55 protein-coding genes and 1 riboswitch are annotated in these 57,671 nt (G+C 52.3%); of the genes, 41 read left to right on the top strand and 14 right to left on the bottom strand.

Annotated features, from left to right (window positions below; translation table 11 throughout):
- The first annotated feature begins 84 nt into the window (after nt 1–84).
- From sodB to Q4563_RS11750, 5 genes are all read left to right on the top strand, one after another.
- Nucleotides 85–666, top strand: coding sequence for a superoxide dismutase [Fe] (sodB, locus tag Q4563_RS11730; RefSeq protein ID WP_215977237.1), 582 nt, complete (start codon nt 85–87; stop codon nt 664–666).
- Between the two features lie 176 nt (nt 667–842).
- Nucleotides 843–1,598, top strand: a complete 756-nt coding sequence (locus Q4563_RS11735; RefSeq protein WP_303604616.1) for a hypothetical protein — start codon at nt 843–845, stop codon at nt 1,596–1,598.
- A 75-nt stretch (nt 1,599–1,673) separates the two neighbouring features.
- Nucleotides 1,674–3,194, top strand: a complete 1,521-nt coding sequence (locus tag Q4563_RS11740) for a fumarate hydratase (RefSeq protein WP_215977235.1) — start codon at nt 1,674–1,676, stop codon at nt 3,192–3,194.
- 51 nt (nt 3,195–3,245) lie between these two features.
- Nucleotides 3,246–3,596 carry a 4a-hydroxytetrahydrobiopterin dehydratase gene (locus tag Q4563_RS11745; RefSeq protein WP_215977234.1) on the top strand — a complete coding sequence of 117 codons (351 nt, stop codon included), beginning with the start codon at nt 3,246–3,248 and terminating at the stop codon, nt 3,594–3,596.
- Between the two features lie 139 nt (nt 3,597–3,735).
- Complete coding sequence (locus Q4563_RS11750; protein ID WP_303604617.1) at nt 3,736–4,464, top strand: sulfotransferase family 2 domain-containing protein; 729 nt, start codon at nt 3,736–3,738, stop codon at nt 4,462–4,464.
- 48 nt (nt 4,465–4,512) lie between these two features.
- On the opposite strand, the gene can is transcribed toward Q4563_RS11750, so the two are convergent.
- Complete coding sequence (gene can / locus Q4563_RS11755) at nt 4,513–5,142, bottom strand: carbonate dehydratase (protein WP_215977232.1); 630 nt, start codon at nt 5,140–5,142, stop codon at nt 4,513–4,515.
- A gap of 93 nt (nt 5,143–5,235) precedes the next feature.
- Here can and sbcB point away from each other — a divergent pair, with 93 nt between their 5' ends.
- From sbcB to Q4563_RS11815, 12 genes are all read left to right on the top strand, one after another.
- Nucleotides 5,236–6,687, top strand: coding sequence for an exodeoxyribonuclease I (gene sbcB / locus Q4563_RS11760; RefSeq protein ID WP_303604618.1), 1,452 nt, complete (start codon nt 5,236–5,238; stop codon nt 6,685–6,687).
- A gap of 262 nt (nt 6,688–6,949) precedes the next feature.
- Complete coding sequence (locus tag Q4563_RS11765; protein WP_215977230.1) at nt 6,950–8,170, top strand: argininosuccinate synthase; 1,221 nt, start codon at nt 6,950–6,952, stop codon at nt 8,168–8,170.
- 225 nt (nt 8,171–8,395) lie between these two features.
- Nucleotides 8,396–9,844, top strand: a complete 1,449-nt coding sequence (gene ccoN, locus Q4563_RS11770; RefSeq protein WP_303604619.1) for a cytochrome-c oxidase, cbb3-type subunit I — start codon at nt 8,396–8,398, stop codon at nt 9,842–9,844.
- Nucleotides 9,845–9,856: 12 nt separating this feature from the next.
- Entirely contained in the window at nt 9,857–10,468 is a 612-nt protein-coding gene (ccoO, locus tag Q4563_RS11775; RefSeq protein ID WP_215977228.1) for a cytochrome-c oxidase, cbb3-type subunit II, read from the top strand.
- Nucleotide 10,469: 1 nt separating this feature from the next.
- The gene (locus tag Q4563_RS11780) at nt 10,470–10,685 is read left to right on the top strand and encodes a cbb3-type cytochrome oxidase subunit 3 (protein WP_303604620.1); all 216 of its coding nucleotides are present in this window, start codon (nt 10,470–10,472) and stop codon (nt 10,683–10,685) included.
- Between the two features lie 2 nt (nt 10,686–10,687).
- Complete coding sequence (gene ccoP / locus Q4563_RS11785) at nt 10,688–11,602, top strand: cytochrome-c oxidase, cbb3-type subunit III (RefSeq protein ID WP_215977226.1); 915 nt, start codon at nt 10,688–10,690, stop codon at nt 11,600–11,602.
- A 100-nt stretch (nt 11,603–11,702) separates the two neighbouring features.
- Nucleotides 11,703–13,133: a cytochrome c oxidase accessory protein CcoG gene (gene ccoG, locus Q4563_RS11790; RefSeq protein WP_303604621.1), complete on the top strand. Its 1,431-nt coding sequence runs from the start codon at nt 11,703–11,705 to the stop codon at nt 13,131–13,133.
- A complete protein-coding gene (locus Q4563_RS11795) occupies nt 13,133–13,684 on the top strand; it encodes a FixH family protein (RefSeq protein ID WP_215977224.1) in 552 nt (183 codons plus the stop codon). The genes ccoG and Q4563_RS11795 overlap by 1 nt, the downstream gene beginning before the upstream one ends.
- 41 nt (nt 13,685–13,725) lie before the next feature.
- Entirely contained in the window at nt 13,726–16,122 is a 2,397-nt protein-coding gene (locus Q4563_RS11800) for a heavy metal translocating P-type ATPase (RefSeq protein WP_303604622.1), read from the top strand.
- A 52-nt stretch (nt 16,123–16,174) separates the two neighbouring features.
- Nucleotides 16,175–16,366 carry a cbb3-type cytochrome oxidase assembly protein CcoS gene (gene ccoS, locus Q4563_RS11805; protein ID WP_215977222.1) on the top strand — a complete coding sequence of 64 codons (192 nt, stop codon included), beginning with the start codon at nt 16,175–16,177 and terminating at the stop codon, nt 16,364–16,366.
- A gap of 5 nt (nt 16,367–16,371) precedes the next feature.
- Nucleotides 16,372–17,160, top strand: coding sequence for a sulfite exporter TauE/SafE family protein (locus tag Q4563_RS11810; RefSeq protein ID WP_303604623.1), 789 nt, complete (start codon nt 16,372–16,374; stop codon nt 17,158–17,160).
- Between the two features lie 158 nt (nt 17,161–17,318).
- On the top strand, nt 17,319–19,016 hold the full coding sequence (locus Q4563_RS11815) for a hypothetical protein (RefSeq protein WP_215977220.1): 1,698 nt from the start codon (nt 17,319–17,321) through the stop codon (nt 19,014–19,016).
- 58 nt (nt 19,017–19,074) lie between these two features.
- Here the strand turns inward: Q4563_RS11815 and Q4563_RS11820 are convergent, their stop codons facing one another.
- Nucleotides 19,075–19,710 (bottom strand): DUF2799 domain-containing protein, encoded by a 636-nt coding sequence (locus Q4563_RS11820; RefSeq protein ID WP_303604624.1) that lies wholly within the window; start codon nt 19,708–19,710, stop codon nt 19,075–19,077.
- Between the two features lie 258 nt (nt 19,711–19,968).
- Here Q4563_RS11820 and Q4563_RS11825 point away from each other — a divergent pair, with 258 nt between their 5' ends.
- Nucleotides 19,969–20,424, top strand: coding sequence for a Spy/CpxP family protein refolding chaperone (locus Q4563_RS11825; RefSeq protein WP_215977218.1), 456 nt, complete (start codon nt 19,969–19,971; stop codon nt 20,422–20,424).
- A gap of 41 nt (nt 20,425–20,465) precedes the next feature.
- Here the strand turns inward: Q4563_RS11825 and Q4563_RS11830 are convergent, their stop codons facing one another.
- From Q4563_RS11830 to metG, 10 genes are all read right to left on the bottom strand, one after another.
- Nucleotides 20,466–21,791: a sensor histidine kinase gene (locus tag Q4563_RS11830; protein WP_303604625.1), complete on the bottom strand. Its 1,326-nt coding sequence runs from the start codon at nt 21,789–21,791 to the stop codon at nt 20,466–20,468.
- Nucleotides 21,788–22,459: a response regulator transcription factor gene (locus Q4563_RS11835; protein ID WP_215977216.1), complete on the bottom strand. Its 672-nt coding sequence runs from the start codon at nt 22,457–22,459 to the stop codon at nt 21,788–21,790. The genes Q4563_RS11830 and Q4563_RS11835 overlap by 4 nt, the downstream gene beginning before the upstream one ends.
- Before the next feature lie 94 nt (nt 22,460–22,553).
- Nucleotides 22,554–23,387, bottom strand: coding sequence for a mechanosensitive ion channel family protein (locus tag Q4563_RS11840; protein ID WP_215977215.1), 834 nt, complete (start codon nt 23,385–23,387; stop codon nt 22,554–22,556).
- Between the two features lie 150 nt (nt 23,388–23,537).
- Complete coding sequence (locus tag Q4563_RS11845) at nt 23,538–24,254, bottom strand: electron transport complex subunit E (RefSeq protein ID WP_215977214.1); 717 nt, start codon at nt 24,252–24,254, stop codon at nt 23,538–23,540.
- Entirely contained in the window at nt 24,241–24,894 is a 654-nt protein-coding gene (gene rsxG, locus Q4563_RS11850) for an electron transport complex subunit RsxG (protein WP_215977213.1), read from the bottom strand. The genes Q4563_RS11845 and rsxG overlap by 14 nt, the downstream gene beginning before the upstream one ends.
- Nucleotides 24,894–25,946 carry an electron transport complex subunit RsxD gene (gene rsxD / locus Q4563_RS11855; protein WP_303604626.1) on the bottom strand — a complete coding sequence of 351 codons (1,053 nt, stop codon included), beginning with the start codon at nt 25,944–25,946 and terminating at the stop codon, nt 24,894–24,896. The genes rsxG and rsxD overlap by 1 nt, the downstream gene beginning before the upstream one ends.
- Nucleotides 25,947–25,974: 28 nt before the next feature.
- Nucleotides 25,975–28,509, bottom strand: coding sequence for an electron transport complex subunit RsxC (gene rsxC, locus Q4563_RS11860; protein WP_303604652.1), 2,535 nt, complete (start codon nt 28,507–28,509; stop codon nt 25,975–25,977).
- A complete protein-coding gene (rsxB, locus tag Q4563_RS11865) occupies nt 28,509–29,144 on the bottom strand; it encodes an electron transport complex subunit RsxB (protein WP_215977210.1) in 636 nt (211 codons plus the stop codon). Before rsxB ends, rsxC begins: the two co-directional genes overlap by 1 nt.
- A gap of 10 nt (nt 29,145–29,154) precedes the next feature.
- Nucleotides 29,155–29,730: an electron transport complex subunit RsxA gene (rsxA, locus tag Q4563_RS11870; RefSeq protein ID WP_215977209.1), complete on the bottom strand. Its 576-nt coding sequence runs from the start codon at nt 29,728–29,730 to the stop codon at nt 29,155–29,157.
- Between the two features lie 155 nt (nt 29,731–29,885).
- The gene (gene metG, locus Q4563_RS11875) at nt 29,886–31,901 is read right to left on the bottom strand and encodes a methionine--tRNA ligase (RefSeq protein ID WP_303604627.1); all 2,016 of its coding nucleotides are present in this window, start codon (nt 31,899–31,901) and stop codon (nt 29,886–29,888) included.
- A gap of 268 nt (nt 31,902–32,169) precedes the next feature.
- On the opposite strand from metG, the gene apbC reads away from it, so the two are divergent.
- From apbC to dcd, 3 genes are all read left to right on the top strand, one after another.
- Nucleotides 32,170–33,261, top strand: coding sequence for an iron-sulfur cluster carrier protein ApbC (gene apbC, locus Q4563_RS11880; RefSeq protein ID WP_215977207.1), 1,092 nt, complete (start codon nt 32,170–32,172; stop codon nt 33,259–33,261).
- A gap of 163 nt (nt 33,262–33,424) precedes the next feature.
- On the top strand, nt 33,425–34,075 hold the full coding sequence (locus tag Q4563_RS11885) for a DUF5034 domain-containing protein (RefSeq protein WP_215977206.1): 651 nt from the start codon (nt 33,425–33,427) through the stop codon (nt 34,073–34,075).
- Nucleotides 34,076–34,253: 178 nt separating this feature from the next.
- Nucleotides 34,254–34,823: a dCTP deaminase gene (dcd, locus tag Q4563_RS11890; protein ID WP_215977205.1), complete on the top strand. Its 570-nt coding sequence runs from the start codon at nt 34,254–34,256 to the stop codon at nt 34,821–34,823.
- Between the two features lie 96 nt (nt 34,824–34,919).
- Here the strand turns inward: dcd and aroA are convergent, their stop codons facing one another.
- Nucleotides 34,920–36,206, bottom strand: coding sequence for a 3-phosphoshikimate 1-carboxyvinyltransferase (gene aroA, locus Q4563_RS11895; protein ID WP_215977204.1), 1,287 nt, complete (start codon nt 36,204–36,206; stop codon nt 34,920–34,922).
- 364 nt (nt 36,207–36,570) lie between these two features.
- Between aroA and Q4563_RS11900 the strand changes: the two genes are divergently transcribed.
- From Q4563_RS11900 to Q4563_RS11985, 18 genes are all read left to right on the top strand, one after another.
- On the top strand, nt 36,571–37,644 hold the full coding sequence (locus Q4563_RS11900; RefSeq protein ID WP_215977203.1) for a porin: 1,074 nt from the start codon (nt 36,571–36,573) through the stop codon (nt 37,642–37,644).
- A 12-nt stretch (nt 37,645–37,656) separates the two neighbouring features.
- The gene (locus Q4563_RS11905) at nt 37,657–39,657 is read left to right on the top strand and encodes a BCCT family transporter (RefSeq protein WP_215977202.1); all 2,001 of its coding nucleotides are present in this window, start codon (nt 37,657–37,659) and stop codon (nt 39,655–39,657) included.
- Between the two features lie 17 nt (nt 39,658–39,674).
- Complete coding sequence (locus Q4563_RS11910; protein ID WP_215977201.1) at nt 39,675–40,385, top strand: ZIP family metal transporter; 711 nt, start codon at nt 39,675–39,677, stop codon at nt 40,383–40,385.
- A gap of 73 nt (nt 40,386–40,458) precedes the next feature.
- Nucleotides 40,459–41,361, top strand: a complete 903-nt coding sequence (locus Q4563_RS11915) for a Gfo/Idh/MocA family protein (RefSeq protein WP_303604628.1) — start codon at nt 40,459–40,461, stop codon at nt 41,359–41,361.
- 75 nt (nt 41,362–41,436) lie between these two features.
- Nucleotides 41,437–41,898, top strand: coding sequence for a type II secretion system protein (locus Q4563_RS11920; RefSeq protein ID WP_215977199.1), 462 nt, complete (start codon nt 41,437–41,439; stop codon nt 41,896–41,898).
- Nucleotides 41,899–42,074: 176 nt separating this feature from the next.
- Nucleotides 42,075–43,955: a metallophosphoesterase gene (locus Q4563_RS11925; protein WP_303604629.1), complete on the top strand. Its 1,881-nt coding sequence runs from the start codon at nt 42,075–42,077 to the stop codon at nt 43,953–43,955.
- Between the two features lie 126 nt (nt 43,956–44,081).
- A riboswitch (cobalamin riboswitch) is annotated at nt 44,082–44,229 on the top strand.
- Nucleotides 44,230–44,338: 109 nt separating this feature from the next.
- Nucleotides 44,339–46,171, top strand: coding sequence for a TonB-dependent receptor plug domain-containing protein (locus Q4563_RS11930; RefSeq protein WP_303604630.1), 1,833 nt, complete (start codon nt 44,339–44,341; stop codon nt 46,169–46,171).
- A gap of 28 nt (nt 46,172–46,199) precedes the next feature.
- Nucleotides 46,200–46,811 carry a cob(I)yrinic acid a,c-diamide adenosyltransferase gene (gene cobO, locus Q4563_RS11935; RefSeq protein WP_215977196.1) on the top strand — a complete coding sequence of 204 codons (612 nt, stop codon included), beginning with the start codon at nt 46,200–46,202 and terminating at the stop codon, nt 46,809–46,811.
- Between the two features lie 33 nt (nt 46,812–46,844).
- Nucleotides 46,845–48,338 carry a cobyric acid synthase gene (locus Q4563_RS11940; RefSeq protein ID WP_303604631.1) on the top strand — a complete coding sequence of 498 codons (1,494 nt, stop codon included), beginning with the start codon at nt 46,845–46,847 and terminating at the stop codon, nt 48,336–48,338.
- The gene (locus Q4563_RS11945; RefSeq protein WP_303604632.1) at nt 48,331–49,350 is read left to right on the top strand and encodes a FecCD family ABC transporter permease; all 1,020 of its coding nucleotides are present in this window, start codon (nt 48,331–48,333) and stop codon (nt 49,348–49,350) included. Before Q4563_RS11940 ends, Q4563_RS11945 begins: the two co-directional genes overlap by 8 nt.
- The gene (locus Q4563_RS11950; protein WP_303604633.1) at nt 49,347–50,153 is read left to right on the top strand and encodes a heme ABC transporter ATP-binding protein; all 807 of its coding nucleotides are present in this window, start codon (nt 49,347–49,349) and stop codon (nt 50,151–50,153) included. Before Q4563_RS11945 ends, Q4563_RS11950 begins: the two co-directional genes overlap by 4 nt.
- Nucleotides 50,144–50,674, top strand: a complete 531-nt coding sequence (gene cobU / locus Q4563_RS11955) for a bifunctional adenosylcobinamide kinase/adenosylcobinamide-phosphate guanylyltransferase (protein ID WP_303604634.1) — start codon at nt 50,144–50,146, stop codon at nt 50,672–50,674. Before Q4563_RS11950 ends, cobU begins: the two co-directional genes overlap by 10 nt.
- Nucleotides 50,671–51,711, top strand: coding sequence for a nicotinate-nucleotide--dimethylbenzimidazole phosphoribosyltransferase (gene cobT, locus Q4563_RS11960; protein WP_303604635.1), 1,041 nt, complete (start codon nt 50,671–50,673; stop codon nt 51,709–51,711). The genes cobU and cobT overlap by 4 nt, the downstream gene beginning before the upstream one ends.
- A complete protein-coding gene (locus tag Q4563_RS11965) occupies nt 51,701–52,318 on the top strand; it encodes a histidine phosphatase family protein (RefSeq protein WP_303604636.1) in 618 nt (205 codons plus the stop codon). Before cobT ends, Q4563_RS11965 begins: the two co-directional genes overlap by 11 nt.
- Nucleotides 52,302–53,090: an adenosylcobinamide-GDP ribazoletransferase gene (locus Q4563_RS11970; RefSeq protein WP_303604637.1), complete on the top strand. Its 789-nt coding sequence runs from the start codon at nt 52,302–52,304 to the stop codon at nt 53,088–53,090. The genes Q4563_RS11965 and Q4563_RS11970 overlap by 17 nt, the downstream gene beginning before the upstream one ends.
- On the top strand, nt 53,090–54,094 hold the full coding sequence (gene cbiB / locus Q4563_RS11975) for an adenosylcobinamide-phosphate synthase CbiB (RefSeq protein ID WP_303604638.1): 1,005 nt from the start codon (nt 53,090–53,092) through the stop codon (nt 54,092–54,094). Before Q4563_RS11970 ends, cbiB begins: the two co-directional genes overlap by 1 nt.
- The gene (locus Q4563_RS11980) at nt 54,091–55,167 is read left to right on the top strand and encodes a threonine-phosphate decarboxylase (RefSeq protein WP_303604639.1); all 1,077 of its coding nucleotides are present in this window, start codon (nt 54,091–54,093) and stop codon (nt 55,165–55,167) included. The genes cbiB and Q4563_RS11980 overlap by 4 nt, the downstream gene beginning before the upstream one ends.
- A 121-nt stretch (nt 55,168–55,288) precedes the next feature.
- Nucleotides 55,289–56,170 carry a cobalamin-binding protein gene (locus tag Q4563_RS11985; RefSeq protein WP_303604640.1) on the top strand — a complete coding sequence of 294 codons (882 nt, stop codon included), beginning with the start codon at nt 55,289–55,291 and terminating at the stop codon, nt 56,168–56,170.
- An 18-nt stretch (nt 56,171–56,188) separates the two neighbouring features.
- Here the strand turns inward: Q4563_RS11985 and Q4563_RS11990 are convergent, their stop codons facing one another.
- Complete coding sequence (locus tag Q4563_RS11990) at nt 56,189–57,064, bottom strand: EamA family transporter (RefSeq protein ID WP_303604641.1); 876 nt, start codon at nt 57,062–57,064, stop codon at nt 56,189–56,191.
- A gap of 48 nt (nt 57,065–57,112) precedes the next feature.
- Between Q4563_RS11990 and Q4563_RS11995 the strand changes: the two genes are divergently transcribed.
- Nucleotides 57,113–57,304, top strand: coding sequence for a DUF3565 domain-containing protein (locus tag Q4563_RS11995; RefSeq protein ID WP_303604642.1), 192 nt, complete (start codon nt 57,113–57,115; stop codon nt 57,302–57,304).
- A gap of 106 nt (nt 57,305–57,410) precedes the next feature.
- On the top strand, nt 57,411–57,596 hold the full coding sequence (locus Q4563_RS12000) for a hypothetical protein (RefSeq protein ID WP_303604643.1): 186 nt from the start codon (nt 57,411–57,413) through the stop codon (nt 57,594–57,596).
- The last annotated feature ends 75 nt before the right edge of the window (nt 57,597–57,671 follow it).

The following is a 57,671-nucleotide window of genomic DNA, read 5'->3' on the forward strand; positions in this document are numbered from 1 at the left end:
AGGGTACTGCGACACCAAGTACATCGATAAAGTACTGTGATTAAGCATCTGATTTAAGTCCCGTGATCTTAAGGAGAACTAAATATGGCTTTTGAATTACCTGCGCTGCCTTACGCAAAAGACGCTCTGGCTCCTCACATCTCAGAAGAGACCATCGAGTTTCACTATGGCAAGCACCACAAAACTTACGTTGATAAATTAAACGCTGCGGTACCTGGTACCGAGTTTGAAGGTAAAACTCTGGAAGAAGTGGTAAAAACCTCCTCTGGTGGTGTGTTCAACAACGCCGCCCAAATCTGGAACCACACTTTCTACTGGAACTGCCTGAGCCCCAACGGCGGTGGCGCCGCCACTGGTGATGTGGCGGCTGCTATCGACGCCGCATTCGGCTCTTTTGACAAGTTCAAAGAAGAGTTTACCGCCTCTGCCATTGGCAACTTTGGTTCTGGTTGGACTTGGTTGGTGAAAAAAGCCGACGGTTCGGTTGCCATCGTAAACACTGGTAACGCTGAAACCCCGTTGACTGATGATTCCGTTACGCCACTTCTGACTGTGGATGTATGGGAGCACGCCTACTACATCGATTACCGCAACGCTCGTCCTAAGTACATGGATGCGTTCTGGGCACTGGTTAATTGGGAGTTTGTTAACCAGAACTTCGCTTAAGTCTACTTAGCTAAGTTGCAAAAACGCCGGGCATTGCCCGGCGTTTTTGTATCTGCCTTGCTAGCGGCCTGCAACCAAACCCTTAACCTCTTTCTAAGCTGTGCACATCCCTTCTTTTTTGTGGTCATACCTGTTATAACCAGTGCCCAGAGAGAAATGATTTGAAAAGGTAGTTTATGGAACGCAAAGAACCCACGTTGTCCGGCATTGTTGCCGAGCGGGATGATCATCACGAGCCGGCGCCGGGTGGGGCCTCCCAGACGCATGCCGAGACTGAGCCACAAGTTATTCGCGAGAGCTCCGGGCCGGGTGTGGTGGCGGTCTTGGCGTTGCTGTTGGCCTTCGCCGGAATCGGTGGCGGCGGATACTTGGCGTATTTGTTGACCGAGTCGCAAAAAAGTTTAGTAGCAGCGGAAAATCGAATAACCGATCTGGAAGCTCGTCTGGATTTAAATTCAGATCAATCCAGCGAAACCGTCGATGCCATACGCGATAAACTGGATTGGGCAGATTCTGAGATCCGTAAGCTCTGGGGTGTTTCGCACGATAAAAATCGCAAGCAAATTCAGGCCAATAAAGAAGCCATAGCAGCAAACAAGCGCAGCGTGAGTGGTGCTGAAAAAGACGCCGCCAGTGCCAGAGCGGCGTCCGCAAGTCTCAAGCGCGATCTTGAAGGCAAGCTGGCGGGTCTAGAAAGCCAATTGGCCGATGCACAAAAAGCCATGCAAACCCTATCTTCCAGTGCCGACCAGATTGAAAGCCTCAGCATCGACGTGCAGCGCGTCACCCAACAAATGCCGGGCTTGCGTGGCTTGGCGACACGTGTCAAAACCAACGAAGAGGCCATTAACGCCATCGATGCTTACCGCCGCAGCATCAACCGCGATATTTTGCAGCTGAAGCAGCAGCTCGGTGGATCGGCGGGCCAATAGTGAGAGTGTGGCGGGCAAAGCTCGCCGCATTGGTGTAAAATTCGCGGCAAAATCCAAAGACTCAGAGATTTTGCTATGACCACCGTGATTAAAGAAGCCGATTTTATCGAGAGCGTCGCCGACGCCTTGCAGTTTATTTCTTACTACCATCCCGTTGATTTTATTCAGGCAGTGAATGAAGCCTATGAGCGCGAGGCCAATCCGGCCGCCAAAGACGCCATGGCTCAAATTTTGATCAACTCTCGCATGTGCGCCATGGGGCATCGCCCAATTTGCCAGGATACCGGCATCGTCACGGTCTTTGTCACCGTGGGAATGGATGTGCAGTGGGATACTACCCAGAGCTTGACCGATATGGTCAACGAGGGTGTACGCCGCGCCTACAACAACCCAGATAACGTACTGCGCGCATCCATTTTGGAAGACCCCGATGGAGCCCGCAAAAACACCGGCGATAACACCCCTGCGGTCATTCACTACAACATCGTGCCCGGCAGTGAGGTGGATGTGCATGTGGCTGCGAAAGGTGGCGGTAGTGAGGCGAAAACCAAGTTTGCCATGCTCAACCCGTCGGATTCGGTCGTGGATTGGGTGCTGGAAATGGTGCCTAAAATGGGGGCTGGATGGTGTCCGCCGGGTATGCTCGGCATTGGCATTGGCGGTACGGCAGAAAAAGCCATGTTGCTGGCCAAAGAGGCGCTGCTGGAACCTGTCGATATTCAAGACCTGCAGCAAAAAGGCGCTGATAATCGCAGCGAAGAGTTGCGCTTGGAACTGTTCGATAAGGTGAATCGCTTAGGGATCGGGGCTCAGGGTTTGGGCGGTTTAACCACGGTGCTGGATGTTAAGGTTAAGGATTATCCTACCCACGCGGCCAACAAAGCTGTGGCGATTATTCCTAACTGCGCGGCGACTCGTCACGCTCATTTCACCTTGACCGGTCAAGGCCCTGCGCTACAAACGCCCCCTTCGCTGGAAGATTGGCCGGAGATTAGCTGGGAAGTATCGGATACCGTGCGTCGGGTGAACCTCGATAGCGTAACTGCCGACGACGTCAAAGAGTGGCAACCCGGAGATACGATACTATTGTCAGGCAAAATGTTGACCGGTCGCGATGCCGCCCACAAAAAAATGATCGATTTATTGGCCAAGGGCGAAGAGCTCCCAGTCGATATGACCGGCCGCTTTATCTATTACGTGGGCCCGGTAGACCCGGTGCGCGATGAAGTGGTGGGGCCTGCAGGGCCGACCACAGCAACCCGCATGGATAAATTCACCCGCACTATGCTGGAAGAAACCGGCCTGCTGGGAATGATTGGTAAAGCCGAGCGCGGCCCTATCGCTATTGAAGCGATACGAGACAATCAGTCGGTTTACTTGATGGCTGTGGGCGGTGCGGCTTACTTGGTCGCTCAAGCGATTAAATCCGCGAAAGTGCTGGGTTTCCCGGAGTTGGGGATGGAAGCCATTTACGAGTTTGATGTGAAAGACATGCCTGTGACCGTCGCTGTAGATAGCAAAGGCGAGTCCGTGCATAAAACCGGCCCCGAGATTTGGCGGGCCAAAATTGAAGAGGGCGTGGTAACAGTCGCTTAACAGCGATTTAACGGTGTTAAATAACACCTCATGCTTACCCGGAGGTGAACTATGACACAACTACGAGAGCAATCCTGTGAGGCGTGTCGAGCAGATGCGCCTAAATTGAATGCTGCACAAATTAGCGCACTCATGGCGGAAGTGCCTGGGTGGCAAGTTATTGAGCCGGGCGGTATAGCTCAGTTGATGCGTGAGTTTTCATTCGCCAACTTTGCTCAAGCGCTGGCCTTTACTCAGCAAGTAGGGGAGTTGGCCGATTCGTTTGACCATCACCCGGTACTGATAACCGAGTGGGGTAAGGTGACGATTTACTGGTGGAGTCATAAAATTCGTGGTCTACATAAAAACGATTTTATTATGGCGGCTAAAACCAGTGCTTTGTTCATGCCCGGTTCAGATTAACGCTGTATTGTTTCAGTAGCTGAGTCGGCCAGCTAGAATACAATTTGTTACAGCTTGAGACGCATTAATTCAGTACATTCAGCTCCACTTATTTCTCGGTGGACTGTTGTACTGTTATGTACAGTTTTTAAGGAAACGAATGCGAAAAGTTATATTTCATTACCATTTTTTTAAAAATGCCGGCACGTCGCTGGATTCTGAATTTAAAAAGAATATCAGCAAAAAGCAGTGGGTAACGCAAGAGTTTCCCGGAGCGATAGAGCCGAACCGAGCCCAGGTCGCCGATTGGGTGACGCGGGAAAAAAATGCCATTGTGTTTTCATCGCATACAGCGCATCTTCCCGTGCCCAAAATCGAAGGTGTACAGTGTTTACCTGTGCTCTTTATTCGCCACCCGGTGGATCGTATTGCCTCTATTTATACTTTTGAGCGCAAGCAGGGTACGGATAATTTTGGTGCTGTTTTGGCTCGCAATACTTCCTTGGCCGGCTATATTGAATGCCGCCTTGCGCTCGTTCGTGACCGCTTGTGCCGCGACTTTCACGCCCACCGTTTGTGTTTGAATTATCACCCCATAGAGGGGGATGAACAGGTGCGTGCTCACAAGGCTTTAGCGGAGCTGCCTTTTGTGGGTGTGGTGGACCGCTTTGATGAGTCGATGGAAAAGCTTGAGTCGTGGTTGCGAACTGAAGGATTTGCCATGCAGCTAAAAGCCGTTCGCAAAAACGTCTCTCGCAACCTTGATGAGTCGCTGGACGAGCGATTGGCCCAAATTAAGTCAGAGATCGGTGCAAAATTGTATCGGCAGCTGCTGGATGCGAATGCGGAAGATATGGAACTGTACCGGCGTGCCTGCGAAAAGCTCTGAAGGTTAAATATGCTGGCCCCGTAGCGGGCCGGCACATTCTAAGGTTATTTAGGTGAGGCGGTAGCGCTCACTGATGTCATCAGGGCTATCGATAGGCTCCATCAGGTTGCGGATAATGCCGTCCTTGATGCTATAACACCAACCATGAATGGTTAACTCTTGTCCTCGTAGCCAAGCATTTTGCACGATATTGTTGTGCGATACATTGGCCACCTGTTGCATAACATTCAGCTCGACTAAGCGCTCTAGGCGCTGTTCTTCGTCGTCAATGTGCTCCAGTTCTTCTTGGTTGTTGTAGTACACATCGCGGATGTTGCGAATCCAATAGTCGACAATGCCAACTTGCTGATTATCCATTGCCGCTTTCACGCCGCCACAACCATAGTGACCGGTAACCATAATGTGTTTCACCTTGAGCACCTCCACCGCGAACTGCATGACCGACAGGCAGCTTAAGTCGGTGTGAATCACTAAGTTGGCGATATTGCGGTGCACAAAGACATCGCCCGGTAACAGGCCGACAATTTGGTTGGCGGGTACCCGGCTGTCTGAGCAGCCAATCCACAGGTACTCCGGTGTTTGTTGTTCGGACAGCTTGGTAAAAAAATCCGGGTCCTCGGCCTTAATATTCTCGGCCCACTCGGCGTTTTTCTCAAATAGATGGTCTAGTTTGCTCATTACTCCCCCCATTCAGTTCGCCCGCCAGTATATGCCAAGGTGCTAGAGATGGTACAGTAATACGTATGTTTACCAACAAAGGATGTGCGGGCAGTGCAAACTTTTTACTGGCACGATTATGAAACCTGGGGAGAGGTTCCGGCGGTTGACCGTCCCAGTCAATTCGCCGGGGTTCGAACGGATGCGCAGCTCAATCCCATTGGTGAGCCGCTAATGGTTTACTGCCGCCCGCCAGAAGATCTGTTGCCCAAGCCAATGGCATGTTTGGTGACAGGGTTGTCGCCTTTCAAGGCGCAGCAAGAGGGGTTGAGTGAGCGTGATTTCGTCGCTCGTATTCATCAGGAGCTCTCAGCTCCCGGTACTTGCGGGGTAGGGTACAATTCCATTCGCTTCGATGATGAAGTGACCCGTTTCAGTTTTTACCGCAATTTTTACGATCCCTATGAGCGCGAGTGGAAGTCGGGTAATTCCCGCTGGGACATTATTGATGTCGTTCGTATGACCCGCGCCCTGCGACCAGAGGGGATTGAATGGCCCAACTACGATGATGGTAAACCCTGTTTTAAGCTCGAGGCACTCACCGCAGCCAATGGGCTAGAGCACGGCGCTGCCCACGATGCGCTGAGTGATGTCTACGCGACTATTGCTTTGGCGCGCTTGATCAAGCAGCGCCAGCCCAAGTTGTTTGAGCATGCCTATAAGCTGCGCAATAAACAGTTTGTTTCCCGGCAGTTGGATATCGATGCGCTCAAGCCCGTGCTGCATATTTCCTCCATGTTTTCCTCAGAGCAGGGCAACTGCGCCCTAATGGTTCCGCTGGCTTACCATCCTAAAAACAAAAACAGCGTGATTGCGTTTAACCTGAGTCAGTCGCCGCGGACGCTGTTAAACGAGCCCGCGTCAGTGTTGGTCGAGCGCTTGTTTGTCGCCACGGCCGATCTGCCCCAGGGGCAAGAGCGTTTAGCGCTGAAAGAGATTCATCTCAATAAATCGCCTATGGTGTTGCCGGTTGCCATGCTGGATGAGGCCACTGAGCAACGTTTGGGGCTAGATCGGGCCGAGTGTGAGCGCCACTGGCAACAGCTTTGTAGTTTGAGCTTGGTGGAGGTGACGGCGCTGCGCGCCAAATTGGCTGAGCTATATCAGCTGAGTGAATTTACCCCTCGCACTGATGTAGACGCCATGCTTTACGACGGTTTTTTGGATGATCACGATCGGGCGCTGGCCCGTAAAATTCGCGCTGGCGACAGCGCCAGCATGGCCAGCGGCCAGTTTGATTTTCACGATAAACGCTTGCCCGAGCTTTTTTGGCGCTACCGCGCGCGCAATTTCCCCGACTCCTTGTCTGCCGACGAGGCTCAGCGTTGGCGTCAGTTTTGTCTGCTGCGCTTAACCGACCCCGCGGCGGGTGCCGGCATTGTCCAGGCCGATTTCGAGGCCGAGCTGACTCGGTTGGCAGCGCAAGATGAACGATTCAAACCATTACTGGCCGAATTGTCGAGCTGGGCCCAGCAGCGGCTGCTTGAGGCTGGCGGTCAGGTATAAATGCGGTAAGCGGTCGGTGTATTTTAGGTAGGCTAGTCCTTACTCGAAAATGCATAGGGGCTGCTCGGGTTATCCACAGAGCGAAGCGGCTAATGTTAAGCCAGAGTTAAGTGTGTAATTTGGTGACGTTACGGTGGGAATTGTACGCGTTTGGCTGTACAATTCCCCGCGCTTATGGAACGCCTACCCATTGCCCATAGTAAAGTAATTGTGATTGGGTGCCCGGGCGCGAAAAAGAATTCTTATCAATTAGGAGCAGAGTATGTCATCCATCAACAAAGTTGTACTGGCCTATTCCGGTGGTCTGGATACCTCGGTGATCGTTAAATGGCTGCAGGAAACTTACAACTGTGAAGTGGTGACATTTACTGCCGATATTGGTCAGGGTGAGGAAGTAGAGCCCGCCCGCGCTAAGGCCGAAGCCTTGGGTGTTAAAGAAATTTATATCGACGATCTGCGCGAAGAGTTTGTCCGCGATTTTGTCTTCCCCATGTTCCGCGCTAACGCCATCTACGAAGGCGAGTACTTACTGGGTACATCCATTGCTCGCCCGCTGATCTCTAAGCGCCTGATCGAGATTGCCAACGAAACGGGAGCTGATGCAATATCCCACGGCGCAACCGGTAAAGGTAATGATCAGGTGCGTTTTGAGTTGGGTGCCTATGCCTTAAAACCGGGTATTCAGGTGATTGCCCCTTGGCGCGAATGGGATTTAACCTCGCGTGAAACCCTGATGGCTTATTGTGAAGAGCACAATATTCCGGTGGATTTCTCTTCTGGTAAGAAAAAATCACCCTATTCGATGGATGCCAACCTGCTGCACATTTCTTACGAAGGCGGTGTGTTGGAGGAGCCTTGGGCCGAAGCGGAAGAAGAGATGTGGCGCTGGAGTGTTTCTCCTGAAGCTGCACCTGATAAGCCGACTTATATTGATCTTACCTTTGACAAGGGCGATATTGTCGCCATCGATGGTGAGCGCCTAAGCCCCGCACAAGTGTTGGCCAAACTCAATCAATTAGGTGGCGATAACGGCATCGGTCGTCTGGATATTGTAGAAAACCGCTATGTGGGTATGAAGTCTCGCGGTTGCTACGAAACCCCCGGCGGCAGCATTATTATGAAAGCACACCGCGCCATTGAGTCCATTACTCTGGATCGTGAAGTCGCTCACCTAAAAGACAGTTTGATGCCCAAGTATGCCGAGTTGGTTTACAACGGTTACTGGTGGAGTCCTGAACGCAAAATGCTGCAAACTGTGATTGATGAGTCTCAAGAGCATGTCAATGGCGATGTGCGCTTAAAGCTGTATAAAGGCGGTATTCACGTTGTGGGTCGTCGCTCAGAAGACAGCTTATTCGATGAAAAAGTCGCCACATTCGAAGACGATGCCGGCGCTTACGATCAAAAAGATGCCGAAGGCTTTATCAAGCTGAACGCTCTGCGTATGCGAATTGCCGCCAACAAAGGCCGCAAACTGCTGTAACGATTGCCCTAACTTGTTTAGGGTGTTATCAACTGCCAGATTTTCTCCGCTCGCTAGGGCGCTGATGTCGTAATGCTGGTGACTGTACTATAGTTGATGAAAATCAAATCTTATCAGTCCTAGGTGTTGGATAATCGCACCTAGGGCGGGTAGCGCTCTGTGCGCCACTTCAAATAACAATATTCATACAATTTGTGTTTTGCCAAAGAGAGTAGGGAAGGTCCTATGAGTAGTAACCTTGTTGCGGCGGGAGATCACCCGGTGTATGACTACAAAGTCGTTCGCCAGTTCGCAATTATGACCATTGTTTGGGGTATTGTTGGTATGGGTGTCGGTGTATTGATTGCCGCCCAGCTAGTTTGGCCCCAGTTAAATGACATTTTTCAGCCGTATACCCATTTTGGCCGCTTGCGTCCATTACATACCAATGCCGTTATATTTGCTTTTGGCGGTTGTGCCTTGATGAGTACCTCGTACTATGTGGTACAGCGCACCTGTCAGGCGAAATTGTGGGGTGGTTGGTTGGTCCCCTTTTCCTTTTGGGGCTGGCAACTGGTGATTGTTCTGGCAGCAATTACTCTGCCTTTGGGGTACACCTCCAGTAAAGAGTATGCCGAACTTGAGTGGCCTATTGATATATTGCTTACATTAGTGTGGGTAGCCTATGCTTTGGTGTTCTTTGGCACGATTGTCAAACGTAAAACCTCACACATTTATGTGGCCAACTGGTTTTATGGCGGTTTTATTTTGACCGTGGCCGTGCTGCACATCGTCAATAGTGCCGCCATTCCTATTTCCTGGATGAAGTCATATTCGGCCTACTCCGGCGCCGCCGATGCTATGGTGCAGTGGTGGTATGGGCACAATGCCGTGGGTTTCTTTCTGACCGCAGGTTTCCTTGGCATGATGTACTACTTTGTACCCAAGCAGGCCGACCGTCCGGTTTATTCTTATCAGTTATCTATTGTCCACTTCTGGGCGCTTATCTCTATTTATATATGGGCCGGCGCGCACCATTTGCACTACTCAGCGCTGCCAGATTGGGCTCAGAGTTTAGGCATGGTGATGTCTTTGATTCTGTTGGCACCGTCTTGGGGCGGTATGATCAACGGTATTATGACACTGTCTGGCGCCTGGCATAAGCTGCGCACCGACCCGACTCTGCGTTTTTTAGTGGTCTCACTGTCGTTCTACGGGATGTCGACCTTTGAAGGCCCGATGATGTCGATCAAAACTGTTAACGCTTTGAGCCACAACACCGATTGGACCATCGGCCATGTGCATGCCGGCGCTTTAGGCTGGGTAGCGATGATTTCCATTGGCGCTATCTATCACTTGCTGCCAATCTTGTTTGGTCGCAAAGAAATGTACAGCGTTAAGTGGATCAATATCCACTTTTGGTTGGCGACCATTGGTACTGTATTGTACATCGCCTCCATGTGGGTCAATGGCATTATGCAAGGCTTGATGTGGCGTGCCTTTAACGATGATGGCACCTTGACCTACAGCTTTGTCGAAGCAGTTCAAGCCAGCTATCCAGGTTATTTTGTACGCTTTTTAGGTGGTGTATTCTTCTTGTCCGGTATGGTGCTGATGGCTTATAACGCCTATCGCACAGCGCAAACACCCGACTCGGTGGATGCCAAAGCCGACGCTAAACCACAGACGGTATAAGGGAGAAGACGCATGAAAGGTCACGATATCGTCGAAAAAAACATCGGTTTAATGACCGTGTTGGTGATTGTCGCCATTAGTTTTGGCGGCCTGGTAGAAATTGTCCCGCAATTTTTCTTAAAAGAAACCACCGAACCGATCGCCGGATTAAAGCCCTTAGGTCCACTGGAACTGGAAGGGCGCGACATCTACATACGCGAAGGCTGCCATGTCTGTCATACGCAAATGGTGCGTCCACTGCGAGCGGAAGTCGAGCGCTACGGCCACTATTCGGTAGCCGGTGAAAGTGTGTATGAACATCCATTTTTATGGGGTTCAAAGCGCACCGGGCCAGATTTGGCACGTGTAGGCGGACGCTACTCCGATGACTGGCACAAAGTTCATTTGTTTAATCCACGGATTGTTGTGCCCGAATCCAATATGCCTTCCTTTCCATGGCTCTATGATCAGACCTTGGATGGCAAACTCACCGAGGCCAAAATGCGCGGTTTGCGCAAAGTTGGTGTTCCCTATACCGATGAAGATATCGAAGGGGCAGGAGAGCAGGTTAAAGGTGTGACGGAAATGGATGCGGTAGTCGCTTATCTGCAGCAGCTTGGTACGCTTTTGCAGGAGAAGCGTTAGCATGGATAAAGGGATGTTGGGGGCCATTAGCACGGTACTGATGGCCATCGCTTTCGCCGGTGTTTGCTGGTGGGCGTTTGCCCCAAAACGGCGTAAGCGTTTCGATGATGCTGCGAACTTACCCTTTGCTGATGAAGGCGATGACGTCACTAACAACGATGACAATGAAGTAGATGAATCCGATTCATCGACCGATGATGTAGCTAGGCGGGATTGATTATGAGTACTTTTTGGAGCCTTTGGATTATCGGCCTAACCCTGACCAATTTAGTGTTGGTGTTATGGGTTTTGTTGGCCAATCGCAAGGTAGCTGTGCGAGATGATGAAACGCCGGAGAATCGAACCACCGGTCATGTGTATGACGGCATTGAAGAATACGACAATCCGTTGCCGCGCTGGTGGTTTAAAATGTTTATCGCCACTTTTATCTTTGCCGGTGTCTACCTAATGATTTATCCGGGTTTAGGTAGCTTTAAAGGTTTCTACCCCGGTGGCTGGACCCAAGAGTTAGAGCTGAAAAGACATCAGCAAAAAGCTGATGCACGCTACGCCGAGCAATTTGGTAAATACAATGCCATGCCGATTGAAACGCTAGCGCAAGATCAAGACGCTATGAAAATGGGTTTGCGTCTTTTTGCCAATAACTGCGCCGTGTGTCATGGCGCCGATGGCGGTGGTAATCATGGCTTCCCCAACTTGACTGATAACGATTGGATTTGGGGCGGTAGCCCAGAGAAAATTAAAGAAACCATCGTACAGGGGCGTAAAGCCGCAATGCCACCCTGGGCTGCGATCTTGGGTGATGAAGGTATTGCACAAACTACTGAGTATGTTCTGAGTTTATCTGGGCGTGAGCACGATGAACAAATGGCTCTCGTTGGTGCTGAGCACTTTAAGCGCAATTGCGTTGCTTGCCACGGAGCAGATGCTACCGGCAATCCAATGTTAGGTGCACCTAATCTGACCGATGATATTTGGCTGTACAGTGGTGAGCCCAGCGGTATTCGCCAGACTTTACGCGAAGGTCGTAACGGCGTTATGCCAGCGCAACAAGAGTTGTTAAAAGAAAGTCGCATCCATCTATTGGCGGCTTATGTATACAGCTTGTCGCTGCCCTATGAGGATCAAGACTAAAAGCGTAGTGGCCGATTGATTATGCCATTAGTCCGGAAAATTTTGCGACACAGTCGCAGAATTTTCCGGAGATTTGACCCCGATCGTTCGAGGAGTCTGTGTGAATCAAGATACCCCCCGCAATACCCCCAGTGATGAGTCTTCCGATGACAGTGGTATTCGTTACGTTAATTTGTACGAAGCGGAAGACAAAATCTACACTCGTCGTATAACTGGTTTTTACCAAAAGCTCCGCCGTTATACAGGCCTACCGTTGATTGCCGGTTTTATCCTTCTGCCGTGGCTAATGATCGATAGCCGACCGGCCATTCTCTTTGATTTGCCCGAACGAAAATTCCATGTCTTGTGGACAACTTTTTGGCCGCACGATGGAATGTATTTGGCCTGGCTGCTGATTATCAGTGCATTTTTATTGTTCACGGTAACGGTCTTGGTGGGGCGGGTTTGGTGCGGATTTACTTGCCCGCAAACAGTCTGGACGCAAATGTTCATTTTTGTCGAGTACTTTTGCCAAGGGGATCGCAACAAACGGATAAAATTGGATGCTGCGCCTTGGTCGCTTGAAAAGGTGTTGAAAAAGGGAGCGACCTTTGGCCTTTGGTTTCTCATCGCATTGATAACGGCCCTTACTTTTATTGGGTATTTCGTTCCTATTCGCGAGTTGATTGTTGGGTTGGTCACCTTGGATGCACACCCGGCGGCCGCTTTTTGGGTGTTTTTCTTTACCGCAGCAACGTTTATTAATGCCGGTTTTTTGCGTGAACAGGTGTGCAAATATATGTGCCCTTACGCTCGATTTCAGGCAGTTATGTACGATACGGATACGCTCACGGTATTTTACAATTATGTGCGCGGTGAGAAACGAGGCCCTCGCAAGCCTGGGGATGATTATAAAGCCCAAGGGTTGGGGGACTGCATCGATTGCTCGTGGTGCGTACAGGTTTGCCCAGTGGATATCGATATCCGAGATGGTATGCAGTCTGAATGTATTGATTGCGGGTTATGTGTCGATGCCTGTAACACCGTGATGGATAAAATGGATTATCCTCGCGGCTTGATCAGCTTTACCACAGAAGATGCCGTGGAAAACGGTAAAACCCATGTATTACGGCCACGTTTTATTGGTTATCTTTTGGTGCTGTTGGTGATGGTCAGCGTATTTGTGTACAACATTTCTACCCGCACGCCACTGGGAATGGAATTACTGCGTGACCGCGGGGTAAGAATGTACCGCATCAGTGGTAAGGACGTACAAAACGTTTATACCTTAAAAATTAATAACATGGATGGTCAGGCGCATCGTTATGCTGTCGAAGTGAGCGGGGATTACCCTTTCCGGGTACAGGGTTACAAGGCGTTAGAAGTCGAATCTGGTGAGGTCTTCACCTTTCCTATGCGAGTGGCCGTTGAGCGCAAAGCACTACAAGATGTAGAAACGCAAATAACGCTAACGGTCACCTCTCTAGATGATCAAAACTTAACTACCCAGCACACCACCAGCTTTATTGGGCCACCTTTAAGAGAGTATTGATGTCAAACGATGTGAAAGAAGGACAACCCTGGTATAAAGAACCTTGGGCTTGGTTTGTACTTACGCCATTAATCGTGGTGGTGATAGTGACGCTTTCTTTTGTCACTGTCGCTGTAAAAATGGCTGATGATACGGTTATCGATAATTATTACAAAGAAGGGCGAATGATTAATCAGTCTCTCGCCCAAGATAAGCGCGCGGCCAACTGGCAATTAAGTGTTGATATTGTTTGGCAAAGTAACAATGAACAGCTACAGCTGGTGTTGCATTCACCGATGATTCCACACCCAGAAGCACTGGTCTTGTGGCTTGATCATCCGGTGGATGAAACTCAAGACTTATCCGTAACAGCCACCAAAACAGGTGCCAACCAGTATACCGCCAGCGTTCCCAATAGTGATCAGCACTGGTACTTAACATTGGTGCCGGTTGGTGAACAAAATCGCAACGAAGCGCCATGGCGCCTTAAAGGTGAGATGAATTTTACGCGCGATCAGCGCTGGACATTTAGCCCTTCGGTTACGGCGTCATCTTCAGCCGCGCAGCCGTAATTTTGTGCACTCGAATAAGCGCGGAATGAGTAAGCGGCGTTATGCCTGAAGCCAGTACAGTAACCCCAAACGATTGTTACCACTGCGGTTTACCGTTGCCTCGCCATGAGCATTACCCCGTGGAGATAGATGGGGTAGAGCGATTAATGTGCTGCCCAGGCTGCCAGGCGGTGGCTACGGCTATTGCCGATGGCGGCCTCAGTCGATTTTACCAATATCGCCAGGCCAGCAGCCAAAAGCCTACGGATCAATCGACCAGTTCAGACTACCAAATTTATAACGACCCCGATGTTCAATCTGAGTTTGTGTTGCCACTTTCCCGTCAGCAAAACCAAGCCAATTTACTGTTACAGGGTATTACCTGCGCTGCGTGCACCTGGCTGATTGAAAAACATTTACTGGCCATTGATGGCGTTGAGTCGGTGCGGATTAATGTCACCAGTTTTAGGGCGCAAATAGTTTTTGAGCCAGATGTGGTAGACCTGAGCGATATTATGCAGCAGCTGGCTTTAATCGGTTATCAGCCGCACCCGGCTACCGATGAAGCGCAAGTGAAACTGGAACAGCGTGAAAACCGCCTCGCCTTAATGCGTTTAGGCGTGGCCGGCTTTGGCATGATGCAGGCCGGTATGGTCGCGGTGGGCCTGTATACCGGTGCAGCTGATCAGTGGCAAATCGTATTGCGCTGGTTAAGCTTGTTGTTATCTACTCCCGTGGTTTTATTCAGTGCACAGCCTTTTTTTCGCGCAGCTTGGCGCAGCTTGCGCGCGGGGCAATTGGTGATGGATGTTCCGGTATCATTAGCGATAATTCTTGGGTTTGGAGCCAGCCTTTGGGCCACCGTAACCAAACAGGGCGATGTCTATTTTGAATCCATCGCCATGTTTGTTTTTTTATTATTGGTGGGGCGCTATTTAGAAATGCGCTCGCGGGCACGCAGTCGTATCGGACGCAGCAATGTGGCGCAGTTGATCCCCGCTGTGGCTACTCGCTGGCAAGAGGGGGCGTGGGTACAAGTTGCGGTGCGTCAGATTAGTTGTGGTGACAGGGTTCGTATAGATGCCGGACAAAATATTTGCGCCGATGGGGTCGTACTCAGTGGCAGCACCAGCGTCAATGAGGCGTTTATCACCGGCGAATCGACCCCGGTGGCTAAGGCGGCTGGGTCGACAGTAATCGCTGGTAGCGAAAATATAGACTCACCTATTGAAATAACAGTGGAATCAGTGGGCAGTGGTACTCGATTGTCTGCGGTGGAGCGCCTAATCCAACAGGCCGAGGCGGATAAACCTCAGCAACTGGCGTTGGCCGACCGGGTGGCGCGCTATTTTGTCGCTGGGGTGTTGTTGGTTTGTCTGGCGGTGTTTGCGGTTTGGTCTTGGCTCGATAGCAGCCGAGCGCTCTGGGTGGCGCTATCGGTATTGGTTGTTACTTGCCCCTGCGCCTTAGCTTTAGCCATGCCCACTGCGTTAACCACCGCCACCGAGGCCTTGCGCAAGCGGGGCGTTTTGATTACTCGCGGTCATGTGTTGGAAACCCTGCCCCGTATCGACCGGGTGTTGCTCGATAAAACCGGCACTCTGACCACCGGGCGAATGTCCTTGGATCAGCTTGAAGTGGTACGACAGGGCGAAAATAAAGAGTATTTGTTAGCGGTAATAGCCGCACTGGAAGAGGGGAGTCGTCACCCGATTGCCAATGCTTTTAATACGTGGCGTCACCAGCTGAAAGCCACTGATATTCAGCAGCATCTGGGCGCAGGTGTGGAAGGGGTAATAGACGGCAAGCACTATCGATTTGGCCGTTTTGATTTTGCAGCCGTAAGCGGTGCGCAGCCAACCTCCACACAGGGGCTGCAGTTGTCATTAAGTGACGAGGTGGGGCAGCTGGCCAAGGTAACGCTAAATGATCCAATTCGTGATGAAGCGTCAACACTGTTGCATCGCCTTGCCAGCCTCGATTTACAAACCGAATTGCTCAGTGGCGATGCCCCGGCCAACGTTGAACGGGTAGCGACACAGCTGAACATAAACACCTACCGCAGCAGCGCCACGCCGGAGGACAAATTGTCGCATTTAGCCACTTGCCAAGACCGAGGTGATACAGTGGCCATGATTGGTGACGGCATAAATGATGTGCCAGTATTGGCAAAGGCGGACGTGTCTTTTGCTATGGCGCAAGCCTCAGAGCTAGCGGCCACCCACGCCGATGTGTTGCTGTTGGCTGATAGTCTTGATCCGATCAGTGATACTTTTGAAAAAGCGGCTCAAACTCGAAAAGTGATTCGGCAAAATCTGACGTTGTCATTGTTGTACAATGCCATAGCGTTGCCCTTAGCCGCTTGTGGTCTAGTCACCCCTTGGGCGGCCGCCATTGGTATGACGGCAAGCTCTTTGATTGTTGTGCTCAACGCTATGCGATTAGCGCGCTGGTCCTAATAGCGCTGCATTGTTTGAATCACAGGTAACTGTCTGAAACACAGGTGTTAGTGTGAATAGTCTGTTTTTTCTTATCCCTATTGCTTTAGTTTTTGTCGCCATCGCGATTCGCGTGTTGCTCTGGGCGATTCAATCGGGTCAGTACGACAATCTTGATACCGAAGCTCACCGAATCCTGTTCGATGATGATCGTAAGCCCGCCGTTAAAAAGTCAGCCACTGACAACAACAAGACACCTAAGTGATCTTCATGCCTACGGACTTTGCCAGTTTTTTGGTTGCCCTCAGCCTGGGCTTTTTTAGCAGCAGTCACTGTCTGGCCATGTGTGGTGGCATTATGGGCGCGCTTACCATGGCCATCGAAAAGGCCTCAGCCACTAAACGCTTGCGAATTATTCTCGCCTACAATCTGGGGCGTATCGCAAGTTATTGCCTTATGGGTGCTCTGGCGGGGTTGTTTGCTGAGGGGCTAATTGCTATGGGGGCCGGCCCAGCCCTGCGATTATTGGCGGCCGCTTTACTGGTGGCAATGGCGTTGTATATAACCGATCTTTGGCGTGGGTTAACCCGTTTGGAGCGAGCAGGTCAGTGGCTTTGGCGTTGGGTGCAACCTTTCGGTAAACGTTTTATGCCTGTGCGCAGTGTGCCGGCGGCGCTGGCATTAGGTGGCTTGTGGGGTTGGTTGCCCTGTGGTTTGGTATACACCGCGCTCAGTTATGCCTTGACCCAGCCGGGACCGGGCTCGGGCGCTCTGTTTATGTTGGGCTTTGGTTTGGGCACTTTGCCGGCCGTAGCTTTGGCGGCTACCCTAGCTGAGCCTGTACTGCGCGCTATTCGCTCGCGCTGGGTGCGCGGAGGCGCAGCCTTGTTATTATTGCTTTTTGCAGCCTGGACGGTTTACGGCACTCTGGGCGGCGATCATGCGCACCACCAGCACCAGCATAGTACTGAAGAATCGGGCCCTGAGCACACCTCATCCAGTGAGCAGGCCTCGTCTGCCAGCTCGCACGAGCCTCACTCACATCACCACCATCACTAAGCCTATAAAGTTCCTGCCGAAGACAGAGATTTTACATTTTTATATGGCGCGGATGTTTCACCGTGTTAATCTTGAATTTCTGGGCCCCGGTGAGTAATTGGGAAGTAATTGGTTGGGAGTAATGCTAGGCCGTTCGCTGGCTGCTATGCATGGAATTTATGCGCTGTACATTGACACTTGCGCCGCTGGTGCGCCTCATCTTTGGCATATTGCTTTGTCTACCCATGGCCCAGGCTGGCGCACAGGAGGAGAGCTGTTATAACGTCGATTTCGCCAGTCGAGCCATGGATCGCTTTAAAGGCGGCAGCCGCCTCGATACCACCGATATCGAAGCGTTAAAGGGTCGGATCATCCGCAGTATTCGCTATAAGCGGGTAGGGGTGTTCGATGAAAACGACCCGGATGAAAATAAGAGTATTTATCGATTTCTGAACAACCTGCATATTAATACCAAAGAGTATGTTGTCTCCAGCCAGATATTGTTCGCCGAAGGCGACACCCTAGACCCCGATGTGATTCAGGAAAGCGAGCGTTTATTGCGTCGCCGTGAATATTTAACTGGTGCGTTTATCCTGCCAGAGCGGGTGTGTCAGGGAACGGTGGATTTGGTGGTGGTGACCCGCGATAGTTGGTCGTTAGAGATAGACGCCTCTTTTAGTCACAGCGGGGGCGACGCGACCACTGGTATCGGCATCAGTGATGACAATATCATGGGCAGCGGTACCAGCTTTTCGATTGGCTACGATCAAGAAGCCGATCGCACCGGTGTTCGCTATTCATTGCAGACCGATCATATATTGAGCTCGCGTTGGTCAACACAATTATCTTATTCCGATAACTCCGATGGCAAAAACGCTATCGTGCAGTTGGAGCGTCCATTTTTTTCGCGCCATACGCCTTGGTCTGCTGGCATTCTCTACAGTGACGTCACCGAGGCCGAGATTATTCGCTCTAAAGGCGATGAGGTAAACAGTTATCAGCACGAGCGTGGCCTGCAACAGGTGTTTTATGGCCACTCGATTTTCACGACGAAACGCTCGACACAGCGACTGCTGGTCGGTTATAGCATCGAAGAAGATCATTTTTTCCCTAATAAAGACACCACCGATTTGGGTATCCCCGAAGACCGGAAAGCGAGTTATCCCTGGCTGGAATATCAGTACTTAGAAGATCGCTACGCGGTTTATCGTAATTTAAATCAAATACAGCGCACCGAAGATGTCCCCCTCGGCATCACATTTGGTTTCCGTATGGGCTATGGCGAGGCTGAACCCGGTCGCCACGGCGATGTGGTGCGTTATTTGGGTAATTATCAGCATATCTTTAGTGTCGACGATGCTCACCTATTGCGAGTGTATCTAGGGGTGAATGGGCGTGACCATATGAACAGCGAAGATTACGACAGTTCGGTCTGGTCCAGTGAAGTCTCCTATAATTATATGCAGAGCTCCAAAAACCGCTGGTACACCAGTATATCTTACGATGTTGGGCAAGACTTGGCGCAGCATGAAGAGCTGACCTTGGGCGGCATAGAGGGCATGCGTGGTTACCCCACCTCTTTTCAGCGCGGTAAAAAGCGAATGCTGGCAACCCTGGAGCGTCGCTATTACTCCGACTGGCACTGGTTTAATTTAATACGGGTGGGCGCGGTGGCATTTTTGGAGGCGGGAAAGGCTTGGGAAGGACCGGATAATAACAATAACCATATGCTGGCTAATTTTGGTCTAGGGCTTAGATTGAGCTCCAGTAAAGTACGGGTGGGCAATGTTGTTCATCTCGATATCGCCACCCCAATCACAGAAAGAGACGGCATCGACGATTATCAGATATTGATAAAAGCTAAACGCCACTTTTAATGGTGACGTGATAAAACTGGTTTACCAGTGTGACCACAGCCTTTCTCATACGGGCTATCTATTGATAACCCAGTTGGCGGTGGTAGGCTTCCAGATCAGCCAAGTCTTGCGCTAAAACCGCGCGTTCGCGCTCCGAATAAATAATACTCTGCGCCAGTTCGGCGGCTTCTTGTTCATTATTCTTGATGGAGTTTAACAACTGTTGACGCTCTGTCGGTGTGCGTGCGCGATGCACCAGTTGCTCCTCAAGCACAGCATTATCATTCAGTAGACTATCGATGGTGTTGTTGTAGTCGGCAATCAATTGATTCAAGTTCTGCAGGGATTGTTGCAGACGGTAGAGATCGCGACCGTGCTGATAGGCACTGACAAAGTCTTGAGCATCTTTGTTTTGGCAGACATTTTTGTATTGTCCTCCGGCCAGCCCGACAGCGTAGCCATTGGCCGCAGCGCAGTAGGATTGATAGCCTTCATTTAGACCGGCCCGGTACTGGGTTAAATTAGGCACTACACCCACTTTGGCGCAAGCCTCTCGGTGCGATCCAATACGGCTGACCTCGTAGCCACGGGAGCCATCTTCCAGTCCAATCAAGTGCCAGTCTGCGTTTAGACACTCGTCTTTACTGAGGGTTGAGCAGGCTGTCATGGCCAATAGGGTACTGGTCAATAGTGTAAGGCGGGGTATGGATGACATAGAGTGGCTTCCCATTTGAAGTGATTTTTAAAATGCCAACAATGACTTTTCCGTGTTTCAGGTCGTTAAAATACCATAACTGGGCGAGTGAGGCAGAATTTGGCAGTTTTGCCCATATTGGCGACAACACCAGATAAACCTCTGACTAAAGGCAGTATCATGAGAATGCTAGGTTTTCATAAGTTTACGTAGCGCGACAGTGGTTTTCACTCGACGGAGTATTCTGTCTGTGTGGTTAATAATTTCTTAGGAGAAAAAATGATGACTAAATTACTGCCTACATTAATGATTGCCGGTGCCTTGACTATAAGTTCATTGGCCTCTGCCCAGCCCGGTCCACGCGGTGGCGAAGGTGAGTTATTGCTGCGCGAGCGCGTAATCGAAAAGTTAGAACTCAGTGATGAGCAGGTGAGTCAGATCCAGTTATTGACGGAGAATTTTAAGTCCGCCTATCCACGCGACGATTCTGCCCGTGAGCAACATCGCGAACAAATGCAAGCGCTAATGCAAGCGGAAACTTTTGATCCGGTAGTCGCTCAAACTCTGATTGATGCAAAAGATGAACGCGAGCTGGCCATGATGCAGCTGCGCTTTGACCTCGGTAAGGTACTGTCCGAAGAGCAGCGTGAAGAAGTAAAAGCAATGCAGGAGAAGATGAAAGATCGTGGTAAAGGTGGGCGTGACAAGCGTGAGCGAGGTGATCGCAGTCACTGAAAACGCGCGTTAAACACACTTATAAAAAAGCCCTCGCTGAATTATTCTGCGGGGGCTTTTTTTATGGCACCGGTCAATACTACGTTAAGCCCGTCCTCAGGAGACTTGCTGGCGCATATATCAATGCTTTGAGCAGCTGCTGCCGCTTGAGTGATGGCCAGACCCAGACCAAAGTTTCCATCGTGAGCTCGGGCCGAGTCGGCTCGGTAAAAAGGCTCGAATAGGTGTTCTATTTGGGCCTCATCAACTCCGGGGCCGTTATCGGCAATGACGAGAGTCCAGTGCTCGGTGTTACTATCCAGCTCTACCCAAACTTTTTCTGCGTAGCGGCTGGCATTGCCCAATAAATTATCCAAAATGCGTTGCATTAGATGTGGCTTACACTGGGCGAATAGTGCTTTTCGGGGCTCGTATACAATAATGGTATCCGGCATTTGGAAACGCCAGTCTTCAACGCTGGTGGATACTATATTCGTTAGGTTAACGGCCGCAGACTGCTCCTGGTAGATCGAGCCTTCCAGCCGGGCAAGGGTTAACACCTGCTCAATTAAATGGTCGAGTGTATCGCACTCTTTTTCAATGCGTTGCACATAAGTGCTCTGTACTTGTTCAGACAATATACCGGCAGCCAGCTTTAACCGAGTTAAGGGCGAGCGCAACTCATGGGAAACATCGGCAACCAGTCTCTGCTGACTGTCCATCGACGCCTGCAACTTGGTCGCCATGTTATTAAACTCACGCGCCAGCTGGCCAAACTCCCCCCTGCCTTCGCTTACCCGAGTGTCGAGTTTGCCGTTGCCAAATTGTCTGACGGCCTGAGCCAGTGTTTTTACCGGGCGGCTCAACCAGCGCGCCAGTACTAGCGACAGTATCAGTACCAGTACAGCGGAAATGGCCAGACGCCATTGAGAGTTGCTTTGCAGCTGCGCTCTCCAGGCGGGTATGTGCTCGGGCGGCATAGCCCAAAAAGCCCGGTAGTCCCGCTCCAGAGTCGAGATTGTAAAGGGGCCAATGATTTTGTGGCCCGGGCGCAATTCCATAACTTGAACCTGATTGGACTCAAATAGAGGGGCAAGTCGCCAGTGGCCGCGTTGGGTGCGCAGTGGAGCGCCTGTTTGCGGGTCGATAATAATCAGATTGCGACTGAGATGGCTGCGCAATAGGCGGTCTATAGGGCGAATGTCGCTCTTGGCAAAACGTTCACTGATGTGTTCGAGTTTTTTGAGGTCCTGGGCGGAGGGAGGGCTAGGCTCGGTGTTGTGATCTAGATAGCGAGTAAGATAAAAATTAGCGACGATTAACAAAGTAAACGACAGCCAAAACCATAAAAATAAACGGCCGGTAAAACCGGCGATGCCGAGTTTCATGATGCGTGGTGGACCAATAATTGATAACCACTACCGCGAATGGTTTTAATGCTTTCGATAGGATTAATATCGGCCAGTTTTTTTCGAATATGGGAGACATGAATATCAATATGTCGATCGTATGGATGTAGCTTGCGCCCGAATGCCTGCTCACAAATAGCGTTTTTGTCCACCACTTCACCAGCGTTACCGTAAAGTACATTCAGTACACGAAACTCGGCTGCAGTGAGGTCGACGGCGGTGTTGTAAAATTCCGCCTGCATACTGCCTGCGTGCAAAACTAACGCCCCGGTCGGTTCTTGTGCGGGACTAATACGCCTAAGAATAGCCTGAATTCGGGCGACTAATTCTCGATGAGAAAAAGGTTTTGCCAAATAGTCATCAGCGCCGAGCTCAAGGCCGAGAACCCGGTCGATTTCATCCCCGCGAGCGGTAAGCATTAATACCGGTACTCGCGACTTGGAGCGCAATTGCCGCAGAACATCAAAACCGTTTAATTCCGGCAGCATAACATCTAGCAATACCATATCGGGCTGCAAGTTTAGGGCGGCCTCAAGCCCACTGGTGCCGGTATGGCGACAGCTAACCTCGTGCTCATGGGCATTTAAATATTCACTGAGCATGGCGCACAGGTCTTGGTCGTCATCAATTATCAGTAATCGGCTCATAGGGCAATTATTGCGGGCTAGGGGGGCAGTCGCACGGTGATTTACGTTATTTTACGGGAGACGGCGGCCGTGAGGCCGCCGAGAAAGTGAAGAATTAAGCGGCGTCTTCTTCTTTTTGCAGGTGTACATCCATTTGAGGGAAAGGGATGCTGATGCCATTTTCGTCAAAGGCAAGTTTGATGTTCTCAGTTAAATCAAACTTCACGCCCCAGTAATCGGCGCTGTTGACCCACGGGCGAACCACGAAGTTAACACTGGAGTCAGCCAATTCACTGACTGCAATTTGTGGCGCAGGATCGGCCAGTACACGCTCGTCGGCTTTGACAACACTGTCCATGATCTCTTTGGCTTTTTTGATGTCGTCGCCGTAACCAATACCAAATACTAAGTCTACGCGGCGCGTAGGCAAGGCAGAGTAATTGGTAATGTTGCCCGAGTAGATAGCTCCATTAGGTACCACAATCTCTTTATTGTCAGGGCTGTTTAGCGTAGTGGTGAAGATGCCAATGGTTTTAACCACACCTGCTGTACCACCTGCCTCAATGTAATCGCCTGCCGTAAAGGGGCGAAATACCAATAGCAAGAAGCCCGCAGCAAAGTTTTGCAGTGAGCCCTGCAAAGCCAAACCAATCGCCAAACCGGCAGCACCAATAAGAGCAATCAGAGAGGTGGTATCTACACCTAGCTGATCAAGAGCCGCAATGATGACGACGATCAGCAGCAGTGCGTTGGCAATTGCCTGGATAAACTCAACCAAGATATTGTCGAGGTTAGTGCGGCGCAGGAGCTTGCCAATAACACCTACCAGAATTTTTACTACAATTTTACCGATGATGAAGATCAGCAATGCGGTGACTAAGCTGATCCCCCAAGGAATGACATGAGTTTGAACAAACTCATTCATATCATCTTGGCCGAAGTTGAACATTTTGCATCCCTCTATAGAAGTAATATGGCCACCGGGTGGTGGCAGCGTGAATCGTGTGTGTAGACACACTCTCAATAGATGATTATTGACGCTATCTGAGGCAAGCGCAAGCACTTATACCTCAGAGTGAGTCTAGAATAGAATTGTGAGTTAAGCGATTTTGCCCGTGGTGCGAACGCGCTTGCTGCCTTTTACCGGCTTTTCTTTCTTCGCTGCGGCACGGGCTTGTAAATGGCTATCTACGCCATTTTTGAGAGCGATTAAAAATCCGGTAATAATAAATGCACCTGGCGGCAAGATAGCGACCAAAAAGCCCGGGTAGTCGGTAAATAGGGTTAGTTGCCAACTGCGAGCACTCTCGCCAAACAATAATTGCATGTTGGCAAACAACGTGCCCGAGCCCAAGATCTCCCGAATTGCACCGAGTGTGACAAGTACTAGCATAAAGCCCAGGCCCATCATTAAGCCGTCCCAGGCGGCGGGCAGCACCGGATTTTTACTGGCAAAGGCATCGGCCCGACCTAAAATAGCGCAGTTGGTGACGATCAGCGGAATAAAAATACCGAGTATCGTGTAAAGCTCGTAGGTGAATGCCTGCATGACCAGTTCGATACAGGTGGTTAATGAGGCAATAATCATTACAAATGCGGGCAATCGAACCGCGTCGCTCACGGTTTTACGAATCAGTGACACAGCAATATTAGAACTAACCAGAACCAACATGGTCGCTAATCCCAGTCCGAGGGCGTTGACCACCGAGCCGGATACTGCCAACAGTGGACAGAGCCCCAGCAGTTGTACCAGTGCTGGGTTATTACTCCATAAACCTTTTTCGCTGATTTCTTGCCACTGGTTATTGTCCGCCATGTTTCTCTCCTGCTTCGGCTGGAAGTTCAAACAAAAGCGCGCGCTGGGCGTCCACTTGTTGTAAAACGCGTTTCACCTGTGCGGTGACGGCGCGCGGGGTAATGGTGGCACCGGTAAACTGGTCGAACACACCGCCGTCTTTTTTCACAGCCCATTGCTGCACGCTAGGATCGTTGAGGCTTTTGCCGTTAAAGCCGTAAACCCAATCACTTTTGGCGGTATCGACCTTATCGCCGAGGCCGGGGGTTTCTTTGTGAGACAGTGCGCGCACGCCTGCGACCGAGCCGTCGCGATTTACCCCGACGATTATTCGTATATCACCGCTGTAACCATCGGGGGCGACGGCGGGCACAATCACCGCAATAACTTGGCCGTCTTTGCGGGCGCGGTGAATAGCCTCGGGCGTATCCAACCCCAGCGCCGCCAGCATAGAAGGGGGCGTAGGGAGGGTGTCGCTCAATAAATCGTTGTCGACCCGCTCGGCCAGTACCAGTTCGTACAGTGCTTTCTCGGCGGCCTGCCGCTCAGCTTCAGCGATACGATCGCGGGTATTCACGTTGGTTAACGCCAAGATGCCTGCGGTGACCAGTGCAAATAAGCCCAGCAACAGAGAATTTTTACTGATAGATGCGCCTAGCATTATTGATCCACCTTGCGAGTAGCCCGCTCACTTTTTTTATGCCCGTAAGTGCGTGGCAACGTGTAATAGTCAATAAAAGGCGCGGCAAAATTCATTAGCAGTACTGCAAAGGCAATGCCGTCTGGGTAGTTACCCCAAATACGGATCACGTAGATCAACACACCAATCGCAGCCCCGTAGATTAATCGTCCACGTGTGCTGACCGCCGAGCTGACCGGGTCGGTGACAATAAAGAAAGCTCCGAGCATAGTGGCGCCGGAAAATAAATGGAACAGCACGGAACCGCCGCTGGTGGAGCTGCCGCCGTCGTAAAATAAAAAGGCCATTATCGATAAGCTGGCCAACATCGCCACGGGGGCGTGCCAGGTGAAAATGCGCCGATAAAGCAGGTAAGCGCCACCGACTAAAAAGGCGAGGTTGGCCCATTCCCAGCCGGCACCGACAAATTGCCCCGCGCTTAAAACAGGGTCTTGTAAATACAGGTCGTTCAGCATTAAGCCGCTATTTTGTTTAACTGTATCCAAAGGTGTGGCGGCGGTATAACCATCAATGCTCGTGCCCAACCAAATCTGTTGCAGCGCTTGCACCACACCGGGCGTTTGACCGCCAATGTCTAGTGGTGCCGCCCACTGGCTCATGTGTAGGGGAAAGGAAATCAGCAGGACAACATAAGCCACCATGGCGGGGTTAAATGGGTTGAAGCCCATACCACCGTACAGCTGTTTGGCGAGTACAATGGCCACGCCACTGCCGAGCACTACCAGCCACCAGGGGCAGTAGGGCGGTAAGGCAAGGCCTAATAGAACGCCGGTGACCAGAGCACTGCAGTCGCGCAGGTAAAACCAAACGGGGCGACCGCGCAGTTTCATTACCGCCGCTTCAAAGCCCATGGCGGTAATGCTGGCAAGCAAGACGTTGTGCAGCGTACCCAAGCCAAAAAAGTAGGTCAGTACGGCGAGGCCGGGGAGTGTGGCGATCACAAGGGTGCGCATCACCGTCCCTGTGCTGAGCGCGCGGTGTGTATGAGGTGAAGAGATGCGCAAAAGTGCCATTGCAGTGTCCGTTGTTGAGTCAGTTAAATTAAGTCAGCTCGGCCAATTGATCGCGGGCCGTGGCGAGCTTGTCTTCTAACTTGCTGACGCCGGCTTTAAAGGCGTCGATATTCTCATCGTTCTCTTGCTCGGCTTTGTCTAAACGGGCTTGAGCTTTTTCCAGTCGCGCTTGCAGTGAGTCGACTTGATTGCGCAGCTTATCCGAAGCGCTCATGGTGGCCATAGCGGCAGCTTTAGCTTTGGCTTTTTCGATGGCCAGGCTGGCGGCATCTGAGGTGGCCGGATCTTGCGGTGTTTCCTCTGCCACTGTTGACGGCGTTGCCTCGGCCAACTCTTTTTGGGTGCTGGCGATTTTTTCCTTTAAACGCTCGACACCCTGCTGCAAGGCTTCGGCCTTGTCGGAGTCTTCTTGCTTGGCACTGGCGGCTTTTTGTTCGGCTTTTTCCAGACGCTTGTACAGTGACTCGAGCGATGAGCGCAGTTTTTCTTCTGGCGACATGGCAAGTTTGGCTTTAGCCCGCTCGATGGCGGCCTGCGCGACATCCGGTGTGGCGTTGGCAGGTGTTGCTGGCGCTGCTGCAGCTGGCGTTAACTCAGCCAACTCATTCTGCGCTGCACTCAACTTATCTTTAAGTTTGTCGACCCCTTGCTGCAAAGCTTCAACCATATCGGGCTTGTTGTCTTTCGCCTCAATCACTTTTTGTTCGGCTTTTTGTAGGCGTTTTTGCAGGGATTCGACGCTGTTGCGCAGCTTCTCTTTCGGGCTCATGGTCTGCTTGGCTTTGGCCCGTTCGATCGCAGCCGCAACCGGATCATTCGCCTCTGTTGAGCTCGCCTGACGGTTGTTTTCTCCTTGAGAGGCAATAAAGGCGTCCAGCTTCTTTTGTGCATCGCTGACTTTTAATTGTGCCTGCTTGATACTCGCGGCTTGTTTTTCAGCTTGTTCGTCGGTGGCCTCTTCAGCCAATGGTTGCTCGGCTTTTTTCAAGCGCTCATGCGCCGAGGCGAGCAGGCGCTCAAGCTTGGCGCGCTGCTTGTCGGTATCTTGTGTCGATACCGCTGCCGGTTTGGGCTCGGCCGGAGTATTGGCCTTCTGTTCGGCCAGTTTTTTCTTGGCCTCTTCGGCGGCCTTTTTGCGGGCTAGACGCTTGGCTTCTTTTTCCGCCTCCTCTTTGGCGATACGGTCCTGACGGAATTCAAAGCGCCGGCGCGAGCGGTCTGATTTTTCTTTGTCGATGCGGTGCTGACGAATCTCGCCTTTGGCAGCGCGGTAGTACTGCACCAGCGGAATATGGCTGGGGCAGACATAAGAGCAGGCGCCGCATTCAATGCAGTCAAATAAGTTGTGAGTCTCCAACTTTTCCAGGTCTTCCGCCTGGGCGTACCAAAACAACTGCTGCGGCAGCAATTCTACCGGGCAGGCTTCGGCGCACATACCACAGCGAATGCAGGCCATGGCAGGCTCGGGCGGTGGCAGTTCTTTTTTGCTCGGTGCCAATAAACAGTTGGTGGTTTTGACCACGGGTACGGATAAATCCGGCAAGCTAAAGCCCATCATCGGGCCGCCCATCACTAGGCGCGAGGCTTTCTTGTGTTGGTAGCCGTGTTGCTCCAGCACAAAGTTTACCGGGGTGCCAAACAGCACCTCGATATTGCGCTGGGTTTGTAAGGCCTCGCCCACGACGGTGGTGATGCGTTTCACCAGTGGTTCACCGAATCGCACCGCGCGATAAATGGCAGCCGTAGTGCCCACGTTTTGGCAAACCACGCCGATGGCGGCGGGAATTTGCCCAGCGGGGACTTCGCGCCCGGTGAGAATTTGAATCAGCTGTTTTTCGCCCCCGGATGGGTACTTGGTGGGAAAACTCACCACTTGTATTGCACTGCCTTCGGCGGCTTTGCGCAGAGCGGCAATGGCCTCGGGCTTGTTGTCTTCAACACCTATCACCACGCGCTCGGGTTGGTTGAGCAGCTGGGCCAAGATTTGAGTGCCCGCGATGACCTCTTGGGCACGCTCGCGCATCAACACATCATCGGCGGTGATGTAGGGCTCACACTCAGTGCCGTTAATAATGAGGGTGTCAATCGGGTGATTAGCACGCGGATTCAGTTTGACGGCCGCAGGAAAACCCGCACCGCCCAAACCGGCAATACCCGATTCGCGAATGCGTGCGAGTAAGTCATCCTTATTGCGTTCGGCGTAATCCTCCCAGGGAGACAAAGGTGTCCAGTCGTCTTTGCCGTCGGTATCCAAAATGATACATAGGTCGGTCATGCCGGAGGGGTGGGGCACGGTGTGCTCCACAATGGCGGCAATACGGCCCGAGGTGGGGGCGTGAACATTAGCACTGAACACACCGTCTGCCTCAGCGATCACTTGTCCGCCCAATACCTGATCGCCAACCTCGACAATGGGTTTAGCGGGCGCGCCAATGTGCTGACTGACCGGCAGAATTAACTGAGGGGCAATGGCCAGCGGGCCGAGGGGCTCGAGCAAGGATTGCGTTTTGTTTTCCGGCGGGTGTACTCCGCCGGGAATGTCCCACACTTTAATTAATTCCATCACGCCGCTTCGCCGGAGTTTTGTTCAGAGCCGCGACCTTGGTCGGTAGCAATTAGATTGTCGGCTTGTTCGTGGCTGGCTGCAGGCAGCTCCCAACGCCACTCTTTAATACTGGTTGCCAGTGGAATCATATCAATGCAGTCCACCGGGCAGGGCTCAACACAGAGGTCGCAGCCGGTACATTCATCGGCAATAACCGTGTGCATTTGCTTGGCCGCGCCTAAGATTGCGTCCATTGGGCAAGCCTGAATACATTTGGTGCAGCCAATGCACTCGTCTTCGCGAATCACCGCGACGGTGGCCACGTCCGCTTCTTCGCCGTGCTCTTCGTCCAGTGTCGGGGCTTCTACATCAAGCAGGTCGGCCAACTCATTGATAGTGGTTTGGCCGCCGGGTGGGCACTTATTGATAGAGTCGCCATTGGCGATGGCCTGCGCGTAGGGGCGGCAACCAGGGTAGCCGCACTGGCCGCACTGAGTTTGCGGTAATAGGTTGTCGATTTGCTCGACAATCGGGTCGCCCTCCACTTTAAAGCGGACAGCGGCGAATCCCAGCAGTGCGCCGAATAGCAGTGCCAAACCGATCAGAGCGATCAGTGCGGCGGCAATAGGGTGTTGAGCAATGGTTTCCAACATAATTGTTTCGTTACACCAAACCGCCAAAGCCCATAAACGCCAGAGACATCAGGCCGGCGGTAATCATGCCGATAGCAGCTCCTTTAAAAGGCGTAGGCACATCGGCTACAGCCAGGCGTTCGCGCATGGCCGAAAATAAAATCAGAACTAACGAAAACCCGAGCGCGGCACCGAAGCCAAAAATGGTGGATTCGACAAAGCTGTGGGCTTTTTGGGTGTTTTGCAAAGCCACGCCCAATACGGCGCAGTTGGTGGTAATCAGTGGCAAAAATACCCCCAGTACCCGGTACAGAAGAGGGCTGGTTTTTTCGATAAACATCTTCGCCAACTGCACTACCACGGCAATCACCAGAATAAAACTGATGGTGCGCATATACTCGAGGCCCAGCGGCTGCAATACCCAGGTGGCCACGAGATAGCTGCAAATCGAGGCCAAAGTCAGCACAAAAGTGGTGGCACTGGCCATACCAATAGCCGTCTCAAGCTTATTGGAGACGCCCATAAATGGGCACAGGCCCAAAAACTGAACCAGTACAAAGTTGTTCACTAATATTGTGCTGAGCAAGATAACCGCTAAATCGGTCATGCTGTTCACCTCGAAGTCAGTCCGCAGGGACTATAGCGCTAAGAGCGCATTATCCCGGATGCACCCGGCGCGGTTCAATATAAAAACGAATCTCATTTAGGTTGTTTGGGTATATGCTTATAAACGTCAGACGTCAGACGTCAGACGTAAACACGCTACATCACCCTCTGCCCTGGTAGTGCGCCGCTGTCGGGCTCTAGCAGGTATATCTCTTTGTCGCCTGGGCCGGCGGCTAAGACCATCCCTTCGGATAAGCCGAATTTCATTTTGCGCGGTTTTAGGTTGGCGACCATCACGGTTAGGCGGCCTTCCAGCGCTTCTGGTTGATAGGCCGATTTAATGCCCGAGAATACATTGCGGGTTTCGCCGCCGATATCCAGGGTTAATTGCAGGAGCTTATCCGCCCCTTCAACGTGGCTGGCTTGAACAATTTTAGCGACCCGCAGGTCGACTTTGGCAAAGTCGCCAAATTCAATTTCTTCGCACAGTGGCTCGTCGGCCAGTGGGCCGGTGGCCTTGGGGGCCGCCTCTTCTTTGCTCGCCTCAATCATGGCGTCTACCTTGTCTTTTTCAATGCGCTGCAGCAGCGGCTTAAATTTATTGATCTCGCCACCGCGGTAGGCGATGCCCTCGGCCCAGATCAGAGTCTCGCCCAAGAAAGCTTCGGCGCGCTCGGCCAGTTGCGGTGCCACGGGCTTTAAGAAAATCATAATGGCGCGGAACATATTGACGCCCAGGGAGCAGACCTCGACCACCTCCTGCTCGCGGCCTTCATCTTTAGCCATTTTCCATGGCTCGGCGGCGGCGATATATTCGTTGGCGGCATCGGCCAGCGCCATAATGTCGCGCATGGCTTTACTGAAATTGCGCTGCTCGTAGTGCTCGGCAATCACCGCTTCGGCGTCGATAAAACGCTGCCACAGCTCGGCGTCTACTGGCTCGGCGCTCATGTTGCCACCGGCTTTGGCGATAAATTTAGCGGTGCGGCTGGCAATATTGACCACCTTGCCCACCAAGTCGGAGTTTACCCGGGCGATAAAATCGTCCAGATTTAAATCGAGGTCATCCACCGCGCTGGTGAGCTTGGCGGCAAAGTAATAGCGCAGGTACTCGGGGTCCAGATGCTGCAAGTAGGTTTGCCCGTTAATAAAGGTGCCGCGCGATTTCGACATTTTTTTGCCATTGACGGTGACAAAGCCGTGCACATTAACTTTAGTCGGTGTGCGCAGCTCAGCTGAATGCAGCATGGCAGGCCAGAACAGAGCGTGAAAGTTGACAATATCCTTGCCGATAAAGTGGTGTACTTCGCACCCGCTGTCCGGGCGCCAGAACTCTTGCCAATCAAAACCGTTTTGATCGGCAAAGTTTTTCAAGCTGGCGATATAGCCGATAGGGGCGTCCAGCCAAACGTAAAAATATTTGCCCGGGTGGCCTGGGATTTCAAAACCGAAGTAGGGCGCATCGCGGGAGATGTCCCACTCTTGTAAGTCGGCGTCCAGCCACTCGGCCACTTTGTTGGCCACTTCATCTTGCAGGTGACCGGCGCGAGTCCACTGTTTCAGGAAGTCGGCAAACTCTGGCAACTTAAAGAAAAAGTGCTCGGACTCTTTCGGCACTGGTGTGGCACCAGTCAAAACAGAGACGGGGTTGATCAGCTCCATCGGGCTGTAGGTTGCGCCGCAAGCCTCGCAGTTATCACCGTACTGGTCCTCGGTTTTACACTTGGGGCAGCTACCCTTGATATAGCGATCCGCCAAAAACAGTTGTTTTTCCGGGTCGAACGCCTGAGTAATAGAACGGCGCGCAATATGCCCTTTGGCTTCCAAACGCTTATAAATCATTTCCGACAACTCGCGATTCTCAGGCGAGTGGGTGGTGTAAAAGTTGTCGTGCCTGACGCCAAAGCCTTCGGCCACCGCTTTGTGGACGGCGTGCATATTGTCGATATGCTGTTCGGGGCTAATGCCTTGCTCTTCCGCCTTGAGGGTGATGGCGGTGCCGTGGGCATCGTCGGCGCAAAAGTAGTAGCACTCATGACCGCGAAGGTTTTGAAACCTGACCCAGATGTCGGTTTGGATTTGCTCCATAATATGGCCCAGATGCAGCTCACCATTGGCGTAGGGCAGCGCGCTGGTTACCATGATCTTGCGGCGTGTGCTCTGTGTGGTCATATCTCGACGTTTACTCTCGTTAGTAGCTAAAGCTCGCTGCGTGTGGGCCGCGTAGTCCGTAGCAAATAGTCCGTAGTCATGAGCCTCGCCATCCATAGACGGCGGGGGCAAAAATGGAGCGGCACTATACCATTTTCGCGCCCTTTTTGCGCGGTAATTCAGGGGTTTACGAGGTCTGTGGTTGGATTTTGCAACTGTGCCCCCACCAATAGGCCACTGTTATTGATTAGCGCGCTTGTCAGATTACTTGCTAGAGGGTCCCAACGTCATGATTGATCAAACCGAAATTGCCCGAGTCCTCGGCGCTTTAGCCGATCCATACAATGGCACTAGCCTTGAAAGCCTAGGGGCGATTCAGTCGCTGTCCATCGAGGGGGGCAAGGTTCAGGTGAGCCTTGCGCTGGGGTATCCCGCAGCAACCGACGAGCGCCTTGCCGAGCAAGTCCAGCAGGCGCTTATGGCGCTGGATGGGGTGGAGGCGGTAGATCTCGATTTAAGTTGGACTGTCACCGCGCACCCCGCCGCCAACAGCGCACAGGCCGTGCCTGGGGTTAAAAATATTATTGCAGTTGCCTCGGGCAAGGGCGGGGTAGGGAAATCCACCACCGCCGCTAACCTAGCCTTGGCACTGGCGGCCGAGGGCGCTCGGGTAGGGGTGCTAGATGCCGACATCTACGGCCCCAGCCAGCCGCAAATGCTGGGTGTGGGCCAACGCCGCCCGCAAATTGTCGGTGAGGGTAAATCGCAGCAAATGGTGCCGATAGAAGCTCACGGTTTGCAGACAATCTCGATGGGGTATCTGGTTACCGAGCAAACCCCGATGGTTTGGCGAGGGCCTATGGTAAGCGGCGCGCTGAAACAGCTACTGGGCCAAACCTGCTGGGACGATGTCGACTACTTAATCATCGATATGCCACCCGGCACTGGCGATATCGCCTTAACCCTGTCGCAAAGTGTGCCGGTAACCGGCGCTGTGATTGTCACCACCCCACAGGATATTGCTCTGCTCGATGCCGTTAAAGGCATCGAAATGTTTCGCAAAGTGAATGTGCCAGTGCTGGGCGTAGTCGAAAACATGGCCACTCATGTGTGCAGTAATTGCGGTCATGAAGAGGCTATATTTGGCGCCGGTGGTGGCGATCGTATCGCCCAAGACTACAACACCGAGCTACTGGGCGCGCTGCCGTTATCACTTGCTGTGCGCGAACAGGCCGATAGCGGCACGCCCTCGGTCGCCGCTGAGCCCCACGGCGAAGCCGCACAAGCCTACCGTGCCATCGCCTTAAAAATGGCCGCCAATCTGTGGCGAGAAAACACCCAAGCCGCCCCCGGGCCTATATTTGAGACGGTTGGTGACTGACCGTTAGTTGCAGTAACTTTTCAGTAAAGCCGTGCCTTTGGGGTGCGGCTTTTTTGTCTATGGGGGCACTGTTTTTTAGGTTGGTTTTTAGCGACAAACGAGCTTAAGTCGAGAGACAACATGCTATTATTCGAGCTCTGTAACATATTTTAAAGGACTAATTATGAAAGCACCGCTGTTAACCTCCTGTGCTAGCTTTACGGCAATATTACTCAGTGCTTGCGGGGGGAGTGGTACCGATCCTTGTGGCGGGAGTTTGCCACCTCCATCTGAATACACCGTGAACGATTACCAAGTGTCGGTCATACAGCACGCGGAACCTATTACCGCCAATACCTATGACTATGGTGAGCCCGTGAACGGTGAGCCGGTATCCTGGAGCCAGCTTGGTGTTGTGTTGACGGCAGACGTTCAGCACTATCAGGTGCAGGCTGCGCCAACTCGCTGGAGCTTGTGGCCACTTGCGCTAGCCTGTAGTCCTGCCCCGTCGCAGCCGGCACAAACCGTCGTGTCTATTTCGGTTGTAAGCGATAATGCCTACACCGACGATTATCCTGCGGGATCGGACTTGTCGGGCATCGTGGCTCCATATGGCATGCTCGTTTGGGTGGATGCCGAAGACCTTAACGATTATTTTGTACAACAACCCGGTGCGCCAGAGCGGCTCTCGCTGTTTTTCACCGAGCCGCCTCAGTATGCTCGGCACACATTTACCATTACCGTCGAACTGGATGACGGTAGTCGTTTTGTATTAGACAGCCCCGACGTTGAAATGCAGTTTGGCTCGGTGTCCGCGTCGGTCTTGCCGCAGTGACCGATTGAATTCAAGACTGTTAAAACAGAGGCTAGGCTGGGCCAAATGGTTGAGTGCGACAAAGCAGCGCGGGAGACGGTTGAATGGGGAAATCAGCTGAGCGTGTAGGGTGCTCCCAATATAGGCCAAAAACCGCTATCATACGCGCCGCAATTACATCGTAATCTAAGGGGTCACAATGAGTATCAAATCCGATAAGTGGATGCGCCGCATGGCTGCCGAGCAAGGCATGATCGAGCCGTTTGAGCCAGGTCAGGTACGCCACGGGGCCGATCAGCAGCGTATTATCTCCTACGGCACCTCAAGTTACGGCTATGATGTGCGTTGTGCGGATGAGTTTAAGATCTTCACTAACGTGTATTCATCGGTAGTAGACCCTAAAAACTTTGATGAAAACAGCTTTGTCGATGTTAAAAGTGATGTCTGCGTGATTCCCCCCAACTCCTTTGCGCTGGCGCGCACTGTCGAGTATTTCCGTATCCCGCGCTCTGTATTGACGGTGTGCTTGGGTAAGTCCACTTACGCCCGCTGCGGCATTATTGTTAATGTCACGCCACTGGAGCCCGAGTGGGAAGGTCATGTGACGCTGGAATTTAGCAATACCACACCATTACCGGCTAAAATTTACGCCAACGAAGGCGTGGCGCAGATGCTGTTTTTTGAATCGGATGAGGTGTGTGACACCAGTTACAAAGACCGCGGCGGGAAGTATCAGGGCCAGCGCGGGGTAACCTTGCCGAAAACCTAATCTCTTCGGCTGAATGGTCGCGCATTAAAAAGCCCTTAACCCTGCACAGGGTTAAGGGCTTTTTTGGTATTCGGCTTGTGTGTAAGCCTAAGTGCATTACGCCTTGGTAATACGGTTGAACTCGGCAAAATACGTGGGGAAAGTTTTCGAGGTGCATTTGGGGTCATTGATTACAATATCCACATCCCCAAAGCTTGCCAGCGAAAAGCACATCGCCATGCGGTGATCGTTGTAGGTATCAATGGCCGCTGAAGTTAGACTTGTGGGCGGCTCAATGTAAATATAATCCTCACCTTCCTCAACCCTCGCGCCAACTTTGCGTAACTCAGTCGCCATAGCCGCTAAGCGGTCGGTTTCTTTAACTCGCCAGTTGTAGATGTTGCGAATACGAGTCGGGCCTTTGGCAAACAGAGCCGTGGTGGCAATGGTCATGGCCGCATCGGGGATGTGGTTCAAGTCCACGTCCACACCGTTCAGCTCGCTGCCGGCTTCCACTTCGATCCACATATCGGCGTAGGTGACTTTGGCCCCCATCTGTTGTAGTACATCGGCAAATTTAGCGTCGCCCTGAATACTAGCGCTGCCAGTGCCGTGTACTTTTACCGGCCCGCCGCCAATGGCTGCGGCGGCTAAAAAGTAAGAGGCAGAAGACGCATCGCCCTCCACCATAATCTCACCCGGTGATTGGTAGGTTTGTTGGCCTTGAATTTCGAACGATTGGTAGTCGTTATTGGTCACCTGCACCCCGAACTTGGCCATGGTGTCCAGTGTAATATCAATATAAGGCTTGGAGACCAGTTCGCCATCCACCTTGATGCAGGTAGTGCTTTGCAGCAGAGGTGCAATCATAAGTAAGGCGGTGAGGTACTGGCTGGATATATTGCCTTTAATACTGACTTCGCCACCGTTGAGTGGTTTACCTTGCAGGGTCAGGGGCGGGAAGCCATCGTCTTTAAGATAAGTAACCTCGGCGCCCAGCTGACGTAAGGCATCGATTAAGTCGCCGATAGGGCGCTCGTACATACGCGGTTCACCGGTAATGGTGAAAGTGCCTTCGCTAATCGCCAGTGCGGCGGTCAGGGGGCGAACTGCGGTACCTGCGTTACCCAAAAACAGCTCAACGGATTGACCCGCTTGAAAAACGCCTGCCAGTCCCGTCAAGCGACAAGTTTTTTTGTCTTCTGACAGAGTGTAATCGACGCCCAGTGCCTTGAGTGCGGTCAGCATATGGCTGACATCGTCACTGTCCAACAAGTTGGTAATAGTGGTTTCGCCTTGTGCCAGCGCTGCCAATAGGAGGATGCGATTAGACAAACTTTTCGAACCGGGCAGGGTGACTTCACCCCGGGCAGAGCGAATGGGCTTTAGCGTCAGTGTTTCCATGAAATAGAGCTCACAACGGGAAAAGGCGGCATTTTACCCAAAGCGAGCGGCTAACGCCATGGGAAGGTCCCGGTTAGGCGCTGGGGGGGCTTGTTTAATAGAATGGTGATCTGTTTGCACGGCTGGATTCGAAAGCGGTCACCTCCATGGTCTATACTGGTGAGAAATCGTTGCGCTAAGAACGCTCAATGCTCTTTTACGGGTTTGCTGCGTTCCTCTCTTGCTGTTCACATACCGCTGGCGGGTGCTCGCTATCGTCTGACATGACCCGCACGGTCACGTTCTCTACTGCCCCAAGGTTTAACGACGGGCAACTCTCCGGTTGGCATTGTCAGCTTTTTACAATAACTACACAGGGAAACCCATGACTAAATTGAAACAAGCCTTATTAATGCTTTTGGGTGGTGTAACAGCGGGTGCTGTTCACGGCGAGACACAGCTGTCTGCTGGTGTTTGGGGTACCTATCAATATTTGCCTGACGATAAAGCCAATAGCAACAGCGGCGGCGAGTTTACCGGCGAAGCGTTGATTCTCTACCTGGACGGTCACGCTGAAAGCGAAGGGCGCTGGCTTTATTCCGCGGAGTTTCGGGTGGGCCCCGGCAGCTTTACCGACACGGCTAATAATTCAACCGGTGATCAATACACCTTACACAAAGCCTGGGTCGGCTGGCAGTTTAATGACAGCAATACCTTGCGGGTCGGTAAATCTCAGGTTCCTTTTGGCTGGAAGACGAGTAATTTTTGGCCGGGAGATATCTTGCTGGCAGGCTATGGTGATCAGATGGATGTCGGGTTAAAGCTTAGCGGTGAACACGCAAAACTCGGTTATGACCTTGCCTACTACCACGCCGATGATTGGGGTGATAGCAGTACCGATACCGTCGATGATAATGGCCATTGGGGCAGCTCTGTCACCTATCGCAAGGTGCAGACTCTGGTTGGCAATGCCACGTGGGAGGTCGCGACTGATCATAAGTTGGGTGTGTCGGTGCAAAGTGGTGGTTTGCAAGACTTGAGTGGCAACCCGGACCGGCCGGTTTCGGGCGATCATCAGGCCGCGGTACTCTACTATGAGGGCTCGGTGGGAAATTTTTTCTCCAAAGCTTCTTGGATCACGCAGGAGCGCGACTTGCCTGATGAGTACGGTGTGCAAACTGGCCTGCAAACAAACGTTAAGAATCAGCGTTTTGCCGCTGAGGTTGGCTACAACAGTGGGCCCTGGTCGTTCTATTTGGATGCATCAGCTGCTCGGCCTCAAACCACCGGCAACAATGCCGATGACGTGGTCGCGGTCGCACCCGGCATGAGTTATAACTACGGCCCCGGCTGGATTTATCTTGAATACTTAAATCAGGATGGTTACGTTGATCGCAATGGCTGGGTCGGAGAAGGGGACTTTGAGGCTGTTTACTTATCGCTCGATTTTTACCTATAACACGGAGATAACATGAGTGACGCTAACGCAAACAATCAGGAGCAAGGCTCAAAAATTAATATCAAGGTAAACCCGCCGGTGTTTTTCGGTGCCGGTGGTTTGTGTCTGCTGTTTGTCTTGTACGCCGTTATTTGGCCCGCTCATGCCGAGGTGGTTTTTTCGGCAATGCAGGGCTGGGTGGTTCATTCGGCCGGCTGGTTTTATGTGCTGGCAGTTGCGCTGTTCTTTATTTTTGTGGTGGTGCTGGCGCTATCGGATTATGGGCGCATTAAACTAGGCCCCGATCACAGCGAGCCGGATTACAGTTATTTTTCGTGGTTCGCGATGCTGTTCTCGGCCGGTATGGGCATTGGTTTAATGTTTTTCGGTGTGGCAGAGCCAGTAATGCACACCATGACGCCTCCTGTGGGGGATCCCGCCACGGCAGATGCCGCGCGCGAGGCCATGAAAATTACATTTTTTCACTGGGGCGTTCACGCTTGGGCCATTTACGCGGTGGTGGCGCTATCGCTCGCTTACTTTGCATTTCGTCACAATTTGCCTTTAACCATTCGCTCGGCGTTCTACCCGCTTATTGGCGAACGTATTTACGGCCCCATTGGGCATGCGGTGGATATTTTTGCGGTATTGGGGACTTTGTTCGGGGTAGCTACTTCGCTCGGGCTGGGGGTGATGCAAGTTAATGCGGGCCTTAATTATCTATTTGATGTCGAAATAAGTACCGGAGTGCAAATTGCACTGATTGCCGGTATTACCCTGTTGGCAACGGTGTCTGTTGTGCTGGGTTTAGATGGCGGTATACGCCGGGTGTCAGAGCTTAACCTTTTTCTCGCCGTGGCGTTATTGCTGTTTGTGTTGATTGCCGGGCCAACTGTGCATTTATTGCAAACCTACGTACAAAATGTTGGTTATTATCTGTCGGGATTGGTGGAAACGACTTTTAACCTTTATGCCTACGAACCCACCGGTTGGATCGGCGGTTGGACGCTGTTTTATTGGGGGTGGTGGATTGCCTGGTCGCCTTTTGTAGGGATGTTTATCGCGCGGGTGTCACGCGGGCGCAGCATTCGCGAATTTGTCGTCGGTGTCTTGATGGTGCCGGTGGGCTTTACTTTTATGTGGATGACTTTTTTTGGTAATACTGCGGTTAATATGATTTTGGAGCAGGGTATCACGCAGCTTGCCGACGCGGTAGCGGCGGATTCCTCAGTAGCCTTGTTTCAATTTTTTGAATATCTACCCATGACGACCATTGCCTCGTTAGTGGCAACTGTATTGGTCATTACCTTTTTTGTGACCTCGTCGGATTCGGGCTCGCTGGTTGTCGATATGTTGACCTCGGGGGGTACGGAAGAAGATACGCCGGTTTGGCAGAGAATTTTTTGGTCGGTGTCTGAAGGCGTTATTGCCGCGTCACTATTGGTTGCCGGCGGGCTGGCTGCCTTGCAAACAGCAACCATTGCCAGTGCACTGCCATTTACCGTGGTGATGCTACTGATGTGTTGGGGCCTATTTAAGGCGCTCAGGCTGGAAATCGTTAAAAGAGTCAGTTTACGCGATGCCATGCTGGCGCCGCGGGTGGCAAAAAATCCGGTAACTTGGCAGAACCGTTTGGCGCGAATTGTTCACCAGCCCAAGCGTGACGATGTCCTTACTTTTTTACAGGGAGCAGTTCATAGCGCCCTGCGTAAAGTGGCCGATGAGCTCCATAGTCAAGGCTTGATGGCGAAAGTGGAGCAAGACGAACAAGACCGGTTGTGGCTTGAGGTTAATCACGGCGAAGAGACCGATTTTTTCTATTCCGTACACGTTCGGCCTTATACGCCCCCCACTTTTGTGATGCGCGACACCAGTAAAAAACGTGGTGAAACGCTGCGCTATTATCGCGCCGAGGTCTATTTAAAAGAGGGCGGTCAGGATTACGATGTGATGGGTTGGAGTGAGGAACAAGTGATTGCCGATGTACTTGACCAGTACGAAAAGCACATGCATTTTTTAAACGCGGTGCGTTAACTAGGGGTTGATTGGCTTTGCCTGAGTTATTGTTAATTGTCATTATTACTTGGGCATCGGGTGCCAGCGCACTAGTTGGTGCCTTTTTGGCTTGCTTTGAGTCCAGTCGTGAAACTGAGCGTAAGCAAGAGTTGCTACACGGTATCACCGCCTTTGGTGGTGGTGCCTTATTGGCGGCGGTGGCTTTTTCTTTAGCCCCGCACGCGATGAAGACGTTGAGTTTGGTTAGTTTGTCTTTAACGTTTCTTGCTGGCGGTTTGGTTTTTTGTGTTATCGATGCGTTTTTAGCAAAGCGCAAAGGTAGTATCGCCCAGTTCCTGGCAATGATGATGGACTATTTGCCGGAGGCTATGTCACTGGGAGCCGTATTTAGTCAAAACCGTAAAATGGGCTGGTTGTTGGCGGGCTTTATTGGCCTGCAAAATTTGCCAGAGGGTTTTAATGCGTTTCGCGAAATGCGCAGTAATCACCTGGCGGGCAAAAAAATTCTTTGGGCTATTTTTATCGCCACCGTGTTCGGGCCAATTGCAGCGTGGTTAGGCTATACCTGGTTGCAAGAGCAAGAAGTACTCACTGCAGCCATTATGAGTTTTGCTTCTGGCGGTATTCTATACCTTATTTTTCAGGATATCGCACCACAGGCAGTAATGCGCACGCACTGGATGCCACCTTTGGGCGCGGTGTTGGGGTTTATGTTGGGTATGTTGGGAAGCGCGCTGATGGGTTAGTCGCTCGGGCTTAACACATTAAAAGGCGTATACTAGGGCGAACTTTTTCACTCTTGAATGATAAGGAACCTGTATGCGCTTGGCATTAGTCGGCTTGGGGGATATTGCACAAAAAGCTTATTTGCCGGCCGTTAATCAGCACCTACCCGTAACTCCGGTGTTGTGCACCCGTAACCGCTCAACATTACACCAGCTAGCGGAACGTTACCGAATCAGCGAGTGCTATACTGACTTTGCAGAACTGCTACGCAGTCGGCCCGATGCCGTTATGATTCACTCCAGCACAGAAAGTCATTACGCATTGGCTCAGGCTGCACTTGCGGCGGGCATCCCCACTTTTGTCGACAAGCCTCTGAGCTACCGACTGGAGGAGGCCGAACATCTTATTGCATTGGCGCAAGCCGAAGATACGCCGCTGTTTTGTGGCTTTAACCGTCGTTACGCGCCGCTTTACCAAAAAGCTCTAGCCGTACCTTCCGTGAGCATTGTGTATCAAAAACATCGGCATAATCTGGCGGATGAGGCACGGCATTACGTGTACGATGATTTTATCCATGTCTTAGATTTTGTTCGCTTCTGTTCGGCTAAATCGGTGCAAAATATTCAGGTTCACGCCTGCCATCGAGCGGGGCGACTGGCTAACGTAACAGTGGCTTGGCAACACTCCGGCACCTCGTGTATCGCCAGTATGAATCGGATCAGTGGTCAAACCCGAGAGCGACTGGAATGCAGTGGTGACAATATTAGCTGGCAGGTGGATAACTTAAGCCAAGGGTTGCAGATGGAAAATAATCAAGCCTCGCCCATAGGCTTTGGAGATTGGCAGGAAACCCTGTACAAAAGAGGGTTTTACACGATGCTCGAGGCGTTTATGCAACAAGTTAAGTCCGGCCGGGCAGATCGTGAGTATTTACAGGGTGTTTTGCACACTCACCGATTATGCGAGGAAGTTTTACAGCAAATTCGACCTGAGTAGTCAATACTAGATATGGGGTAGCGCGCGCGTGCACTCGCGCAGCAGTGCCCGCCAATATCTGTACAGGAAACGATTATGCGACCAGCAGGCCTAGGCTTCACCTTAATTGAGTTAGTGGTGGTCATCACCATTGTCGGAATTTTGGCCGCCATTGCGGTGCCCAGATTTATTCAACTGCAAGGAGACGCGCGCAGGGCAGTGCTGGAAGGGGTGCAGGGGTCAATGATTGGCGCGGCCAACTTGCTTTATGCGCGCTGTGTGATTGAAGGCAGCGAACAGGCAGCGAGTACAATCTGTGGTAACGGCAATGGCAGTCATATCGACGTGGCTTATGGTTATCCTGTAGCCGCAGCCATTGAAAGCCTGCTCAATATTCAAAGCGATGACCTGGCCGAGAAGGCGACAACGAATGATGGTGTGATCGGTTACGATATCGACGATGACGGTGCTATTGATGCAAACTGCCGGGTAACCTATAGCGCTGCCGGTGGTATCAATGCCGCACCCAGTGTGGTGGTTAATGCTGCTAACTGTTGAGTCGAAGTGGCCGGTTAAAAAATATCGAAGTGTTAACTGCGTGGTGGCGGGCCAGCGTTGTAAACTATTGAGATTATATCGACCCACATAAAGTATGAGTTAACTTAATCGTGCGATAGACAATGTCATTTATATTTGTCTAGACTGGGAAAAATACTATTTTCCAGGATTGTACAATGATGTTTATTTCGCGCTTTTGGCTGTCTTTTATTGTTGTCGCCAGTATCGCCGGTTACGTTCAGGCTCACAGTGGCGCCGAACATACCCACGGCGAATCATCGCCAGCCAATGGGCTCGTGATTGATCATTCTTTGCCAGTGGTGCCCTGGACTCACTTACAGCTCAACAATCATCCCGATGCCTTTCAATTTGCGGTGGTGACAGATCGCACCGGTGGGCTTCGCCCCGGGGTGTTTTCCCAGGCGGTAGACAAGCTCAATTTGCTGCAGCCGGAATTCGTCGTCAGTGTGGGCGATTTAATTGAAGGCTATACCGAGGATCGCGCGCAGCTGGCGGCGGAGTGGAATGCGTTTGACAATATGGTTGAGCGTCTCGACATGCCGTTTTTTTATCTGGCAGGTAATCACGATTACACCAATGATGTCATGGCTGATGTGTGGCGCGAACGCTATGGCAAAAGTTACTACCATTTTGTCTATCGCGATGTGTTGTTCGTTATGCTCAACTCCAATGATGGTGGCTCGACGCACAGCTTTTCCGATGAGCAGGTGCAGTGGTTGAAACAAACGTTGCAAGACAACCCAGAGCCCAAATGGACTTTAGTGTTTACCCATGCCCCCATGTGGGATAGAGACGAGCAGGACCGGTGGGGTGAGATTGAAGCCGTGTTAGACGAGCGTCCTTTTACCGTATTTGCCGGGCATCATCATCGCTATGTCAAAGAGCAGCGCCACGGCCGCAACTATTTTACCTTGGCCACAACCGGCGGCATCAGTAGCATGCGCGGCACGCGCTTTGGCGAATTTGATCATGTGGTGTGGATCACCATGAGTGACGATGGCCCTATTATCGCCAATTTAATGTTGGATGGTATTTTGGATGAAGACGTGCGCACCGCTCATATGCGTGGGCTACAACATAATATGATTGATCGCGGTCGGTTATCGGTGCCGGCCCTATTGCACCGAGGTGATTTTAAGCAAGGCACAGCGGCTTTGCGTCTGACCAACGATGCGGATATTCCCTACACTTTAACGGCTGATATTTTGGGCTGCTCAGGTTTTGCCTTTACGGGGCTCTCGCCGCAAAGCATCACGGTGCCGCCTAACGAGGTGCGTCATATTGAGCTGCCGGTAAGCGCTGTGCAGCTGGCGCAGGACAATAGCAATGCCCTGGATATTCGCTGGCAACTTGAATATGACCATCATGGTGAACAAGTTAGCTATAGCGGCGAGCGCACACTGGCGATTAGCCGCGAATACCCGATTAGCCCACTGAAAAATCTGACCCTGGATGGCTCGCTCAGCGAGTGGCGCAATGCAGCATTTTTCTCATCGTTAAAACCGCACAATACTGATTCACTCGTGAGCCCGGCGGATGCGGACTTCTCTTGGTCGCTCGGACAGAGTGACCAACATTTAGTCATCGCGCTCGATGTGAAAGACGACGAAATTGTTCGGTTCGAGAGCGATCAACACCGCGGGCAAGACAAGCTGTTAATCTCTCTCGATGCTCGCCCTAAATCGCGCCGTTTGTTAAAGCCTACCTACGATAACCGCGTGCCCGGAGATCGCCAAATTATCTTGCAGCCGCCCGCACCCGGTCACCGCGCCAAGCTTATTGGCAAGCCCGAATTGTCAGATACGGTTTGGCAAAAAGTCCGTACGACCGAGGGCGGTTACAGCGCTGAGATAGCCATTCCATTTGCTCTGTTAAATCAAGACCACGGCAGTCGTTGGGATGGGGTGCGAATCAATATTCAAATGCACGATGTCGACGCCGATGGACACACAAATATGCTTCAATGGCTGCCCGCTTGGGGGGGTGACGAAGCCCATGCCGGAGCTGGCAGCTTTTACCGCGACCCCCCTCACTGATACGCAACAGCGCTTATTGGCAATCAATCGCGTGCGGCACCATGGGCAGCTATTCACTGAGTTAGCGCCCAAGGATTGCCGCACTCGATTGTTGGCTCAATTGACAAACGCCTCCTATCCCCTTACATTGCGCGCCACGATATAGGTGCCTGCTGCCTGGCGTTGCCAGAGTTGAGTAGGGTAAACGGGAAGACCGGACAATCCGGCGCTGCCCCCGCAACGGTGATCAAGCCACGCTTGTAAGCCCGATACCGGCCTGTATCCGAACCGTGATGGAGCGGAGGGCTACCATCTGGCAATACGCACGTCTATCGGCCAAGCGCCAAGCGCCGCATTGCTATTCCTCCCTCGATCCCAAGTCCAATTTGCTTAGGGGTTGAACCTTGAAAAAAACCATTTTAACGGCCGCCATTTTGGCCGCTTCCGGGGCGACAGCTGCCCAAACATCCGACAATAGTGCTGATATTCACGCCTTACTACCCAGCCTGGAAACCATGGTGGTGATTAGCTCGCGTCAAGAGCAACCAATGCGCGAAGTAGCCACTTCGATCGCCGTATTGGACGAGAGTCAAATTAAAGCGCGCGGTTTTACCGCTCTGGCCGATGCACTGCGCGCCATGCCGTCGGTTTCCATTACCAATACCGGAGGGATGGGAAGTCCTACCTCCATTCGGGTTCGCGGTGAGTCCGGTTACCGCACCATGGTGCGAATCGATGGGGTGGATGTAACCGACCCAACCGGACCGCAAGCCAGCGCTCAGCTGCAACATATTATGAGTGCCGATGTGGCACGGGTAGAATTGTTGCGCGGCCCACAGGGGCTTATGTACGGCGCCGATGCCGGTGGTGTACTCAATGTCGCAACCACTTCCGCGCAAGAGGATATGCAGATAAAAGTCTCTGCCGAGGGCGGTAGTTACGACAGCCAGCGCTACAATGCCAGTGTCGGTGGTCAAGGTGAGACATTAGATTATTTTATCGGTGCCTCTTATGTGGACACCGATGGCTTTAGCGCCAGTACTAACGATGAAATTCTGCTAGATAACGACGGCTACGAGAACACCACGCTGCACGCCCGAGTGGGTTGGGATATCAGTCAAGCGCTGCGTGTAGAGGCTGTTGTGCGCGACACCGATGCGACCAATGAATTCGATCGCTGTAGCTGGCCTTATCAAGACGATTGTGTGGGTGACTTTGAGCAAACTAATACAAGACTCAGTGCCACCTACCAAACCGATCGTTTCAGCAACGAGCTGGCTTATTCCAATACCGATGTCGCGCGAATCAATCACGCCGAAGGTGTGGTTTCTTACGATACGCAAGGCGAAATCGAAAAGCTGGAGTGGTTGGGTAGTGCCAAGCTTAATGAAGCGCACACCCTGGCCTATGGCCTTGAGCAACGCGAAGACACCGTGCTGGAATTAAACCGAGACCAATGGGGAGCATTTGCCGAGTATCAGGGCAAGTTTGCCAACAATGTGTACTTAACCGCCGGGGTACGGCGCGACGATAGCGATGACTTTGGCGACTACGATACCTATCGCATTAGCGGTGCCTACGTGTTGGATCTCGCTGCCGGTTCACTAAAATTTAAAACCAGTTATGGCACCGGCTTTAGAGCGCCGAGTTTGTTTGAAATTGACTATAATCGCCAGCAAAGCAACCCTGACTTAGCGCCGCTTACCCCAGAGGAAAGTGCAGGCTGGGATGCTGGTGTTGAGTACTACGCCAATAGCGGTTTGCACCTGGATGTGGTGTATTTTGATCAAACCATCGAGCGTGAAATTGAATGGAACGGTGGTTACGTGCAAAGCCTGGGCGAAAGCACCTCACAAGGGGTTGAAGTCGCATTGGATTTCCCTTTGGCTGACTGGGCGGTCGTCAATGCGAACTATACCTATACCGACGCCAAAACCGCCGAGGGTTCTGTGCGCGCACGCCAGCCCGAAAATATGGCCAACGTGGGGCTGACACTACAGCCACTACAAGGGCTGACTGCATCGTTCAATCTGCGCAGCGCCGAGGGCACGCAAGATCGCTTTGGCAATCCCATTGCCAGCTACCAAGTATTGGATGCCAGCATTCGCTATGCGGTAAGTGCCGGTTTGAGTGTGTATGTGCGCGGCGAGAATATTACCGATCAAGACTATGTTGAGGTGCCCGATTATCGCACCGCCGGTGCCTCGGCGTATGCGGGTGTCGAGGTCAGCTTTTAAACGAAAAATATAACTGTTAGGAATCACCATGACCGAAGAGCAGAGCAAAAACGAACGTCATAAAAAAGCCATGGAAAAACAAAAAGCCAAGGTCGATGCCCGCATCGAGCAGGCCGATACCGAGCGCGGTGTGGCTATTTTGTTGACGGGCAACGGCAAAGGAAAGTCCAGCTCGGCTTTCGGTATGGTAATGCGCGCGCTGGGCTATGGTCACAAGGTGGGTGTGGTCCAGTTTATTAAAGGCGCGCAGCTTTCGGGCGAAGAATTGTATGTAAAAAACCAGTGCCCACAAGTCTTTTTATATCAAATGGGCACCGGCTTTACCTGGAATACGCAAGATCGCAGTGGCGATATTCGCGAAGCGGAAAACACCTGGCGAGAAGCCGAGAAATTGTTAAACGACGAGTCGGTTGATCTGGTTATACTGGATGAGCTGACCTACATGATTGCCTACAAGTATCTGGACGAAGCGCGGATACTGACGGCAATCAAAAACCGGCCGCGCGAACAGAGCGTGGTGGTTACCGGCCGCGGTGGCGGCAGCGCCCTGCAAGAGCTGGTCGACACGGTGTCGGAAGTTAAAGATATTAAACACGCGTTTAAAGCCGGTATTAAAGCGCGTCAGGGCGTCGATTACTGATGTCCGCCAGATGCTGACCATGGGGCCCTCGTCATGACATGCTTGATGGTGCAGGGTACAACCTCCGACGCTGGCAAGAGCACTTTGGTGGCAGGTTTGGCACGCCTGTTAAAACGGCGCGGGGTCAATGTTGCGCCTTTTAAACCGCAAAATATGGCGCTTAACAGTGCCGTTACCGAAGGCGGTGGTGAAATTGGCCGTGCTCAAGCGTTGCAAGCCATTGCCGCCGGCGTGGCGGCGCATACCGATATGAACCCCGTCTTGCTAAAACCATCCTCCGATGTCGGGGCCCAGGTTATTATTCACGGCCAGGCCATCGGCAATATGCAGGCGTTGGATTATCACGCCTACAAAAGTACTGCGCGCGAAGCGGTGCTGGAGTCTTTTGCGCGCCTGCAAAGTCAGCATCAGTGTGTCTTGGTTGAAGGCGCGGGCAGCCCGGCCGAGGTTAACTTGCGCGAGAACGACATTGCCAATATGGGTTTTGCCGAAGCGGCTGATTGCCCGGTGATCATCATCGCCGATATCGATAAAGGTGGTGTCTTCGCGCATTTGGTGGGAACGCTGGAATTACTGTCGCCCAGCGAACGGGCGCGTGTGCAAGGGTTTGTGATTAACCGTTTTCGCGGTGATATCGCCCTGTTGCAGTCCGGTCTCGACTGGCTCGAAAACTACTCCGGCAAACCGGTGCTGGGCGTCGTGCCGTATTTGCACGATTTGTATTTAGATGCGGAAGACGCTATCCATTCGCAACAACAAAATCAATCGGCGCTATTAAATGTGGTGGTGCCGGTACTGCCCCGCATCAGTAACCATACCGATTTCGATGCTTTACGATTGCACCCGCAGGTCAACTTACAATATGTCAGTGTTAGTGAGGCATTGCCGCCATGTGATTTGGTTATTCTGCCCGGCAGCAAAAACGTGCGCGCAGACATGCAAGCGCTGTTCGAACAGAACTGGCAAACGAAGTTACAACGCCATCTGCGCTACGGGGGCAAGCTGTTGGGTATCTGTGGCGGGTTGCAAATGTTGGGTAAGACGATTAACGACCCCGAGGGTGTAGAAGATACACCTGGGCAGGTTGAAGGCTTGGGCTTTTTAGAGTTCACCACTGTATTGCAATCTGAAAAAATACTGAAAAATGTACGTGGCCAATTTACTTTGGCCGGCGCAAGCGCAGCGTACACAGGCTATGAAATTCATTGTGGAGTTTCTATGGGCGCCGCATTAGCGCAAGGCCCTTTCACAGTTGAGGATGCCACTTTGGGCTCCGATATAGCCACTCGCCACGAGGGTGCACTGAGTGCCGACGGTCAAATATTAGCGACCTATATTCACGGCTTGTTTGATCACCCGCAAGCTTTGCAGCAACTTCTGTTATGGGCCGGGGATACGTCTTGTGAGTGGCGCGCATTCGATTTGGCCGCACACCGGCATACACAATTAGAGCGCCTGGCTGATACCTTAGAGGTGCATCTTAATGAGCAGTGGCTGGCGCAGTTGGGAGAAAACGAAGATGTCTGATCCTCGAAAACGGCGCCGGCATATCACCTGGATTGTATTGAATCTGCTGTTCGGTACCAGCTTTATAGCGGCTATCGCCTTGGGCTCGGTGGCACTGTCAGTTACCGATATTGCCTCCGCGCTTCTCGGTCTGGATCGCACCGGTTTCGCCCGCGATATTGTGCTGAATATCCGCTTACCACGCGCTATTTTAGCGGCCACGGTAGGGGCTGTATTGGCCGTGTGTGGCACCTATTTACAAGGTATGTTTCGCAACCCATTGGCCGACCCGTCGCTCATTGGCGTGACCGCTGGCGCCTCGGTTGGTGCTAGTGTGGCGATTATTTTGGGCGGCGGTGCTATTGCCGGTGGGCTGTCACTGGTATCTCTGGGCGCTTTTGTCGGAGGCCTGGTATCGGTGTGGTTGGTCTATCGAGTGGCCACCGGGATGAACGGGACCTCGGTCGCTACCATGTTATTAATGGGTATTGCCGTGAGCGCACTGGCAGCCAGCATGACGGGGTTAATGGATTATTTAGCGGACAACGAAAGTTTGCGCCGCATGAGCTTGTGGCGCATGGGCGGACTGGACGGCGCCAATGGCTCGCGCGCATTGGTTATGCTGTTTATTCTGGCGCTTATGTTGGTGGCTATGTCGCGTACCAGTCACGCATTAAATACATTACTGCTGGGCGAGTCGCAAGCGCGGCACTTGGGCGTTCATGTCGGGCGTTTAAAAAACCAATTGATTGTCTGGGTTGCGTTGGGTGTGGGCGTCTCTGTGGCCGTGGCCGGTAGCATTGGATTTGTGGGGCTGGTGGTGCCGCATATGTTACGTCTGTGCGTGGGGCCTGATCACCGTACGCTGGTGCCTATGTCGGCACTGGGTGGGGCCAGTTTACTTCTGCTGGCCGATACATTGGCTCGGGTTGTATTGTCTCCAACTGAGTTGCCGGTCGGCTTGGTAACGGCGTTAATTGGTGCACCGTTTTTTGTGTTTTTACTGTTGCGCCACCGGGAGTTAATTCGATGAGCCTGCTTCGAATAACAAACCTCAGTGTGGAAATTAACCACAAGCCATTGTTGCAGCCTTTAAGTCTAACCGTAACCGCAGGCGAGGTCGTCTCTATTATTGGCCCCAATGGTGCGGGAAAAACGACTTTTTTGCGTGCAATTAGCGGCGATATTGCGGCGACGAGTGGCAGTGTTTATCTGGAACAATCACCGCTGCAGCAAATTGCTCCGCGTACGAGAGCGCGTCAAATGGCGGTACTGTCTCAACATAATGCGTTAGAGTTTGCGTTTACCGGGTTTGAGGTTGTCGCCATGTCGCGCAGCCCGCACAGTACCGGTTCGGTGTTGGACTTAGAAATTTGTCACGCTGCTATGGCGGCTATGGATGTGACTCATCTTGCCGAGCGTTTGTACCCCACCTTATCCGGTGGTGAACAACAGCGCCTGCATCTGGCGCGAGTACTGGCGCAAATATGGCGCGAAGAGGACGCCGGCCAACGTTTGCTCTTACTGGATGAGCCGGTTACCAGTCTCGACCTCGGCCATCAACATCAGCTTATGGCTGCCATACGCCGCTTTGCCGCTACCGGGGTTAGCGTGCTGATGACCGTGCATGACATTACTCTCGCCGCAGCATACAGCGATCGTATTCTGGTGCTGAATAACGGTCACAATGTCGCCTGCGGAGCCCCGCAAATGGTGTTAACTCAAGCCTTGGTGGAGGAGGTGTTTGCCATGCCGGTGTATATACTGCCGCATCCGCAAACCGGGGCTCCCATTGTGGTGGGCAAGACTGCGCCAGAAGAGCCCCTATGCGATTAATTTTAGGTGGCGCGCGCAGCGGTAAAAGTCGCTTCGCCGAGCAATCGATAATGGCGCAGGTGCAAGAGCCTTCAAATCTCTATTATGTGGCCACCGCCGCCGCTGGCGACAAAGAAATGCAAGCGCGTATTACCCGGCATAAGCAAGATCGCGGCCCGAGTTGGCACACACGGGAAGTGTCCACGGCGTTGGCGGCCACTTTATCTGGCATCGGCGATACCAATAATCAAGTACTGGTGGACTGCCTAACCCTTTGGATCAGTAATTGTTTACACGCTGGGTGTTGGCCACAAGAGCGGGATTTACTCTTGCAAGAAATCGACAGGCAGCTTGCCCAAGGGCGCAGTCCGAATTGGACCTTTGTTAGCAACGAAGTGGGCTCTGGCATTGTACCGTTGGGGCAGTTGTCGCGTGATTTTGTCGATGCCAGTGGCTGGTTGCACCAAGCGCTGGCCGAGCGCTGCCAACAGGTCACTTTGGTAGTAGCGGGTCTGCCATTAAGTTTAAAGGGTGAGTTATGAACACCGATTGGCTCTATCAGGCCGCGCAAACCATTGATGCACAAAGCACCCAAGCGGCGCTGAAGCGTCAGGCTTGCCTTACCAAGCCGCCCGGTTCCCTGGGGCAATTGGAATCTTTAGCGGTGCGCTTTGCCGGTATGCAGGGCCGAGCGATTGCCCGCATGGAGCAGATAACCTTGCGTGTATTTGCCGCCGACCACGGTGTGGCGGCGCAAGGAGTATCGGCGTTTCCACAGTCGGTTACCGCGCAAATGGTGGAAAATTTTTGTCAGGGTGGGGCGGCTATTTGCGTGTTGGCGCAATCGCTGGGGGCCGATTTTAAAGTGGTTAACTTAGGTTGCGTGCGCGAAATTAACGACCGAGTCGGTTTGGTCAATACGCCTATTGCACCGGCTACACAAGATTTTAGCCAAACCTGCGCCATGAGCGATAGCCAATTGGCCACCGCGCTTAGTGCCGGTCGCGGGCAAGTGGTGTGCGATGCCGATCTTTTTATTGGTGGGGAGATGGGCATTGGCAACACCACGGCGGCCAGTGCGTTATTGGCGGCGCTGTTTGAATTGCCCAGTGAATCGATTGTCGGGCGCGGCACCGGGGTGGACGATGCCGCCTTACAGAAAAAATGCGAGCTTATCGATCGTGCTCTTGCCTTACACGCAGGCAAATGCAACGACCCGTTAGCGTTACTCGGGGCTCTGGGCGGGTTCGAAATCGCCGCCTTAGTCGGTGCCTACATTCGTTGTGCACAGATCGGTGTGCCTGTCTTGGTCGATGGGTTTATTACCACCGCCGCCGCTGCTGTGGCACTGAATATTAACCCCAGTATTCAACCTTGGCTGGTGTATTCACATCTATCCAACGAGTCTGGCCATCAAACCGTATTGGCTACACTCGATGCGACACCGATTTTATCGCTCGATATGCGCTTGGGTGAAGGTAGCGGCGCGGCACTGGCCGCCGGTGTTATTCGCCAGGCATTGTTGCTGCACGCTTCTATGGCAACTTTTGCCGAGGCGGGTGTTGCCGGTGCAGATTGACCTCTTAAGGCACGGTGCCTGTAACGGTGGGCATATTTTTCGCGGCTCTATCGATGTGCCGCTGAGCGAGCAGGGCTGGCAGCAAATGTCCACAGGCTTGCAGGGCTTGCAAGGGCCCTGGCAATCAATTATTAGCTCGCCAGCGATTCGCTGCCAAAATTTCGCCCGCAGTGTCGCAGAGGCACATGGGTGCGAGCTAACGTTGGATGAACAATTGCGAGAAATACATTTTGGCGATTGGGAGGGGCAACCGGTCGAGCAGGTGTGGCGCGAACAAGAGAGTTTGTGTCTGGCTTGGTCGCGTGCGCCTGACCAAGTAACACCGCCTAACGGCGAGCCCTACAGCGCATTTAAAGCGCGGGTGTTAACGGCCATTGCCAGACTCAGCGATACCTATGGTGCGAGTGATAAGGTGTTAATAGTGACCCACGGCGGGGTGATTAAAAGTTTACTGAATGTCGCACGCGGAGAAGCGCCTGCCGACATGATGCAACTTAATATCGATTATGGTTTTAGTGCATCGCTCTGTATGAACGGGCCTGAATTTAACCGAGAGAGTGTTCGTATTATCGCCCCTGAGGAAGAAAGCTATGTCTATCGTGCCTAAGCTTGCCCCCTGGTTGCAGGCATTTTTGTATGCTGTGGTTTTTTTAACGCGCTTGCCGGTTGCCCGTTGGTTGCAAAAACCCGATGCACAAGTTATCGCGCGTGCTGTGTATTTTTACCCACTGGTAGGTGTGCTCTTAGGGATTCTTCTCGTGTTGTTTGCCTATGCCATTGCGGGTTTGGGTGTGTGGTTGGCCGCAGCGCTGACCATTGCGGCATGGGTTGTGTTGACCGGCGCACTGCATCTGGATGGCTTGGCCGATTGCATGGACGCCTACTACGCCGGCCATAAAATTATCGACCCTACCCAAATGCGCGAGCGTATTTTGCAAGTGATGCACGATCCAGTCTGCGGCGCGGTGGCGTTGGTAGCGTTAGTGCTACTGCTGTTAACCAAGGTCGTTGCCCTGGCCAGCTTATGGCAGCAGGGCACTTCATTGGCCCTATTGCTGGTGGTGCCGTTTCTGGCACGAGTGACGATTTTACCTTTTATGGCCCTGGCCGATTACGCCCGGGACTCAAACCAATCCAGCCCTGCAACCGAACCCGGCACTGGCATCTTGTGGTTGGTGGCTCTTTGTTATCTGGCGCCGATGGTGATGGGCTTTTCTGTGTTCACCAGTTTCGTATTGCTCGGCGCGCTGACGGCGCTACTGATTTATTGGTGGCGCTTTTGGTTTACCCAAATAGGCGGTTACACCGGAGATTGTTTGGGCGCGTTAGTCGAGTTAAGCGAACTGTTGTTATTAATATTGCTGGTGGCGATTTTTTAATGCCGAGCCTTCGCGCAATCAGTGAACTAATGAACGGCGGCTTGTTGCTCTGTTTGTGTGTACTGGCCGGTTTGCTGCTCGATCGTTTACTGGGCGAGCCTAAATATGGTCATCCATTAGTGGGGTTTGGCCGTATTGCCACGTGGTTGGAGGCCCGCCTCAATCAACCGATTAATTCCAGAGTCAGTTCTAGACTTAACGCCACTATCGCTGTCAAAGCGCTTGGTGTATTGGCGTTTTTGTTGGCCACCGTGCCGTGGTTATTACTTGCCAGTTGGTTGTGGTGGGGCTTGGATTTACACTGGCTGTGGCGCTGTCTGATCGGCAGTGTTGCGGTGTACTTAGCGGTGGGCTGGCAATCGTTGGAGTTGCACGTGCAGGCGATAGTCACTGCGTTAGAGCGAGGTCAATTGCCGCAAGCGCAGAAGGCCACCGGCCTGATTGTCAGTCGCGACTGCGAGTCCCTCAGCGAAGAGGGCGTCGTGCGCGCAGCGACAGAATCACTGCTGGAAAATACTTCCGATGCGGTTATTGCGCCTTTATTTTGGTTTGCCGTGGCCGGTGTGCCGGGCATTGTTTTATATCGTTTGAGCAATACGCTCGATGCCATGTGGGGTTATCGCAATTCCCGATTTGTTCACTTCGGTTGGGCCGCTGCTCGTTTTGACGATGGTTTGAATTTTATTCCCGCGCGCATAAGTGCTTTGGCATTAATAGTAGGCGCGCTTTCTTTTCGCGGCTTTGCTGTGTGGCGTCAATGTGCCTGCTACTGGTCGAGCCCTAACGCCGGGCCGGTGCTGGCCGCAGGTGCGGGCAGTTTAGGTATTGTGCTCGGTGGCGGCGCTTCGTATCACGGCGTGTGGCAAAATAAACCGGCAACGCCGGGCAACGCGGCCACACTTAACGATCTGCCAAGGGCGATCGTATTAACTCGCCGGGCGGTTATTATCAGCGCGCTTGCGTTATTGTTGGCGAGCTTATTATGGCGCGGGTGTTGCTCATGAGAACTCAGGCCGAAGACTCTACAGATGCAAGCCTAGAGCCGAAGCAAGCCATTCAGACACCGCGCCACGGTGGTGATTTGGCATACGCCACCAACCGCTTCGGCCAGCCTCGCGACGGTTGGCAGGACCTTTCTACCGGTATCAGCCCCTGGCCCTATCCCTTGCCGGCACTGCCGCCCCAGTATTGGCACCATTTGCCTACGGATAATCGCGACCTCTTGGCCGCAGCAGCGCGTTACTATGGTATCGCGGCACAATTTATAACGCCGCTACCCGGCAGTCAGGTGGCCATTGCTCAATTGCCTGAATTATTTCAACCCGCCGTGGTGGCAGTGCCTGCACTCGGCTATTCAGAACACCACATACAGTGGTGTCGGGTGGGGCACAAGGTGCGTCTGTACTCTACCCTGGATGAGTGTGAACACTGGATACTGACCGGTCAGGTAAATCATGTGGTGGTGATTAACCCTAACAACCCCAGCGGTGAATCAGTTCCGGCGCAACGATTGCAAAATTGGGCCGAGTGGCTCAGCGGTGCACTGGTGGTGGACGAAGCTTTTACCGACTGCGATACCCGCCACACGATGGTGCCGTTTGTTACCTCGCAGACTAACGTCTGGGTACTGCGCTCCCTGGGAAAATTTTTTGGCTTGGCCGGAGCCAGGCTCGGTTTTTTAATCGGTGCCCAGCCGGAGAAAATTCAGCGCGCACTGGACCCCTGGGCCGTGAGTGGGCCCGCGCTTTGGGCCGGCGCTCAAGCCCTGCAAGATAGCCAATGGCAAGACGCTCAGCGTCTGCGAATTAAACACAACAGTGAGAGACTGTACACACTGCTGCGCCAGACGTTACCCGGTGCGATTACGTTGCACAATGGCGGCCTGTTTGTCACCTTATGCACAACGGATGCTCAGGCAAAAGTGATTTTGCGGGCATTGTACGAGCATCTGGCAAAGGCGGGGATCTTTACTCGCTGGGGGTATGAGTCGGACGATGCGCTGCCGGCCTGGTTGCGGCTCGGCCTACCCGCGGATGACGGTGCGCGCTTGCAGTTGGCTTTAGAGTGTTTTATTTAAGCGAAACACCAAATTGCAAAAATACAATGAGCTGGCAACCGCCAGAATTACAAAGTGGAGAGTGATAAATAATATGCTAAACATTAGCGCAAAAAAAACCTGTGCACTTTGGTTTGTGCTCATGCTATTACCTGTTAAAGCCCTCGGCCAAACCCCTGAGGCGTCGCCGGAAAATACAGAGAACAGCATCAGTGTGCAAGATGCGCGCGGGCAATGGGTGACACTCGAGCGCCCGGCGCAGCGCGTGGTGGCTCTGGCGCCGCATATTGTGGAAAACGTTTACGCCGCCGGCGGCGGTGACAAGCTAGTGGCGGCGGTCAGTCACAGTGATTATCCCGCCGAGGCAAGCGAGTTGCTCCAGGTGGGCAGTTACAAAGTGGTCAATTTCGAACAGATTTTGGCGTTAAAACCGGATTTGGTGATTAGCTGGGCGTCGGGTAATGGTGAGGCCGTGGCGGCGCAGTTAGAGCGTTTGGGCATTACCGTGTATGTCGATGAGCTGCGCAGCTTGCAAGATATTGCCCGCGAGGTACGCGTTTTAGGTGAGCTATTGGGTACTCGCGAGCAGGCCAACAAGACGGTGGATCAATGGCAAGAACGTTTGGCGCAACTTGAACAAAACTACCGCGCCACCGAGCCGGTTAGCGTGTTGTACCAAGTGTGGAACGACCCACTACAAACCCTTAATGGCGAACACCTAGTCAGCGATGTTATTCGTTTGTGTGGAGGTCGCAACGCTTTTGCCGATGCGGTTTCTATTGCCCCCAAAATTAATATCGAGTCGGTGATTGCACGCGATCCGCAAGCGATTGTAGCCAGTGGCATGGGCGAGGAAAGGCCCGAGTGGTTGGACGAGTGGCGGTTTTACCCGACGCTGCAGTCGGTACAAAATAAACACTTATTTTTTGTGCCGCCCGATATTATTCAGCGCCACACTTTGCGCATACTCGACGGTGCTGAACTTATGTGTCGGCACCTGCAAACGGTGCGGCAACCCGGCTAACGCATTGACTGAATGTTATTAGGCCGTTTGCGGCCGGCAGACCCAAACGGCCAATGCAATCACAGCGCCGCCTATTAGTAAGCGCGGCCAGTCGGCACTCTGTTGCCAAAACAATACATTGACCAAAATACCGGCGGGTATTAGCAAGTTGTTCATACTTGCCAGCTGACCAGTATTAACACGTTTGCTGGCCATGGCCCAGGCCAAATAGCCAAAGCCCGAGGCGCCTAAACCGAGCCAAATCAATACCAGCCATTCGGTAAGGCTATTGGGCACTTTTTGCCAGTCGGCAAACAATACACTGCCCAAGCCCGACACCAAGGTCGCGCCCAAAAAGAAACAGGCGAAGGTTTGTACTTGCAGTTTGACGTCGGCAATGGGCAGCCTTCGGTAGGCCACCTGGCCCAATGCAAAACATAAATTGGCCGCTTGAATCAGGCAAAATCCGGTAATGGCATCGGCGCTGATATTTTGATAACGAATAATAAGCGCACCCATTACTGCCAGAGCCGAGCCCAACCACCAGCGCAGAGGCAAATGGCGTTTGCCCAGTAGAACCTCATCGATTAAGGTAATCCAAAGCGGGGTGAAAATGGTAAACAAGAGCACTTCGGCTACGCTCAGGTAGGAAAAAGCGTGATAGAGAAACTGATAGGTCACGCCGACCTGTACCGCACCTATAAAGGTCAATACCAAAAGTTGCTTGCCGGGCAGTTGGCGCGGCTTAAAAAATGGTAGCAGCACTAAAAAAGCCAAGAACACGCGAATAAACACCGCTAGGTAACTGTCCACTTGGCCGCTTAAATAGACACCAATTAGCGAAAAACTAAACGCCCAAATAAGAGTGACGATACACAGCACCACAATGGGCGATGGTCGAAAACGGATTATCATACTTAGTAGGCCTGTGTATAAAAGCGGGCAGTTTACCACGGGAGCACTATGCACCAGCCTATTGTTGGTTATCACCAAGACGAAGAAAACCACTGGGTCGCAGAACTGGCCTGTGGTCACAACCAGCATGTGCGCCATAAACCGCCCTGGGTAGTGCGGCACTGGGTGACCACCGAAATGGGGCGAGCGGCCATGTTGGGCACTCAGCTCGACTGTAAATTGTGCGATCAGGGCAACTAGGGAACCTCTGAGGACTTAATTAGAGGTTCCCTAAGCGCTTGCGGTGAGAGCTACTCTGCCAGTATGCTTAAAGCCTGTTTAGTGTCTCTCTTAACGGCCAAGTTCGATGTCTAATGTTGTACCCTTTAAACGCCTCAGCCCTAAGCAAAAGCACAAAGGGAAAACTCTGTGCCGCAGTGGCTTTCACAAATGGGAGGTGGTTACCAACCAGCAGTTTGATGTGAAGCAGGGCAAGTTGGTGACGCGCTATCGGTGTAAGCGTTGTGGTAAAGAAAAAGTAGACGCGCATTAATTGCTAAGCTGGCGCGAGGTGTTGACTAAGGGAGTAGGCGCCGGCAAAAAACAATGGTGCTAAACGGATATAAAA

This window comes from Gilvimarinus sp. 1_MG-2023, assembly GCF_030548285.1.

Excerpts from the sequence above, each read along its gene's own strand:
- sodB (WP_215977237.1), top strand. The coding sequence starts at position 85 with ATGGCTTTTGAATTACCTGCGCTGCCTTACGCAAAAGACGCTCTGGCT.
- Q4563_RS11735 (WP_303604616.1), top strand. The coding sequence starts at position 843 with ATGGAACGCAAAGAACCCACGTTGTCCGGCATTGTTGCCGAGCGGGAT.
- Q4563_RS11740 (WP_215977235.1), top strand. The coding sequence starts at position 1,674 with ATGACCACCGTGATTAAAGAAGCCGATTTTATCGAGAGCGTCGCCGAC.
- Q4563_RS11745 (WP_215977234.1), top strand. The coding sequence starts at position 3,246 with ATGACACAACTACGAGAGCAATCCTGTGAGGCGTGTCGAGCAGATGCG.
- Q4563_RS11750 (WP_303604617.1), top strand. The coding sequence starts at position 3,736 with ATGCGAAAAGTTATATTTCATTACCATTTTTTTAAAAATGCCGGCACG.
- can (WP_215977232.1), bottom strand. The coding sequence starts at position 5,142 with ATGAGCAAACTAGACCATCTATTTGAGAAAAACGCCGAGTGGGCCGAG.
- Q4563_RS11765 (WP_215977230.1), top strand. The coding sequence starts at position 6,950 with ATGTCATCCATCAACAAAGTTGTACTGGCCTATTCCGGTGGTCTGGAT.
- ccoN (WP_303604619.1), top strand. The coding sequence starts at position 8,396 with ATGAGTAGTAACCTTGTTGCGGCGGGAGATCACCCGGTGTATGACTAC.
- ccoO (WP_215977228.1), top strand. The coding sequence starts at position 9,857 with ATGAAAGGTCACGATATCGTCGAAAAAAACATCGGTTTAATGACCGTG.
- Q4563_RS11780 (WP_303604620.1), top strand. The coding sequence starts at position 10,470 with ATGGATAAAGGGATGTTGGGGGCCATTAGCACGGTACTGATGGCCATC.
- ccoP (WP_215977226.1), top strand. The coding sequence starts at position 10,688 with ATGAGTACTTTTTGGAGCCTTTGGATTATCGGCCTAACCCTGACCAAT.
- Q4563_RS11795 (WP_215977224.1), top strand. The coding sequence starts at position 13,133 with ATGTCAAACGATGTGAAAGAAGGACAACCCTGGTATAAAGAACCTTGG.
- Q4563_RS11800 (WP_303604622.1), top strand. The coding sequence starts at position 13,726 with ATGCCTGAAGCCAGTACAGTAACCCCAAACGATTGTTACCACTGCGGT.
- Q4563_RS11810 (WP_303604623.1), top strand. The coding sequence starts at position 16,372 with ATGCCTACGGACTTTGCCAGTTTTTTGGTTGCCCTCAGCCTGGGCTTT.
- Q4563_RS11815 (WP_215977220.1), top strand. The coding sequence starts at position 17,319 with ATGCGCTGTACATTGACACTTGCGCCGCTGGTGCGCCTCATCTTTGGC.
- Q4563_RS11820 (WP_303604624.1), bottom strand. The coding sequence starts at position 19,710 with ATGTCATCCATACCCCGCCTTACACTATTGACCAGTACCCTATTGGCC.
- Q4563_RS11825 (WP_215977218.1), top strand. The coding sequence starts at position 19,969 with ATGATGACTAAATTACTGCCTACATTAATGATTGCCGGTGCCTTGACT.
- Q4563_RS11830 (WP_303604625.1), bottom strand. The coding sequence starts at position 21,791 with ATGAAACTCGGCATCGCCGGTTTTACCGGCCGTTTATTTTTATGGTTT.
- Q4563_RS11835 (WP_215977216.1), bottom strand. The coding sequence starts at position 22,459 with ATGAGCCGATTACTGATAATTGATGACGACCAAGACCTGTGCGCCATG.
- Q4563_RS11840 (WP_215977215.1), bottom strand. The coding sequence starts at position 23,387 with ATGTTCAACTTCGGCCAAGATGATATGAATGAGTTTGTTCAAACTCAT.
- Q4563_RS11845 (WP_215977214.1), bottom strand. The coding sequence starts at position 24,254 with ATGGCGGACAATAACCAGTGGCAAGAAATCAGCGAAAAAGGTTTATGG.
- rsxG (WP_215977213.1), bottom strand. The coding sequence starts at position 24,894 with ATGCTAGGCGCATCTATCAGTAAAAATTCTCTGTTGCTGGGCTTATTT.
- rsxD (WP_303604626.1), bottom strand. The coding sequence starts at position 25,946 with ATGGCACTTTTGCGCATCTCTTCACCTCATACACACCGCGCGCTCAGC.
- rsxC (WP_303604652.1), bottom strand. The coding sequence starts at position 28,509 with ATGGAATTAATTAAAGTGTGGGACATTCCCGGCGGAGTACACCCGCCG.
- rsxB (WP_215977210.1), bottom strand. The coding sequence starts at position 29,144 with ATGTTGGAAACCATTGCTCAACACCCTATTGCCGCCGCACTGATCGCT.
- rsxA (WP_215977209.1), bottom strand. The coding sequence starts at position 29,730 with ATGACCGATTTAGCGGTTATCTTGCTCAGCACAATATTAGTGAACAAC.
- metG (WP_303604627.1), bottom strand. The coding sequence starts at position 31,901 with ATGACCACACAGAGCACACGCCGCAAGATCATGGTAACCAGCGCGCTG.
- apbC (WP_215977207.1), top strand. The coding sequence starts at position 32,170 with ATGATTGATCAAACCGAAATTGCCCGAGTCCTCGGCGCTTTAGCCGAT.
- Q4563_RS11885 (WP_215977206.1), top strand. The coding sequence starts at position 33,425 with ATGAAAGCACCGCTGTTAACCTCCTGTGCTAGCTTTACGGCAATATTA.
- dcd (WP_215977205.1), top strand. The coding sequence starts at position 34,254 with ATGAGTATCAAATCCGATAAGTGGATGCGCCGCATGGCTGCCGAGCAA.
- aroA (WP_215977204.1), bottom strand. The coding sequence starts at position 36,206 with ATGGAAACACTGACGCTAAAGCCCATTCGCTCTGCCCGGGGTGAAGTC.
- Q4563_RS11900 (WP_215977203.1), top strand. The coding sequence starts at position 36,571 with ATGACTAAATTGAAACAAGCCTTATTAATGCTTTTGGGTGGTGTAACA.
- Q4563_RS11905 (WP_215977202.1), top strand. The coding sequence starts at position 37,657 with ATGAGTGACGCTAACGCAAACAATCAGGAGCAAGGCTCAAAAATTAAT.
- Q4563_RS11915 (WP_303604628.1), top strand. The coding sequence starts at position 40,459 with ATGCGCTTGGCATTAGTCGGCTTGGGGGATATTGCACAAAAAGCTTAT.
- Q4563_RS11920 (WP_215977199.1), top strand. The coding sequence starts at position 41,437 with ATGCGACCAGCAGGCCTAGGCTTCACCTTAATTGAGTTAGTGGTGGTC.
- Q4563_RS11925 (WP_303604629.1), top strand. The coding sequence starts at position 42,075 with ATGATGTTTATTTCGCGCTTTTGGCTGTCTTTTATTGTTGTCGCCAGT.
- cobO (WP_215977196.1), top strand. The coding sequence starts at position 46,200 with ATGACCGAAGAGCAGAGCAAAAACGAACGTCATAAAAAAGCCATGGAA.
- Q4563_RS11940 (WP_303604631.1), top strand. The coding sequence starts at position 46,845 with ATGACATGCTTGATGGTGCAGGGTACAACCTCCGACGCTGGCAAGAGC.
- Q4563_RS11945 (WP_303604632.1), top strand. The coding sequence starts at position 48,331 with ATGTCTGATCCTCGAAAACGGCGCCGGCATATCACCTGGATTGTATTG.
- Q4563_RS11950 (WP_303604633.1), top strand. The coding sequence starts at position 49,347 with ATGAGCCTGCTTCGAATAACAAACCTCAGTGTGGAAATTAACCACAAG.
- cobU (WP_303604634.1), top strand. The coding sequence starts at position 50,144 with ATGCGATTAATTTTAGGTGGCGCGCGCAGCGGTAAAAGTCGCTTCGCC.
- cobT (WP_303604635.1), top strand. The coding sequence starts at position 50,671 with ATGAACACCGATTGGCTCTATCAGGCCGCGCAAACCATTGATGCACAA.
- Q4563_RS11970 (WP_303604637.1), top strand. The coding sequence starts at position 52,302 with ATGTCTATCGTGCCTAAGCTTGCCCCCTGGTTGCAGGCATTTTTGTAT.
- cbiB (WP_303604638.1), top strand. The coding sequence starts at position 53,090 with ATGCCGAGCCTTCGCGCAATCAGTGAACTAATGAACGGCGGCTTGTTG.
- Q4563_RS11980 (WP_303604639.1), top strand. The coding sequence starts at position 54,091 with ATGAGAACTCAGGCCGAAGACTCTACAGATGCAAGCCTAGAGCCGAAG.
- Q4563_RS11985 (WP_303604640.1), top strand. The coding sequence starts at position 55,289 with ATGCTATTACCTGTTAAAGCCCTCGGCCAAACCCCTGAGGCGTCGCCG.
- Q4563_RS11990 (WP_303604641.1), bottom strand. The coding sequence starts at position 57,064 with ATGATAATCCGTTTTCGACCATCGCCCATTGTGGTGCTGTGTATCGTC.
- Q4563_RS11995 (WP_303604642.1), top strand. The coding sequence starts at position 57,113 with ATGCACCAGCCTATTGTTGGTTATCACCAAGACGAAGAAAACCACTGG.
- Q4563_RS12000 (WP_303604643.1), top strand. The coding sequence starts at position 57,411 with ATGTCTAATGTTGTACCCTTTAAACGCCTCAGCCCTAAGCAAAAGCAC.